Genomic DNA, 57,671 nt, shown 5'->3' with positions numbered 1-57,671 from the left:
CAAGGCGACAGTGCTAACGTTGAAATCGCATTCTCAGGGCGAGGTGAAATTCCTCACCGGTGGTGATGCTGCGGCTGACGCAGACAAGTCCACGAGCGCCCTGCCTGTGGCCAGAAGGGTCATCAGGTAGGGGACAAGCAGATTTCGGTTGGAATCCGAAACCGACGGTCATAGTCCGGATGAAAGAGAAGGAGTTGAATAATTCGTGGAATACGTGTCGGATTTTTTGGTGGGTTTCCTCACTGCACAATTCAGTGTGGCGGGAGCACCAATCTTGATTCGTGAAATTGTCGGTAACCTCTTTGGCCTCGCATGTGCCTTCCTAGGCATGAAGCGCAAGGTATGGGCTTGGCCGGTCGGCATTATCGGAAATGCCTTGCTGTTTACCGTCTTCCTCGGCGGAGTTTTCCACACGCCGCAAAATCTTGATCTCTATGGCCAGGCGGGGCGTCAGGTCATGTTTATCGTCGTCAGCCTCTACGGGTGGTTCAGCTGGGTCAAGAGCCGCAATCAGAGCGGTGACGAGGTCGCAATTGAGCCGCGGTGGGCGACGGCGTCGGAACGCATTGGGATGCTTGCAGTCGCCATTTTCGCGACAGTCATCTGCGCTAACGTGTTTGAGTTGCTGGGGTCGTGGGGGCCATGGGCCGATGCCTGGATTTTCGTCGGTTCGATGTTGGCGACCTGGGGTATGGCCCGCGGTTGGAACGAATTCTGGCTGATTTGGATTGCCGTTGACGCCGTGGGAGTGCCGTTGCTGCTCAGGGGCGGCTACTACCCGTCGGCGGCGCTGTACCTCTTCTACGGTTGCTTCGTTATTTGGGGCTTTGTCTCCTGGGTTCGCCTCGAGCACCAGAGCGACAATGACCAGCAGAAGAGCTCCGAGACCGACCAAGTACCGGCTTTGGCGGCAGCCGAGCGGTAGGATAGTCCAGGTGAGCTTCCGACCAGATAACTCCCGTACCAACCGCGCCCATCAAGCCGAAGAGCGTGCCCGCAGTCTCGTGCAGGACGTCCTCGACCGCGAGGAGCGGGTACGCAACAATCTGGCCAGCGCTGATGTCGACCCGTGGACGATGCGTTTCGTCGTCGATGAGTCGATTTCTGAGGGCGCAATCATCACCTGGCGCAATGAGGCCACTCGTGCCCGCCGCCTCATGCGCCGCTACGACATTCAACGGGGCTACCGCGAGAAGTTGCGTGAGGTTGAAAAGCGCATCGATGCCATGTTGCACCTCGCGGAATCGCTGGAGGAGTCGTGGGACGCCGCGGCACACGCCTCGAAGAGGCTTTCCGACGCGGAGGCCCGCGATGTTGCCGCCTTTGAGCGTGAGCGCGAGCGGCAAAATGACGCGGCAGAGACTAAGCGTCAGCGCGAGGAGAAGGTCCGCAAATTCCGTCGGAAAGCGGAAAATATTGCCGCCGATGCCTGGGATGCCGGCCGTGACGCGCTGGAGAAGCTGCCCCCGCTGTCGTCTTCGTTGAAGGACATCGCGGCCAAGTTCCGTTCGCGGGGCTCGGAGGAGGAACCGCGCGAGGTACGGTGGGCGACTGCTCGCGATCTGCGCAAGGAGCCGCCGCTACCGGAGGACTAGTATTCCTCGGACTTAGCTGCCTGAACCACTTCGGTGAGCTTGGAAATCTCCTCGTGAGAAGGCCTAATATCTGGGTGCGTACGGCAGTAGTCCAACAGCAAGTAGCCGGCCGTGCGAATGCGACTATGCCCATCCCAGTGTGGAGCGGCAGTTTCAGGATTGTTCGTGGCCAGAGAAGAGATGGCCTGGCGCTCGCTGAGCAGCTCATACTGAAGATCGCGACGAATATCGAGTGCCTGATTCGGAGTGCCGGTTAGTAGCGCGCCGAGAAGTGCGCCCATCTGTCGATAGCAGCGCGGAATGTGACGCAGGTAGTGCTTCTCAATGCTCTCGGTTGGCCAGAAATGCAGGGCAGCGAGAGCCAGCGCGCAGGCGATACCGACTTCCAAGACACGATCGGTCACAATCGGTGCGAGCTCGCCAGCGACGTTTCCGCCCAGCAGCAGCGCCAGCGGAGTGGTGACGATTGTCGTCAGCGCATAGTTCTTCACCACGAGAACCTCCGCGCCGAATTGGCAGGCTGCAAGCGCGATAAGCAGCGTCCAACTGTCCAGGCCGAAGGAAAACAGCAGCGTATAGAGGAAAATGCCGATAATCGAGCCCACCATGCGGTGAATCCCTCGGATCGAACCAGCGGTGCGGTCGGGACCCCACTGCAGAATCATCAATGCGCTGACCACCGCCCAGTCAGGCCGGTCAAGACCGACTAGCACGCTGATGAGGCCGGCTAAGCCGCCAGTAATAGCCACCTTTGTCGCAGTCATTGACGCATGGGAATAGCGATCGAAAGAGCGAAAGATTCGGTAACTCACGCTTGGTCGCGCGAGTGGAATGGTTGTCTGTGTCTCGTCGAAGAGGTTAGGCGTGTCCACGATGTCCACAGCGCTGCCGTGCACGCCCAAGCGTCCGCGGATAGCAATCAGCCGCTGATGAGCGGCAATGACACGGTTGACCAGTTCCGTATGGGAGGGCTTGACGATCTTGCTGCCACGGATGATGCCTGCGTCGGCAAGCGATTCCCATGCGTCGGTGAGTGCAGTTTGTGCCTGGTGATGAACGGCGAACGACGTCGAGTCGGATTTTTCCATCGCCTCGATGGCTGATTCAAGGGATTGGACAGCTGCCATCTCGGGACCATGCGGATTCCACAACCGCGGTGCCATTCCGATGACTATCGCGGAAAGCACACCAACGGTAGCCCACATGGCGGTTTCAACCGGGTTGAAGCCAAGGCGGGCGACCATTGTTGTGCCGCCGGAGACCATCACAATGAAGAATGAACCTGGCGGTGGCAGGCGCAGTGCGTTTTGGATGAAAGCGCCGATGGTGGCCAGTATCGTCGTAAAAAGCGCAATGAGCAGCAGCCATAGATTGCTGCCGCCGGAAGCGATCTCACTGTGGACCACTGAGCCGACAAAACTGCCGGACATAACTCCGGCGATCAGGCATAGCCCGGCGATGGACATCACGCGCAGACGACTGCGGTAGGGGTGACCTTCGCCATAGATGACCACACAACCACCAGCGGCGATAAGGAGCATCTCCGAGCCATGTCCGGTGAGAAGTGCCACGGCACCCGGCAGGAATAGCGCGAGTGCTGCGCGGAGGGCACCTGGCCATCTCTGCGCACGGGAGTGGAAGGCAGTAAAAAGCTGCCATGCACTTGGCTGCGGAGGAAGCTCAACCGGTTGGCTCAATGTTGGTGAAATCTCCTTAAAACTCTAGTCCGCGACCAGAGTCTCTAGCGTGAACTCCGGGTGCTCCTTCTCAATGAAGGACAGCTTCCACTTGTCGCCGAAGAGGGCGATGAGGGCGCCGTCGGAACGGGTGAAAATCTCCACGCCGCGCTGCTTCGCCAGCTCAGGCGCGGTCTCTTCGTCCGTGCGGCGGGCGACGGAGTAGGGGATGGGCTCGGCGATGGCCTCGACGTTGTACTCGTTTTCCATGCGTGCCATCATGACCTCGAACTGCATCGGACCGACCGCGGCCATCACCGGGGCGGCATCGCCGCGGGCATCGTTGCGCAGAATTTGCACCACGCCCTCGGCATCGAGCTGATCGACAGCCTTGCGGAACTGCTTGTACTTGCCCAAGCTCTTGGCGCGCAGGGTGCGGAAGTGCTCTGGCGCGAACTGCGGCATCGGCTTGAATTGAACCTTGCGACCCTCGTAAATCGTGTCGCCCGGCGCCAGTGAACCCGCATTGACCAGGCCGACAATGTCGCCCGGGTAGGCCGTCTCCACAGTTGAACGTGTCCGGCCGAAAACGGTCAAAGCATACTTTGTGGAGAAACTACGTCCCGACTGCGCATGCGTGACCTGCATGCCGCGGTCAAACTCGCCAGAGACAACGCGCATGAACGCCAGCTTGTCGCGGTGGTGCGTATCCATACCCGCCTGCACCTTGAACACGACGCCCGAAAAATCATCCGTCGGTTCGCGCTTTTCGACGATAGCCCCCTGGCCGCCAGCCGCTGCAGCAGCAACGGCAGCTGGGTCGGACTCGCGGGCACCAGGTGCCGGAGCCAGCTCGCAGAGAGTGTCCAGGATCTGGTGGACACCCCAGTTCAGCATGGCAGAGGCGAAAATCACCGGAGAGGTGTCGCCAGCGAGGTACATCTCCTGGTCGTGGTCAGCGCTATCGGCGGAGAGCAGTTCGGACTCCTCGGCCGCTGTCTCCCAGGCGTCGCCCTGCTCTGCGGCGGCCTCATCTGGGGTGAGGTGACGCTCAGCGGCAATAGTGGCGCCACCTGCAGTGCGCTCGAAGCCAATGAACTGCTTGGCTTCACCGTCCTCACCGCGCTCCAGCAGACCGCGGAAGTCGCCGGCCTCACCGACTGGCCAGTACAGCGGAGTCGGCTGCAGACCAATCTCCGCGACAATCTCATCCATCAACTCCAGGGGAGCCTTACCCGGGCGGTCCCACTTGTTGATGACGGTGACAATCGGAATTCCGTTGGACTTACAAACCCGGAACAGCTTCAACGTCTGAGGCTCGAGACCCTTGGCGCCGTCGACAAGCATGACAGCGGCGTCGACAGCGGTGAGCACACGGTAGGTGTCCTCGGAGAAGTCGGCGTGACCAGGCGTATCGACGAGATTGATCATGTACGGCTCGCCGTCGTGCCCCTCTGGCTGGTACTCGAACTGCAGCGCGGAAGAGGCAATCGAGATGCCGCGATCCTTCTCCATGTCCATCCAGTCGGACACAGTCGACTTGCGGCCGGCCTTGCCGTGGACAGCACCGGCCTCGTTAATGACATGAGCGTGCAGCGCCAGCGCCTCGGTGAGCGTGGACTTACCGGCATCCGGGTGTGCGATGACGGCAAATGTGCGGCGGCGTGCGGCTTCTTCGGCGAGAGTGGTCACAGGGAAACTACGCTTTCCTTAAAAAGAAAATCGGAATAAGGGAATCGGGTTCAACCTTTCTAACTTACCGCTCCAGTGGGGTAAGGGGTCAATTGCAGTTAGAGGTTGAACAGTTCACGCAGCGTCGTGATGACGCCTTCCTCCGCGTTCGACGGTGCGATGTCGGTGGCGCGGCGTTTGATTTCCGGGTGACCGTTGGACATGGCAAACGAACGGCCTGCGTAGTCGATGAGCTCGAGATCATTCAGGTAATCAACGAAGCAGACAGTTTCGGCAGGAGAGACGCCGAGGGCCTCCTGCAGGGCGGCGAGTGCCGTGCCCTTGTTAGTGTTGGCGTCGATGAGGTCGACCCAATGTGCACCGGAGACTACCGCGCGTAGGTGCGAGCTCTGGGAACGCAGATAATCGGCCGATTCCTCTTCGACGGAGTAAGGATCAAAGGCGGCAATTTTGACGATGCCGTCCTCGGCGGCAGCGGCGATGACGTCATCGACCTTCTGCAGCTTCAAGTAGTACTTGGCGGCTTCGTTGAACTGCAGCTGCTGCACTTCCTCCGGAATATTGAAATGCGGCGGGAAAAACTCCACGTATGCGCTGGCAGCGCCGCAGATAATAACCGATAGAGGAGTGCGACCCGCTGCCACGCGGTTGTCGTTGAACTGGCGGATTGCGTGTACCAACTGGGTGACGATGTCGTGGTCGATACTGGTAACCGAGACCACCTCGCCCGCATCCGCGACATAGTTGCCATTTTCCGCAATGATTGGGATTCGGTGTGCAATGGGGGCGAACTGGTCGGCCAGAGTGGCGTACTGGCGGCCCGACGCGGGAGCGAAGTGGACACCGCGGTCGAGCAGTTCGGTCACTACCGGCCAGAAGGAATCCGGGATTTCCTTGTCTTCATTTAATAAAGTCCCGTCCATATCCGTGACTACAAGGCGGTATGGCGGCTGGCTGGGAGATTGCTGCTGGATATCCAGGGGTTCCGTCATGGCTTTTATTCTAACGGGTAAGTAGGGTCACTTTTCTTCCTTGGGCCGCCTCCCGGGGCCTCCCCCGATTGGGTGAAAGCTGGGCCACAATACGGGGTACCCAGTTGAGGGCGATAGCCGGTGAATAGTGTGTGCGGGGTATTTTGAGGGGGAACTCATATTCATTTTAGCCAGGAGGATTTATGTCGGATTCGGCCCCCATCAAGCGCAATGACTGGAATGAGCGCATCAGCCTTGCAGAGCAGATGATTCCCCTCCTGGGGCAACTGCGTCGCAACAATGATGTCGTGACTTCAATCTTCGGCCGCCGACTGGAAAACGTTACCGAGACCGGCATCATTAAGTCGCACCGCTACGCCCGTCGCATCACCTCGCAGGAGCTGCCCCTGAGCCAGACCCTGCCGATTCTGCAGGAACTGGTGAAGATGGATCTCGGCACCGCCTCCATCGACCTGGGTGCCCTGGCTACCAGCTTCGAAGAGGAAGGCGGCGACCTGCGCGCGTTCCTCGAGCGTGAGCTTGCCGACGTCATCGGTGCCGGAACACAGACTCCGAAGACCGACATTGTCCTCTACGGTTTCGGCCGCATCGGCCGCCTGCTGGCTCGCATTCTGCTGGCTCGTGAGGCACTGTTCAACGGCCCGCGCCTGCGCGCAATTGTGGTTCGCCAGAATGGTGAGGACGACATTGTCAAGCGTGCTTCGCTGCTGCGCCGTGACTCCGTCCACGGTGCATTCGACGGCACCATCTCGGTTGACCGCGAAAACAACATTATTTGGGCAAATGGCACCCCGATTCAGGTCATTTACTCCAATGACCCGGCAACTGTTGACTACACCGCCTACGACATTAACGATGCGATTGTCATTGACAACACCGGTCGTTGGCGTGACCGCGAGGGACTGTCGCAGCACCTTCAGTCCAAGGGTGTGGCCAAGGTTCTGCTTACCGCGCCGGGCAAGGGCGATGTGAAGAACATCGTCTACGGAATCAACCACAACATCATCGAGGACTCTGACAACATTTTGTCGGCAGCCTCTTGTACTACCAACGGCATCACCCCGGTGCTGAAGGTCGTCAATGACAAGTGGGGCGTCGAGTTCGGTCACGTCGAAACTGTTCACTCCTTCACCAACGACCAGAACTTGATCGACAACTTCCACAAGGGTTCTCGCCGTGGCCGCGCAGCCACCCTGAACATGGTTCTCACCGAGACCGGTGCCGCAAAGGCCGTCGCCAAGGCTCTGCCGGAGTTCGAGGGCAAGCTGACCGGTAACGCCATCCGCGTTCCCACCCCGGACGTTTCCATGGCGGTGCTGAACCTGACTCTGGACACTGAGGTCGACCGCGACGAGGTTAACAACTACCTGCGTGAAGTTTCTCTGAAGTCCGTCCTGCGTCAGCAGATTGACTACATTCACTCCCCAGAAGTGGTCTCCACCGACTTCGTCGGCTCCACTCACGCCGGCATCGTCGATGGTCTGGCCACCATCGCCAACGGCAAGCACCTGGTGCTCTACGTCTGGTACGACAACGAGTTCGGTTACTCCAACCAGGTCATCCGTATCGCCGAGGAGATTGCCGGTGCCCGCCCGCGCGTCTACCCGAAGCGCAAGCACATCGACGAGCTGTAAGCCTGAAGCTCCCGGGAACGTGAAATTAGCCCTCTTCCCGCTACTGCTACCGCCCGTGAATCTGGTTCTGCGCGGCTTCGGCGCGGATGCATGGGCCGGGGGTCCGGCCGCCACTCGGTCCCGATCCGTGTGGGGGTCCCTATGTGGATTGTCAATAGTCAGGCGGGACTTTCACGTACATCGTATGGGGTGTAGCCATGACTGATCGCCGGGCCGCATCGTGCGGGCCGGCGATAATCAGCGCAGCGGCCTACGCAGCCGTGGCGATGGTTCTAGCAGGGATTTCTCGGAAGAACTCACGCCGAGTCAACAGGGCATAGAAGACGTTGCAGCGGCTCCGGGCAAGCCATATCACCGCGGCATTGTGCTTCTGCCCTTCAGCCCGTTTACGCAGGTAGTAGTCGCGCGATGCGAGATGGCAGTGCGACGCGATCCACGCCGATCGAAACATCGCGTTTTTCAACTGTTTATTGCCGGCCCTGGTGGGAAACTCGCCGCGGACCGACGTACCCGACTGCCGGGTGGTCGGCGTGATGCCGGCTGGCAATCGCCGACGGACAACAAGATGTTAGAGGCGGTCTTGATGCCTACGCCGGGCACCGACATCAAGACCTGGGCAAGAGGGAACGATTCGAGCATCTCCTCGACTTGTCCGGCGATCGTGTCGCGCTGTGCTTGAAGCGCTTTGATGTTCGCCGCCAGCTGGGGAATGACCAATTCTGCTGCCGCAGTGCCGGGTACCGTGACAGTTTGCTCGGCAAGGGCGGCGAAAGTTGCGTCAACCAGGGCAGCAAGGTCCTTCTTGGCGCGGTTGCGCATCCACTTCAGGACCCGGCCTCGACCTGCGGCGGCCAGTTTTGTCGACCTTCGTAGTGGATGAGCGAGTCCAGCACCAGCGTGCGCGAGAGAATCTCGCCTGCAAAGACGCGCTCGAGTTCGGGGTGAATCTGTGTGAGCACGCTGCGAAGGCGGTTTTTCGTTCGGGTGGCGTCTTTGGCGATGTTGTCATGGAATCCGGCGAGCATCTTCAGCGCTGCTAGTGTCTCGTCGTCGCGGTCGACTGCCCGCAGTGTGTGCGGCATGGTGCGGGCGGTGTCGGCGATGATGAATGCATCTCGGCGGTCGGTTTTTGATCGTCGAGGGTAGAGATCGGCTGCTTTTCGCATGGCTAGGTCGGGGAGGTCTCCGACCGTGCAACCGCAGTCGCGGGCCACGGCGATGGGCAGGGCGCCGATCGTGTTGTGTTGATCGACGACCATGAGAACGCTGCTGTGGGCCTGCATGGACGCGAAGATTTCGTGCCGTGCAGCTTCATCTTGGGGCAGTGGTTTGTCGTAAATTCTCTCGCCGGTGTTGGTCAGCGCGCAGGCATGGTGGCCGGATTTGCCGACGTCGAGGCCGATGATGATTTCGGGTGTTGTGGACGGTTCCATGGCGGTGTCCTTCTGTTGCGTCTGGTCACCGGTGTCTTGGACATCCGTTGCAGGCACCCACGTTACGACGAGACCTCTGTTTGGTCCGTGTCCCTATTAGCTGTCAGTGGTTGTCCCCGGTGCCCGGTGGCAACACCCCGGATTATGGAAATGTTCACGCAGATAAGCCATGCCGGGCCCGGTGACCGCGCCCCGTGAGGGAGCACCATCACGGTAACGGGGGTGGACGGGGGTAAGGTAGATAAACGGAGCCTAGCGTAAGTCGATAAGCAATGCCTAACCTAATGTTGTTTCAGGTGGTGTTTCCAATCGGGAACCGGCAACGGAAGCGAGGCGGCGACGATGAACGGAAAACGTGGATCGACCGGAGAACCCCTCTCCGGAGGGGGAGCCGGGGACGCGGTGGCGTCGCAGACGGATGACGGGCGGTTGGTGCACGTCGCACCGGTCGCAGCGGGTGGCCGACCATCCACCCGCGACATGCTCGTCGCCGCCGCGATCGGCGTCGCGGGGTCTCTCATCATCGTGCCCCTGACCTACCTGCAGGTGTTCGCCGGCATTGCCCACGTTTATCTCGTCGCGGCGACGCTCGGGTTGTGGTTCCTGCAGTGCGTTGTTCCCCTCATCGTCGTCCGCAAGCCTGGCGCGAGCCTTATCGCGTGCCTTGCGATGGGCGTCGTGTCCGCGGCGACCACCCCGTTCGGCGTCGCCGCAATCGGGGCGCTGATTATGGAAGGATTGCTCATCGAGCTTCCGTTCATGGTCACCCTGTACCGGCGGTGGACGCGTCCCCAGTTCGTGGCGTCGGCGATGGTGTTCTCCGCGCTGATGGGAACGATGGCCCCGCGCGCAGTCGGCGTCGACTCGCCGACCACGCCCATGACCCTGATCAGCTTCGCCGTAGCCTTGGCATCGAGCCTGGTGTTTTTGGTCCTGGGCTTTGCCGTCGCAAAGGGGCTTCGCAGCCGCGGGGTCACCCGGTGACCGGCGGAGCACCCGCGTGCGCCGGTGCGACACGCGGGACGGCCCCGGCCCGGTTACGGGTTAGTGGCGCGGGCGTGCGGCACGCCGATGGGCGATGGGTACCCGACATGGTGGATCTCTCCTTCGATTTCGGCACGATCAACGCCATCACGGGACCCGTGGGATGCGGAAAGACGAGCCTGGCCCACCTCATCGCTGGACTGATCCCCTCGCACATCCCCATCGACCATGCCGGATTCGTGCACATCGTCGATGCCGACGGCACCGAACGCCCCGTGGACGGGGACCGGGTCACCTTCGTCGGGCAAGACCCGGCGACGCAGGTGCTCACGCTCCGAGTCGTCGATGACGTGTCCATGGCCCTCGAGTTTTCCCTCGTGGAAGCCGGCATCGTCGCCAAGCGATCAGCCGAGGCCCTGTCGGAGCTCGGGCTGTCAGAGCTCGCGGAGAAGGATCCGTGGGCTTTGTCGGGTGGGCAACGCCAGCGGATGGCCATCGCCGGTGCGGTGGCCAGGGCGCCGGAGGTCATGATCTTCGACGAGCCCGCGGCCCACGTCGACGAGGACGGTCGCCGGTCGCTGTTCGCCGCCATCCGTGATTTGCGAGCCCCGGGGCGCGTCATCCTGCTCATCGAGCACGACCTCCGCCCGTTCGACGGGTGGGTCGACACGGTGACTATCCTCGATGCGGACGGGAGCGTCGCCGCGCACGGAGCGCCGGAGGGCATTGCGACGTCGGTCGCGACCGCCGGAGCCTCGGACGCCAGTACGCCGGGCACGGGGGCACCGGACCGTCCCGATTCGGAATCGGCGGCGGATGCCGTTCCACTGCTGGCCTTGACCGGAACCCACGTGGTCCGAGGCGGGGAGAGGATCCTGAACGGGGCCGATCTGACACTGAAACGGGGCGAGATTCATGCCCTAGTCGGCGCCAACGGAGCCGGTAAGTCCACCTTGCTGGCGGTGCTGTCGGGCCAGATGAAGGCGGGAGTGGACCTCCGGATCGACGGCGCGTCCGCCCGGCGCGTCCCCGACGCCTTCGCGTCGTGGGCGTTCCAGAACCCCGAGCACCAGTTCACCCGCGCGACCGTCGCCGCGGAAATCGACTCCGCGCTGGCCGGCACGGACCCGCACGGACCACTCGGCGCCGATGAGCTGCGGAAACTGCGGGAAGCCCTGTGCCCCAGGGCACTGGACCCCGTCTCGCCGTTCATCCTGTCGGGCGGACAGAAAAGACGGTTGGGCATCTTCCTGGCGGTGGCGGCCAATCGCCGTTTGCTGCTTCTCGACGAGCCGTTGGCGCACCTGGATTCGCCGAGCTCGCGCATCGTACTGGATGCGCTAGCGGAATACGCCGGGGCCGGCGGAACCGTTGTGTTCACGTGCCACGACCGCCGTGCCGCGCGAACGTGGGCGGATCGGGCGAGCATCGTCGCCGAAGGGAAGGTCGCCTGGTCCGGTCCCGCAGCCGACCTGCCGGCTTCCCCGGAGTCGTCCCGGCGGGATCGCCCACTGCCCGCGACCGGCGCACGGACGTCCTTGGAAGAAAGCCCCTGGACCAGTGAATCCGCCGCTCGAAGGCGCGCGGGGTTGAACGCCATCACGATTGTCGCGGCGGTGATGCTCGTCCTCGTCGCCGGGCTGCTCTCCGGTGGAGACACCGTTCTCGCCCTGACGGTGGTCGCGTTCCTCTCACTCGCTGCGATCGCGGAACGCGACGTTCGGGCGACGGCGGGGAAGGTCCTTCTCGTCCTGTTAATCGGGGTGTTCTTCGGCCTGCTCGGGTGGCGCTCCGAGTTCTACGGAGGTGGGAATGCGGCGGAGGCCGTCCTCCACGGCATCCATCACGGACTGCTGCTGACGGCCATGTTCGCGGGGACGGTCCTGGTCTCCGCGTGCATGCGCGTCGAGGAGCTTTTCGACGCCATGGTGCAACGCCTCCGGGTGCCCTACACATGGTGCACCATAGCGATTTCCGGGGTGAGCATCGCGGCGTTCCTGCGCAGCGAAATCCCGCAGCTGACATGGGCGATTAGATTGCGCTCGATGCGACCGGAGCAGTCTTTCCGCTCCGGTTTCATTCGCGCGACGACGCCCGCGCGCATCGCCTTCCCCTTGTTCGTCAGCGCCGTGCGCTGCGCCGAAAAGCTGTCCCTGACCCTGGCGATGCGCAACTTCGGCCGCTATCCGCGGCGTACCTTCCGCACCAATCACCCCTGGCGAGTGCGTGACGGGTTCGCGGCCGCAGCGTCCGCCGCGGCTTTCGTCGCCGCCCTGGTGTCCGCAGTGACTTGACGGGCACCCGGAACCGGCGGGTCCCGGGCCCGCAAGCGTTTCTGAGCTTGTGCGGAGACGCGCCCCACCCAGTTGCTTCACCCTTTCAACCCTTCAGACACATCCTCCGGGTCACGCCATGCGGGCCCGGTCCGCCCGGCACCGGCATGGCGCCGACAACCGAAAGAGGTACCAATGAACACGATCCGGACCATCAGCGACGTGCTTCGGGACAAGGCCGATGAGACGAAAAAGGGGATCACCTTCGTCGAGAATCGGCGGGACGTCTTCGTCCCGTATGGCCGGGTCCATGCGGAGGCGGTGGCGGCTGCGACTCGGTTGGCCGAAGCCGGCATCGGCCCTGGCGATCGCGTGATCTTCCAGGTTTCGGAGAACCGCGGGCTCATCCGGGCGTTCTGGGGCTGCGTCTACGCCGGCGCGGTTCCGGCGCTTGCGCCGCCGGTGTCGGGCCCGGTTGACGTCGACAGGGTGCGGACGCTCTCGGACATGATGCCCGGGGCCCCGATCCTGGTCGACGAACGCAGTCACACGCTGCTCACCGGCGCAAACGGTGCCGAAGTCGTGGGCGAAGACCGGCTGCTCGACGTGTCCATTGTCAATGACGCTGCCGCGGAACCGGGTGCGGCGATGCCGGGTGATGTTGAATCGGACTTCTCTCAGGCGGGGGACGTGGATTCCGGGGATGGGGCCGGGGCGGTCCCCGCGTTCCCGGTGCGAGGTGGGACGGCCGGCGAAGCCCTCATCCAGTTTTCGTCCGGCTCCACGGGATCGCCAAAGGGCGTCATCGTAACCAACGAGTCCGTGCTGAACGGTCTGCGCGCGACGATCCCACGCCACGCGCACCGGTACGAGAACAAGATGCTCACGTGGTTGCCTTTGACCCACAACCTTTCGCTGATCGGCTTCCACGTCTACGCCCTTTTTCGTGGGTACGACCAGGTGTTGCTGCCGGTTTCCGAGGTGGTCGCCGATCCCCCGAGGTGGTTCGAGGCCGTGACCAGGCACCGGCCGACGGTGACAGTGTGCCCGAACTTCGCGTTCAAGCATTTCCTGCGCCATCTCGAGCGCCGGCCCCTCGGGGATGACCACGGTTACGACTTCTCCAACGTCCAGAAGCTGATGAGCGGTTCTGAACCCATCGACGCTCCATTGGCCCGGCGGTTCCTCGCGGCGATGTCCGCCATGGGCCTCCGGGAGGATGCCCTGACCTCCGCCTACGGAATGTCCGAAGCTTGCCTGCTGGTCACAACCCGGGACATCTACTCGGGTCTGTCCACGGTGCGACTTGACCGGACGGGCATCGCCACGGGGCAGCGTTTCGAGGACATCGAGAGCGAGTCCGGAGCTGAGTTCGTCGCCTTGGGCAAGGCCGTCCCTGGGATTTCCTTGACCATCCGCGATGACGGGGGCGGGATCCTCGGCGACGGCACCGTCGGCGAAATCCACATCGCCGGCGCTCCGATGACCCGCGCCGCGATCACAGCAGAGGGGATCGTGGAGCACGAACTCACCGATGATGGGGCGTTCGCAACGGGGGACATGGGCATTCTCCGCGACGGCGAGTTGTTCGTCCTCGGCCGGAAGAAGGACATCATCTTCGTCAACGGCCGGAATTACTATTCGGCTGATTTGGAAGCCGTGCTGGAGAACGCGCTTGACCGCGATGTTGCCGTTCTCGGCCGGAGCAACCCAGCCACGGGCGAAGAGGAGATCGCCGTGTTCTTGGCCAGGCGGACCCCGACCGATCGTAAGGCCGACGATGCGACCGGTGCCGGGCAATCGGACGGGGATGAATCTCCGATCGATGAACAGGCGGTGGCCCGGTCCGCGACGACCGAGCTGATGCGCGTCGCCGGGGTGCCCGTCTCCCGGGTTCTGTGGGTCGACGAGCTGCCCGTCGCGTCGAACGGAAAGAAGCTCCGCCGCAAGCTCGAGGCTCTGCTCTGAGGCGATGACGATGACCAATGAAACTACCGCCGTGGGAGGAGCCCGCACCGGGGCCCGAGTCGCCCCCGAACGGCTGTCGGAGTCCATCGCCGACGCCATCGGTGTGCACCTGGATTCGGCGGACGTGAAACTCCGCGACCACATCCCGAACTCCCTGACTTTCCTCCAGATGCTGCTGGCGCTGGAGGACGAGTACGGGGTCACCATCGATTATGCGGCGATGGACCCCGGGGTCACGGTCGCTGATTTGGCGGCCGTCATCGACGCCGCCCGGGGTGGCGCTGATGCCGGATCTGCCGCAGGCGCCGCTGCCGGGGCCGATCCCGCTGCAGCGACGGGTGAGTCGGATGACGGCTGTGCCGGCAAAAATGGGGCCGGTCCAGCGGACGCGGTTCCGCTCAATCCGATCCAGACCGCCTACCTGCTCGGCGCGGACGAGGACATCGAGCTTGGCGGCCAAGCGACGTACATCTACGCGGAATCCCGGCACGACTATTCGTTGACGCAGGTGGAGGAGGCCGTGCGGGCGGTCTTCGGGCGTCACGACGTGCTGTTCCATCGGCTCGACGTCGATGCCGGGGTCTTGAGCCCGACCGGCGCGTGCCTCGCCACCGTCGAGGTAGTCGGGTCCGGCGACGATGTCGACGCGGCGGTGGGGGAGATCCGTCGGGACATGCGAACCGCGGCGCGGTCGTCGAACGAGGACGGTCCCATGGTCGCCGCGAGGCTGCTCGCAGATGCGGGCGGGTGCAGGATGTTCATCTACTTCAACATGATCGTCATGGATGCGGGTTCGGTGTACCTGTTCTTCGACGAGCTCGAATCCCTGCTAGCTGGGGAGCCGCCGGCTCCGGCTTCCAGATATGGGGATGCCCTGGCGGCAATCTCTGCGCGCCGGCGCGACGGGAAACAGGCCGAGGACCTCGCCTACTGGGAGAAGAAGGCCGCAGATCTGCCGCGGCGTCCGGAGTTCCCGGCGGCCGTGGGAGGTGGCGACGATTGGTCGACCCGGCGCTTGGGCACGGTGCTCGACGCGGAGGTCACCGCCAAGCTCAGCGAACGTGCCCGCCGCATTGGAGTTACCCTGTCGTCGCTGGTGATGGCGGTCAACGCCGCCGTCGTCTGCAGGTGGCTGCCCGAATCCGCGTTGACGGTCAACGTGACTGTCAGCGAACGCAGCGGCCTCGCCGCGGGCACGAGGGTGATGGGAGATTTCACTTCATCGATGCTTGTCGGCGTCGACGCCGGGAGAGCCGCGACCATCGACGGGTTGGCGGAGGCGATCGACCTGGACATCCGCGAAGGGCTGTCCCACCGCTGCGTTTCCGGTGTGGAGGTGCTACAGCGATTCCTCCGGGACGCGACCAATCAGTCCCAGGCCACCGCACCGGTGGTGTTCACCAGCTACCTCGGCGGCGAGCGGGGAAGCGGGCGCAGCCCGGTCATCGAACGCGTCTACACGCAAACCGCGCAGGTGTGCCTCGACATCCAGGTGATGCCGGCATCGGGCGGGATGGCGTTGTCGTGGGACGTGGTCGACGATTACTTCCCTGCGGTAGATGCGATGTTCGGAGCCGTTGCGGAGGCCCTGGACGTGGTGGCGGAGGGGGGAGAGGCTCTGCCCATCCGTCATGCGGAGACGGAGGGGGCTGTCGCCCGCTACAACGACGCTGCGGGCCCGATCCACGATGACACCCTGGTTTCGCTTGTCGAAGCCGCATGCGCGGCGACTCCGGATGCGCCGGCCGTGCGCCTCGCCGCCCGGGGCATCTCGTACACCTACGCCGAGGTCTGGGCCAGGGCCGGACGCATCGCCCGCCAACTCTCGGAATCCGGCGTCGGGGCGGGGGATGCGGTGATCGTGCGCTACACCAAGCATCCCGACGACATCGTCAACATGGTCGGCGCATTGCGTGCGGGAGCCGCATTCGTGCCTGTCGACGCGGGCATGCCGGCCCAGCGACAAGAATACGTAGTGGAAGCCTCAGGTGCGGCGGGCCTGATTCTGGACACCGGCATAATCGATGAACTGGACCAAAGCGGAGTAGCGGGCGTCGGCAAGCCCGCAGCCGCGGAAGCCTGCGACCGCGCGGGCAGCGCGGGTGCGCACTCTTCGCCCGGCACTGCCCCTGACGACCTTGCGTACGTCATCTTCACCTCGGGGACCACGGGCCGGCCAAAGGGTGTGCGGATCAGTCATCGCAACTGTGTCAACACCATCCTCGACGTGAACCGGCGGTATGGGGTCACCTCCGCTGATTGCATCATCGGATTGTCGTCGCTGGGATTCGACCTGTCGATCTACGACGTGTTCGGTGCGTTCGCGGCAGGCGCGACGGTGACAATGGTCGGAGACGAACGCAACGCCGATGAAATCCTCGACGTCTTGCGGGAAGAGCGGGTCACGCTGTGGAACTCCGCGCCCGCCCTGTTGGAGCTCGCCCTGGTCCGGGCGACGGACGACGACGTGTTCCCGGATGTCCGCACCGTATTGCTCAGCGGCGATCGCATCGCAGCGGGGCTTCCGGCGCGCGCCATGGACATGTTCCCGAATGCGTCGATCAATAGCCTGGGCGGTGCGACCGAAGGAAGCATTTGGTCCATCCACTACCCGCTGCAACGCGACAGCCTGGAAAACCGCATTCCCTACGGGTACCCGCTGGCGAACCAGGGCATCCACGTGCTCGCGCCCGACGGGGTGCATTGCCCCGTCGGGGTGCCGGGAGAAATCCACATCAGCGGTCTCGGCGTCGCGCAGGGGTATGCGGCCGATCCGGAGCGGACCGCTGCCGCCTTCGGGTATGTCCCAGGCATCGGTCGCTGCTACCGGACCGGAGACGTGGGCATGTTCAACGCGGAGGGTTTTGTGGAATTTCTCGGCCGCCGCGATCGTCAGGTGAAAATCGCGGGCTTCCGCGTCGAACTCGGAGAAATCGAATCGGTCCTCGAGCGGTCCGGCCTGGTGACCGCGTCGATGGCGGCGGTTGTCGAATCGGGCGATCGGGGACTACTGGCGTGCCTCTACGTTCCGGTGGACGATATGACCGGCTCGCGGGATGCCGTCCGGGCCGAGCTTGCCCGCTGCTTGCCAGCGTACATGGTACCGACGGTCCTGCTGCCGGTGGCGCATCTGCCCGTTACCGTCAACGGGAAACTGGATCAGGAGGAAATTCGTAGGCACGTCGGCGCCGCGGGCGGCGGGGCAACGGCCGATGGCGAGGTCGCCGGGGCGGGGGCCGGAGCCGTAGGCTCGGCTGGTTCCGTCGCCGACCCCGGGGCGATCGAGTTGGTGTCCGGAGTCTTCGACGAGATTCTCGGGGAAGCCCCGTCGACGGGTGCCGCGGATCCGGCGTGCGGCGCGGGAGAGTCCTTCTTCCGCCGCGGCGGCGATTCCCTGCAATTCCAGGTTATGATGCGCGCGATCCGGCAGAAGACCGGAGTCCGGCTCCGTTTCCGCGACGTCATCGTCGACCCGACCATCGCGCACATCGCCGGCCTTGTATCGGAGGCCATGCGGGAGTCCGGGGCCGAGTCTGAAGCCGTCGCCGAGGCAGTGCCTTCCCCCAATTGTGCCGTCGGTGCCGGTTCAGCCGCAGGAGGCGCCCGAGAATGCTCCGCGAGTGCCCACGGAAAGGATCCGGTGGAACAATTCGGGGATGACCCCCACGCGCCGTTCCCCTTGACTGACATGCAGAAGGCCTACTACGTTGGCCGGAACTCTGGGTTCGAGCTGGGCGGCGTCACCGAGCACTACTACATCGAATCCGTCACCGAACCCGGTACCGACATCGACCGCCTGGAAGACGCCCTCGACAAGCTAATCCGCAGGCATCCGATGCTGCGCGTCGTGTTCACCGCACAAGCCACGCAGCGGATCCTGCCGGAGGTTCCGCGCTACCGTATTGATGTCGCCGACTACCGGACCGCCGATGAGGCGACCGTGGTCGAGGCGGTGCGGCGCAAGCGCGATGAGCTGAGCCACCAGGTATTCGATCTGGGCAGCTGGCCCTTGTTCCATCTGTCGGCGTTCGCGCTCCCGGACGGGCGGCACCGCCTGTTCTTCAGCGTGGACATGATCATCGGAGACGGGGCGAGCCAGCGGATTTTCATCGACGACCTGGACAAGCTGTACCGAGGAACGGAGCTTCCGCCCGTCACTGGCGACTACCGCACGTACGTCTTGGAGATGAAGCGCCGGGAAGCTTCGGCGGTCGGGCGGGGCGAAGAGGCGTTGACTCGGACGGTGGTCGAGGAATTCCCGCCCGGCAACACCCTTCCATCAAGCGGTGCGGCCGCGGACGTGGATGTGCCGCGGATGCGTCGCCTGTCGTACACGTTCACCGCTGAGGAAACCGCACTGTTGCGGGAAAGGGCCAGCGCCGCCGACGGCAGCGTGTCCGCACTGCTTCTCGCCTGCTATGCGACGAGCCTGTCGCTGTGGTCGAAGGGGGATTCGGTCGGCATCAACATCACCACGTACAACCGTGATTCCGAAATCGCCGACGTCGCCGGCGTATTCGGTGATTTCACCGGCGTCATTCTGATGCCTGTAAAAGCGGCCGCCGACCATGATCTCCGTTGGTGGACGGCGGAACTGCGCAACCGGCTGCTCGGGCACATGGCGGCCGGGTACTCCGGGGTGTCGTTGCTCGGCACCATCGCGCGCCACCGGGGTCTGCCCGTCGGACAGGCCATAGCGCCGTTCGTGTACACCTCGTTGCTGTTCGGCGAGGGGGCCGCGGCAGGCGATGGCTCGGGCAGGGATGCCCACGTCCTGGGAGACGTCGATTACGCCATCTCCCAGACCCCGCAGGTGCTGTTGGACAACCAGGTGATGGAGGTCGACGGGCGTATCAACGTCGCCTGGGATTTCGTCGAGCAGATCCTGAAACCGGAACTGGTGGAGGACATCTTCGACCATTACATCAGGTCGGTGTCGGGCTTCGCCGGGGGCTGCTCCGAAGCGGCGCCGCTGAGCGTCGGCCAGGTTCGGCACCTGCGCCTGGCGGTCGGGGGCACTTCTTCCGGCGGTGGGGTGATCGACGACGGCGTCGCGGGCGTGTTATCGGCAGAGCGCGACAGAGCGGGCGCGATCTCGAGGATCGCATCCGGGGACCTGATGGGCCGAGTTCGCGGATACCTGACGGTCATCACTGGGATAGTCCGGGCCGACCTCGGCGGCGCCGAAGCCGGCGCGGACGACGACCTGTTCCTCCTCGGCTACGACTCCCTGGGATTCGTGAAACTGATGCAGCGGATCCAGGACATCACCGGGGCGTCGGTGCCGCTCGCGGAAGCGCTGGCCAAGCCGACGCCACGTGGCGTGGCAGAGCTCGTCGGCCAGTCGACGGCCACGCGGACCGACCGGCGGGACGCGGATGACCCCGGCGCGTCGGCCGCGGACCGTTCGCTGGTCCTATTGCGCAGCGGTGATGAGGCGCGCCCGATCTTCCTCGTCCACGGCGGATTCGGCACCGTCGACATCTACCGAGACCTGGCACTCGCGATCCCCGGTGGCGGGCAGGTGTGGGGCGTCGGCTTCGCGGAGTTCGAGAGACCATTCCCCCACGCTATCGGCATCGGCGATATCGCGGCCCACTATTCGGGCCGGGTCCGCGAGGTGCTCGTCGACGGTGCCGCCCCTGCGATCGTTGGATGGAGCCTCGGCGGCACCATCGCGGCCGAGATGGCTCTCCGTTTGGCCGATCTCGATCCTGCGCTGGTGTTTCTCGACAGCCTGGCTCCGGGGATTGCGGTCGACGTCGGGGATTTCGACGCGGAATCCGAAAAGGGGCTGCTGTCCCGGGTGATGCCCTCGATCGCCGATCTCCCGCACGGAACGCCGATTGCCCGCCTCTGGGCGGAGTTCGGCGGGGTCGACGAGACCGATGGGGAACGGGGGACCCGCCTGCGTGCCCTGGCCGCAGCGGTCGCACCGACGCTCCTGGAGGACCTTGGGCTTTCCGGCGACCGGGTGACAGCGACGGAGTTCAACTCGCTGCGCTCGCTCATCGATGCCCGCACCCGGTACCGGCCCGAGGGGCGGGTGAGGGAGGCGCTGTTCGTTCTCCCCGATGACGGCGAGGCTCACAACCACGACCAGTGGCGGGACCACCTCGTCGATGACCTCTGCGTCGCCGGCGTCGCGGGAAACCACTATTCGTTCGTCCTCGGAGAGGATGCCGCGCTGACTGGGGCTCTCATCGGGGAGTACATCGAACGCCGGCGCCGGGCGCCGGAAACGGACGACAGGGCAGTGGACCCGTCGTCCGATGGAATCGACCGGTCGCGGGACCGGGGAAACGAGATGGAAAGTGACTGATCGACGAAACGGCGGGGAAGCACGGGACCGCGACGCGGGCGAACCCGTGAAAGTGCTGGTGGCCGGAGGTACCGGCGTCACCGGACGGCTCGTCCGGGGGATGCTCGGCGTCGTCGACGGGATCGAGCTGGCCTACACTTCCCGAAAGAAACCGGACGATGGCCCGGGGCGGCACTTCCCGCTGAGGATTGCCGCCGGCCACAACGAGATCTGCAGGGTATTCCGCAAACACGATTGGGTGGTCAACTGCACCGGCCCGTTCGAGGTGCACGCAGACTCACTCGCCCGTGCTTGCATTGACTCAGGCACCGGATACATCGACGTCAACGATTCGATCGACGCCCGCCGCGCAATCATGGCCCTCGACGGGGATGCCCGGCGGGAGGGGGTTCCCGTGCTCACCGGGTTCGGCCTGTGCCCGGGCTTGTCGACGGCACTGTTGATTCTCGGGGCCCGCGCTGCGGGGGTCGAAGAGGTCCGCGATGTGCGGGTTGATTTGCGAATCGGCGCCGACCAGGAATCCGGGGCCGCGTCGGTCGAGTCGATGTTCCGGACCATTCGCGGCGGATACCGCGCGATGCTCGGCGGCGCCATTGTCGAAGTGCGGCGCAACCCGGTGTCGTCGCAAAGCGGAATCGGCTACGAATGCCCGGACGTCGACGTCGTACGCGAGGTGTGCCCCTCGATCCGTGGATATTCCTACCACGTCGCCTTCGATGCCCTCCCCGATGAGTCGGTGGAGAAGATCTGCACGTCGAGACTGTACGCGATGCCCGTTGTCTCCGGTTTGCTCGCCCGTCTCGGGGCGGCCGTGACATCGCGGAAGGCGCGGGCGAAGGACACTCCGCAACCCGCCGAGCTGGTCGTCGCACTGTCGTCCGCCAGCGCGGGCGATGCGGGGCCGTCGGCCGAGACGACCGTCGTCCGGGCGACCGGCCCGGGTTCCTACAAAATGACCGCGGCGATTGCTGCCGCCACCGTTGTGGCGGTCGCGGGGAAGCCGGTCGCGCCGGGGTGCCGGGATCTCGTCGGCCACCCCCGGCTCCTCGAACCGGTCCTCGCCTTCGCCCGCGATGCGGGCATCCATATCGAGGTGCCGCATGACAACCCGACCACGGGGCCGCTGCCGACAGCGGCCCACTGCGATACCAAAGAAAAGGGGAAACGATGACGGATCAAGCTGAACGAGGTGCGGCGATCGTCGTCCGCGACCTCACGAAGAGCTACCCGATTGCGGGCAAAGCGGGCACCGCGCCCGAAGGCGGGGCAGGTGCCCCGCCGGACGGCGGGCGCAAGGGAAAGCGCGGTGCCCGGATGCGCAAGCATGTGCTCGACGGCGTGAGTTTCACCGTGCCCGCCGGGGCGATCGTGTCGTTCCTCGGACACAACGGCGCAGGCAAGACTACCCTCATCCGAATCCTATCGACGCTCATCACCGCAGACTCCGGCGAGGTGAGCATCTTCTCGCGCGATGTGAAAGAGGATCCGGCGGGCGTGCGCGCCGACATTGCCACCACCGGCCAATTCGCGGCGATCGACGAGAACCTCACCGGCCGGGAGAACCTGGAGTTCTTCGGGCGGCTGCGCGGACTCGACCGCGCCGACGCGGCCGCCCGCGCGACGGAACTGCTCGCGCAATTCTCGCTCGCAGACAGTGCCTCGACGTTGGTGTCGGCCTATTCGGGTGGCATGCGGCGCCGCCTCGACATCGCCGCGTCGCTGTGCGTCGTGCCCAGGCTGCTGTTCCTCGACGAACCCACGACGGGGCTGGACCCGGTCAGCCGCGAAGAGCTGTGGGGCCTCATCCGGCAGCTGCGGGATGACGGAATGACCCTGGTGCTGACCACCCAGTACCTGGAAGAGGCGGAGGCGCTGGCAGACCACGTCCATCTACTCAAGGACCGCCGCATCGTCGCCAGCGGAACGCCGGAGGAATTGCGCCGCGATTTCGGGTCGCACGTGCTCCGCGTGTCCTTCGCCACCGCCGCCGGGGCGGAGGCGTTCGCCCGCTGCCTCGGGGGAACGTGCCTGGACCGCGCCCGCGTCGCGGGGAAGTCGGTGTCCCTCGACGTCGACCCCGGACCGCGGATCCTCGAGGCGGTGGCGCGGGCGATGGAGGCCTCGGAAGCGTTGCCGGATTCGCTGAGTGTGTCGCCGCCCACCCTCAACGAGGTGTTCATATCGATGAACGCAGGGGGTGCGGCGCGATGAGTGCGACGTCGGTCGCGGCGTTTCTCCGTCGGGATCTGCTGCTGTTGCGACGCAACACCGCGTCGCTGATCTCCATGTTCGTAGTTCCGCCCCTCTTCCTGCTGTGTCTGTACGCGGTGTTTGGGTACTCGGCGGGGCAATCCGGCTTCGGGTACCTGCGTTTCGTGCTCGGCGGCTGCCTGTTCCAGGCGGCGATGTTCACCGCCGCGGCGTCGGCGATGGCGGTGGGACAGGACGTCGAATCCGGGCTTGTTGACCGCGTGCGCGTGTTGCCCGGGGCCACAGGCGGATATGTCGCCGGCAGGCTCGCCACTGATGTGCTGCGGATGTCCGCGTCGATCGCGGCGCTGCTGGTCGTCGCGTGGGCCTGCGGCCTCGACATGGCTGTCGGTGACGTCGCGTGGACTGTCCTGTGGTCGCTGCTCGCCGCAGCGGTCCTGTCCCTGGTCACGGACGGGGTGATCCTGATGGTGCCCGCCCCGGTGTCGACGGCCTCATCGATCCAGGCGCTGGAAATGCTGCTGCTTATGTTCTCCACCGCGTTCATTCCGGCGACCGCTTTGGACGGCTCCCTGCGCGACGTCGTACGTCACATGCCGTTTTCGCCGATGATCGAGGTGATCAGGGCGGCGTCCCCGGACGCCTTCCCGGATAGCGCCGGGGAAGAGGCAGCCCTGTGGCTCGGTGTCGCGGTGGTCGCCGGAATCGTCCTGTTCATCCGCCGGTTCACCTCGAGGAGCGAATCATGATCGACGCCATCTTCGTGCATCTGCGGCGCATCGCCCACATTTGGCTGCGGCGCCCCGACTTCTGGTTCATGACGTTCATTGCTCCGCTCGTGTACCTGTTCATCGTCAACCGCATGTTCGGTGGCCTGGTCAGGCAGCTCACCGGAGAGTTCGAACTCCGGAACGCGGTCATCCTGGTCGTGACGGCGTGGGCGTTCATCCTGGCCATCACGGGATCGTCCACCGTGTTCGTTGAACGCAGCAATGGCTTCCACGAGCGGTTAATCACCATGCCGTCACCGTACGCGGCCGTGCCGGCCGCACGGATCATTGCCGAGTTCATCCGGATCATGGCGATGACGGTCGTCGTCGCGGTGGTGGCCGCCTTGCTTTCCGACGGCCCCCCGGAGGTGTCCTGGTGGTGGAGGATTGCGGTGACCGGCGCGATGGTTGCCGCGGCGGCCGCATGCACCGGCACGTACATCGCGTTCTCCATCACCAGCCCCCAGGGTTCCGTGGCCCTCATCCCGTTAATCATCGTTGCGATGTTCGTCAACACGGTGCTCATGCCCGCCGACCACTTCCGGCCTCTCCTGCGCGGAATCGCCGAGCACACCCCCGTATCCGCGGCCGGCGAGGCCGTCACCGGCACCGGGGCTGCGGGTCTGGTGGTCTGCGCGGCCTGGTTCTTAGGCATCGCCGTGCTCGCGGCGTGGGGCATCGCCGTGAAAACGAGGCCGGGGGAGTCTGCATGACGGGCACGTCCACAGGGGTAGCGCCGCCGACGACGGCCCGCGAACCCGAGCACCTAACCCGAAACCGCCGCGTGGACGCGGCCCACACACCCGGAGACAGAACCAGATGAAGTCGATTGCCCAGATCGTTCAGAACAACCGCAGACTCCTCGCGGCCTACGAGGACAAGGTCCAGCCGAGGTTCCTCAGCCGCTATGCGCGTGAACCGATGGACGCCGCCGCCGTGTATCGGAAGCTCCGTGCGCTGGATCCCGGGCCGGATGCGCCGGCCCGGGTTCTCGACCTCGGTTGCGGAACCGGGTGGCTCGCCCGCATGCTCGCCGCCGAGCCTCGCTATCGCAGGGCGAACATCGTCGGCTACGACCTGTCGCCCAATGCGATCCGCATCGCCCGCGAACGCGCCGCCGTCGAAGGGCTCGGGGCCCGGACGGAATTCCACGTCGCCGACGTCCTCGCGCCGCTCGCGGAAGAGACCGGCGGGACCGATGAAATCTGGGTGTGCGGCTCGCTCCACCAAATGAAAGATGCGGGTGCCGCGCTCGGCAGGGTCGCCGGGCTGCTCGCCGACGGCGGCATCGCTTACGTGCAGACGTTCGCCGAGGATCCCGACGTGAACGAGCGGGTCGACATGGCCGTCATGGCGAAGATGGGCCACCGGGTGTTCCGGGGCAGCGAGCTCGAGGACCTCGCCGAAGCCAACGGGCTGAAGCTGGGCGGAGCCTCACACGCCGGCATGGTGTACTTCTGCACTCTCACGAAGAAAAGCGCAATCGAGGAGGCGGGCAAGTGAGCGCCGTGGACGGGACCGTAGGCCCGTGGTCGCTGCTCGCCCCGATCCGGACACGGATGCGTGCGGTGGTCGCGTTATCCGTCCTGTCGTCGGTGGCTACCGTCGCTTCGCTGGTCGGCATCATCGACATCGCGATGACGTACCCGGAGGCCCCGGAGCATCGGACGTGGTTGGCCGTGGCTGTCATCGTCGTCGCCGCAACGGTGCGCATGGCCGCGGACGGCGCCGCCGGCATGCTCTCGCACCGGGCGGATAACGACCTGCAGCTCCACCTCCGGCGCCGGCTGGTCGCCCAAATCCGGAAGCTGCCGCTGGGCTGGCTGGACTCCCGGCGCTCGTCGGGAATCATCGGGTCGGTTGAGAAGGACGTCGCGGCTGTTCACCAGCTCATGGGCCACACCGTCGGTGAGACCGTGGTGGCGGTGCTGGTTCCCCTGCTTTCCCTCATCGCGCTCGTCGCGGTGGATTGGCGGATTGCGGCGGTGGCGGTCGTCCCGGTGCTGGTCACCTTCGCCCTGATGGGCGTGATGATGTCGCGCGGAGCCGGTCTTCAGCGCGACTACGAGCGAGCCTCCGAAGGAGTGACGGCCGCGGTTATCGAGTTGGTGCGCGGTATCCCGGTGATGAAGTCCTTCGGACGCGCCAACCAAGGCGCGGGTCGCTACGATGCCGCGGCGTTGTCGTTCGTCCGCGCGTGGTCTGACTGGTCCCGGCAGTCGAACATCTATCTCGGGCTCATCGACGTGGTGACGTCTCCGATCACAGTCCTCGCAGTGGTGTGCGGGGCCGGCCTCGCTCTGAGGGACGCCGCGGGCGGCCTACCGGAGGGGCTCGTCGCCGGGCTGGTTCTCAGCCTTGGACTCTCCGCGGCGATCGTGCGGGTGGCCATGAACTCCGAACCCATCATCGCGGGGATCGCTGCCCTGAAGTCCATCGCGGAGGTGCTGGGCACGCCGCCGATCGTCGAGCCCGCCGATCCGGTGCCCGCGCGCGGAGGCGCGCTCGAGGCCCGGAACCTGGTCTTCTCCTACGGCGATGGGCCGCGGGTCCTCGACGGGATGTCCGCGACGTTCGAACCGGGGACCCTCACTGCGCTGGTGGGGTCCTCCGGTTCCGGAAAGTCCACCGTCGCCCGGCTGTTGGCGCGTTTCCACGACCCCGTTGAAGGCTCGGTGCTGCTGGGCGGCGCCGATCTTCGCGACATCGCCGTGCGCGACGTGCACCGCTCAGTGTCGGTGGTGTTCCAAGATCCGCAGTTGCTCACGCTGCCGTTGCGGGAGAACATCCGGCTGGCCAGGAGAGACGCCACCGACGGCGAAATCATGGCGGCCGCGAAGCTCGCGAACCTCGATGCGGTCATCGCGGCGCTGCCGAAGGGCTTGGATTCGGTGGTCAACGTCGACGTGACCTTTTCCGGTGGTGAGGCGCAGCGCGTGGCCATCGCGAGGTCAATCGTCACGGACGCGCCGGTGCACATCTTCGACGAGGCAACCGCTTACGCGGATCCGGCTTCCGAGGCCCTCATCCAGTCCGCAATCGAGCGTTTGGCCCGTTCGCGGACGGTGATTGTGATCGCGCACAGGTTGAGCACGATCCGCAACGCCGACCGCATCCTCGTTCTCGATGGGGGAGCGGTCGCGGAGGCGGGTACCCACGACGAGTTGCTTGCGCGCGGTGGCCGCTACCGGGATTTGTGGCGCGCGTTCGCGCTCGACGACGAACCATCCGCCCCGCGGGGCACTGAATCAGACGATGAAAAGGCGGGGAACCGATGATTCGGGACTTGTGGTCGATGACGGATCGGCGCTCGAGAATGACGCTGGCATGGCTCATTGCGTTGGCCGCGCTTGCCGCGCTGGCCCAGGGAGCGGCGTTCGTCGCGCTGCTGCCGCTGCTGTCGGCTCTGGCCGAGGGAGATGATGCGACGGCGTGGCGTTTCACCGGTGTCATCGCCGGCCTCGCGGCCGCCCATGCGGTGCTGTCTTTCGCCGCGGGGACGGTCGGCAGGGCGAATTCCGCAGCGGTGCTGTCGTCCCTGCTGCGTTCCCTGGGCGAACGCGTGCTGACGTTGCCACTCGGGTACGTCACCAAGTCCACGGTCGGCCGCTTTTCGGAGATGGCGTCGTCGGGTATCGCGTTCGCGGCGTCCGTGCCGCACGTGATCCTGCGGCCTGTCATCGCCGCGGTGGTTGCGCCGACCGTCATCGCCTTCGGAATTCTGGCGGTGGATTGGCGCGTCGGTTTGGTTCTCGTCGCGTCGGCGCCGGTGCTCTTCTTCGCCTACCGGGCCATTGGCCGGGTCGGCGGGGAGTCGGACGAAGCGCATGCTGACGCCGTCGCTGCCGTCTCCGGCAGGCTGATCGAGTTCACCCGCTGCCAGCAGGCGATTCGCGCCGCGGGCGACGGTTCGGCGGCGGACGCGATGGTGGATGAGGCGATCCGGGCCCAACACGATGCGTTCGCGAAGGCGACGTCGACGCAGGGGGCGGCCATCGGACGGCTGGGTTCGGTCGTCCATGCGGTGTTCACGGCGGCGGTGATCGTCGCCGTGGCAGTCGCCGCGACGGGCGGGATGGCGCCGGCGCATTTGGCGCCGATGCTCATCGTAGTCGTCCAGTTCACCGGACCAATCACCACGGCGGGAGCGTTGTCCGGCGGTTTCGGTGCGGGCCGCAACACGTTGGCTGCGTTGCGTGACCTGCGGGCAATCCCCGCCCTTCCCGAACCTGCCGCACCGGAGCTGCCCGACGGGCATGACGTGGAGTTCCGCGACGTGAGCTTCGGGTACGGGGATAAGAAGGTTCTCGACGGCGTCAGCTTCCGTGCACCTCAGGGAGCGCTGGTTGCCGTAGTGGGACCGTCGGGGGCGGGCAAGACGACGGTCATGCGGCTGCTGTCGCGTTTTCATGATCCGGACTCGGGGGAGGTCCTCATCGGCGGGGTGCCCTTGCCTCGAATCGGCACCGACGGCGTGAACTCGCTGGTGACCCCGGTGTTCCAGGAGGCGTTCCTTTTCGACGCGTCCGTGCGGGACAACGTGGTCTTCGCCGATCCCGGATTCGGTTCCGAACCCGGTGGCGGGGACCGCTTGCGTGAGGCCGCCCGGCGTTCCGGGGTGGACCGCATCGTGGAGCTGCTGCCTTCCGGGTGGGATACCCCGGTGGGGGAGGAGGGGACGCTACTGTCGGGAGGCGAGCGGCAGCGCCTCGCCATCGCCCGGGCGCTTCTGAAGGATTCCCCGGTGGTGCTTCTCGACGAGCCGACGTCCTCGCTGGATGCGGCCACTGAGCGGGCGATCGTCGGCACGATGGAGGCGTTGCGCGGCGATCGCACCGTGATCGTCGTCGCCCATCGCTTGCACACCGTCCGCGATGCCGACCTCATCGTCGTGCTTTCGGAGGACGGGACGGTCGCAGAACGGGGCACGCACGATGAATTGCTGGCGAAGGGCGGCCGCTACGCCGAGTCGTGGGCGTGCCGGACGGGGAGCTCCCCGGGCGCCTGATCCGCATCACCTGGTCGATGCCCTCACGGGTGCCCTGCCGCAGCTTCCCGAATCCCACCGCCAGGCGCTCGGTGGACAGGGCGAAACCGCCGACGAAAACGCCGAGCAGCATGAACACCGACGAGCTGTAAAGACTGAAGCTCCCGGGAACGTGAAATTAGCCCTCTTCCCGCTACTGCTACCGCCCGTGAATCTGGTTCTGCGCAATCTCCAGCCCGTGGCTCGCGATTAGCTCCACTGCCTCTGCAGCAGTGGGCAGAGTGAAAGCGAGCTCCTCGCGTTCCTTGGCATTGAAGTTACGCAGCACGTAATCCGCGGGATCTTGGCGGCCCGGAGGACGGCCAATGCCAATGCGCACCCGCATGTAGTCCTTTGCCCAACGACTTCGAGGTCGAGCGCAGGCCATTGTGGCCATTCTCGCCCCCGCCGCGCTTGAGGCGCACCACGCCCGGATCCAGATCCAGCTCATCGTGGACTACGACGACGTCGGTAGGCGCGACGTTGAAGAACTTCGCCAGCGCCGCAATCGGCCCACCCGACAGATTCATGTACGTCCTGGGCTTAGCCAGAATCACCTGTCGCTCGCCGCCATCGGAGGTCTTAAACCGAGTTTGCACAATCTCAGCGTTGGACTTCTTATGCACGCTAAACGACGAAGGCATCGGAGAAGTGCGGCTGGCTAGTTCATCTAGCACCAGATGTCCGACGTTATGGCGGGTGAGTTCATACTTGGGCCCAGGGTTGCCGAGCCCCACGACAAGCAGAGGTGTGGTGGAGGCGTTCATGAGTTCAATCTTGGCACACGGTGCGCGGTCTGTTGGCTTCGGGGAGTTTCAGAAAAAGAAAGGGACGGACAAAAGTCCGTCCCTTTCTTACGCAGCTGTGTTAGCTAGGCATGCGAGAGGTGAATTACTCAGCCTCTTCCTCAGCCGGCTCATCCGGAGTCTCGGCCTCGCCCATGCCCTCGATGTCGGCATCGACGTCACCAGCCGGCTCCTCCTCCGGCTCGACGATGTTGAAGATGAGCAGGTCAGCGTCGTCGGTGAGGACCAGGCCCTCTGGCAGGGTAACGTCGCCGGCGTGAACCATGGTGCCGACCTCTGCGCCCTCGACGGAGACCTCGATCTCTTCCGGAATAGCCAGAACCGGTGCGTTGACCAGAATGGTCTCGGCATCCTGCATGAGCAGGGCACCCGGAGCGAGCTCGCCAGTCGGAACGACCGGAACCTCAACCTCGACCTTCTCGTCACGGTGAATGGCGAGCAGGTCAGCGTGGTCGATGTCGAGGGTCAGCGGGTTCTGGTCAACAGCCTTGACCATGGACAGCTGGGACTCGCCCTCGATGTTGACGTCCAGAACAGCGTTGACACCGTGGTTACGGATGACAGCGTGGAAATCCAGAGTGTCAACGAGGATGTGCTTCGGGGCATCCAGGTCAGCGCCGTAGATGACAACCGGGATGTCGCCAGCAACGCGGGCACGGCGAGCGGCACCCTTGCCGAACTCGGTGCGGTTACGAGCTTCAATCTTGATGATGTTGGGCTTTGCCATGAAAATGGACTCCTAAACGATTCGAAACTGAGTCGTCGAGTCGAGCACGTGCCGCATCCATGCCACCGTGGGCGCAAAAGTTGGGCTGCGAGCGTCGCGTCGATAACGGCAACCACCTGCTGTGGCCGCCCTCGCCGAGACTTACCGGAGAAATTGTAGTGGACTAACAGGTCAAACAGCAAACCCCGCCACCACCAGCAAAACTAGGTTGCTGGTCGCGGCGGGGTGCCCGTCGGCAAGCGAAAAGAGCTTATGCCTGGCCCTCGAAGAGGGTGGTGACGGAACCGTTTTCGAAGATCTCGTGGATCGTCTTAGCCAGCAGCGGTGCGATTGGCAGGACGGTCAGGTTGTCCCAGCCCTCGGTGGACTGCGGCAGGGTATCGGTGGTGATGACCTCGCGGGCACCGCACTTCGACAGGCGCTCGCGAGCTGGGTCGGAGAAGACGCCGTGCGTGGTAGCGATGATGACATCCTCAGCGCCAGCCTCACGCAGCACCTTGACAGCGCCGGCGATGGTGCCGCCGGTGTCAATCATGTCGTCGATGAGCAGACAGGTCTTACCGGAGACCTCGCCGACCACGCGGTTGGCGACAACCTGGTTCGCGACATCGACGGAACGGGTCTTGTGAATGAAGGCCAGCGGGGCGTCGCCCAGGGTGTTGGCCCACTTCTCGGAAACCTTCACACGGCCGGCGTCAGGGGAGACCACGACCAGGTTGTCCAGGGAGTAGTTCTTCTTGATGTACTCCGACAGAATCGGCATGGCGTGCATGTGATCGACCGGGCCGTCGAAGAAGCCCTGAATCTGGTCGGTGTGGAGGTCCACGGAGACGATGCGGTCAGCGCCTGCAGCCTTGAGCAGGTCAGCGACCAGACGAGCGGAAATCGGCTCACGGCCACGGTGCTTCTTGTCCTGGCGGGCGTATGGGAAGAACGGCAGGATAGCGGTGATGCGCTTGGCCGAACCGCGCTTGAGCGCGTCAATCATAATCAGCTGCTCGACGAGCCACTTGTTCAGCGGTGCCGGGTGCGCCTGCAGTACGAAGGCATCGGAACCGCGGACGGATTCCTCGTAGCGCACGAAGATTTCACCGTTGGCAAAATCACGAGCGGTCATCGGAGTCAGCTCTGTGCCGAGCTCCTTGGCAACTGCCTCGCCCAATTCCGGGTGTGCCCTTCCGGAGAAGAGCATGAGGTTCTTTTGGTTATCGATCCACTGGCCGGTCATCTGCCGTCTAGCCTTCCTGGTCTTCCTTGTTGTTGTCAGCTGCCTGCGCCGCCTGCGCTGCCTCAGCAGCAGCGGTCCCTGGGCGCTTTCGCTCGACCCATCCCTCGATGTTGCGCTGGCGGCCACCACTGACCGCCAGTGCTCCCGGAGGAACGTCGTCCTTAATAACAGTACCTGCACCTGAGTACGCACCATCACCCACGGTCACCGGAGCGATGAACATGGTGTCGGAGCCGGTGCGAACATGCGAGCCGATAACGGTGCGGTGCTTGTTGACGCCGTCGTAGTTCACGAACACGCTGGAGGCACCAATGTTGGAGTGCTCGCCAATCTCCGCATCGCCGACGTAAGTCAGGTGCGGAACCTTCGAACCGTTTCCAATCTGCGCGTTTTTCGCCTCGACGAAGCCACCGAGCTTCGCGCCGACACCGAGTTTGGTGTTCGGGCGAATGTAGGTGAACGGTCCCACCGTCGCATCCTCGCCGATCTCCGAATCGGAACCGTGCGTACGTACGACGCTGGCGCGCTTGCCGACGACCATGTTGGTCAGTGTCGTGTCCGGTCCCACGGTGGCCCCGTCGCCAATCACGGTCTTGCCGTGCAGCTGCGTGCCCGGAAGAATCGTGACGTCGCGGCCGATTTCCACCTCAACGTCAATCCACGTGGTGTCCGGATCGACGATAGTGGCGCCCCCGCGCATAGCTGCCTCGCAGGTGCGACGGTTGAGCTCGCGGCCAAGGGCAGCCAGCTGGACGCGGTCATTGACGCCGGCGACAACGGTGGCATCGGCGAGACGGTGGCCTCGCACTGACCGGTCGGCCTCACGGGCGATGCCAATGACATCGGTGAGGTAGAGCTCGCCCTGGGCATTGTTGGTGTCTAGCCGCTTGAGGGCATCGGCCAAGGTCTCAGCATCGAAAGCGTAGACACCGGAGTTGACCTCGGTGATCTCGCGCTCCTCGTCGGAGGCGTCCTTTTCCTCCACGATGCGCAGAACTTCACCGTCGGCGTTGCGAACGATACGGCCGTAGCCGTGCGGGTTGTCAGCAGTGGAGGTCAGCACAGTCACGGCAGCGCGTGGCTTGCGGTTGTGCTCTTCGAGCAGTGCCCGGAGCGCTTCGGAATCCAGCAGCGGCACATCGGAAGTGGTCACCAGGATGGTGCCATCGAAGTTCTGCAGCTCAGGGTGCTCCAGCGCGCACTGAACAGCGTGGCCGGTACCGTTTTGCTCCTCCTGGTGGGCAATGACGACACCACCGGAGTGCTCGGTGTCCGAAGCCCAAGTCCCGATGGCGTCGATTACCTTTTCGCGCTGGTGGCCAACGACAACAGCAATCTCATCCGGATTAATGCCCTTGGCGGCATAGAGCGCGTGCTCCAGCATGGTGCGACCGCCGATAGCGTGCAGCATTTTCGGCGTATCGGATTTCATTCGGGTGCCTTGACCCGCGGCGAGAATGACCACAGCGGTGGCCGAACCGTTTGACATGAAACTTGCTACTCCTCGGTCAGGGTGCATCACGGTCACGGCGGGGCGAAAAGTCACTTCTTAATTAAGGGGCCGGCCCCCCGCTTGCTCTCCCACCAGGACTCGAACCTAGAATGCCGGTACCAAAAACCGGAGTGTTGCCATTACACCATGGGAGAATGGGGCAAACGCGAAAAATTGCATGGCTGATTCGACGCTGATTCGACTCAGCCAACTCGCTTGCGCCTGCGATATACGATAGCAAGACTTTAGCCACTAATCTAAAAGCATGGCCTCCAATTCTCCGAGACGACGTATGACCGGTCCACAGCGCAAAGCTCAGCTGACAGAAGTTAGCCGTGGAATCTTTGCCGCTAAGGGGCTTGATGCCGCCTCAATGGAGGAGATTGCTGCTGCAGCCGGGGTATCAAAGCCGGTTGTCTATGAGCATTTCGGCACCAAAGAGCGGCTCTACCAGGCAGTCGTCGACCAGGAGATGAAGACCCTGGAGGCCGCGATTAGGGAGGCGTTGTCCCTGGGGCGCTCGCGCTACCGCATCGAACAGGCGGTGTTGGCTCTGCTGACTTATGTGGAGGAAAACCCGGAGGGATTCTCCATTATTTCTCGCGACCCCGGCGTGGCGGGTGGCTATGAGACACTGCTGAATAATGCCACTGAGTCGGTTACGCCTATCCTCGCCGAGGCTTTCAAACGCGCTGGCTTCGACCCTGCCATGTCGGTGCTCTACGGAAACTGCATGGTCGGTATGGTTTCGCAGACCGCTCGCTGGTGGATGGAGAAGCGCAGTCCGGATAAGGAGACGGTGGCGGCGCACATCGTGAACTTGTGTTGGAACGGGCTGGCCGGCATGGAGGGTTCTCCGACTCTGCATGGTTCCGCTGATGTGCCAGCGGCTGCTGAGGGCGCGAAGTTCGGAGCAGGTGCTGCAGCAGACCCGATGCAGGTGGCGGAGAACGGCTAATTAACAACGAGTAACCAGCACGCAGGGTGAATCCGGGGTGCATGGTTATATTGGGGCTATGCCAACTTCTGCGACTTCCTCGGCGAAAGCCACACCCAGCATTCTGCCGAACCCGCTGTCGGGGCTGGAAAGCCTCGTTGTCACGGATCCTCAATTTGTCGGCGTGCTCGGGCGCATCGGCGAAGACGAGCTGGCGCTCACGGGTGCGGACGCGGTGCGTTCGCACCTTATTTACGCCATGTCCACGAAGGTGCCGGTGCTGGTCGTCACGGCTACTGGCCGTGAGGCAGAGGACCTGACTGCCGAGGTCAAGTCTATGATCGGCGACCGTGTAGCCATGTTTCCCTCGTGGGAGACGCTCCCGCATGAGAAGCTTTCGCCGGCCGTGGACACTGTGGCGCAGCGTCGTAAGGCGCTTTACGACGTTCGCCGGGGCAAAGTCGACGTTCTGATTGCGGCGGTGCGCTCGTTGGTGCAGCCGATTGTGGACGACCTCGAGGCTGAGACCAGTGCCCCCATTCACGTCCAGCTGGACCAGGACTGCGAGAACCTGGTTGAGCGGCTGGTGCATCACGGCTATTCGCATGTGGACATGGTCGGCAGGCGTGGCCAGTTTGCCGTGCGCGGCGGCATCGTCGATGTCTTCCCTGCGACCGAAGAGCTGCCGGTACGTATCGAGCTCTGGGGTGACGAGGTCACCGACCTGCGCGCCTTTTCCGTCGCAGACCAGCGCACGATCTCTGAGGTAGAGGTCGACCAGCTGGATATCTTCCCGTGTCGTGCACTGCTTATCGACGACGACGTGAAGGCCGCCGCGGAGAAACTCGCCACCACGCGCTCTGGCCAGGTCCAAGAAATGCTCACCCGCATCGGCGATGGCCAGTGGGTGGAAGGCATGGAATCGCTGATTCCACTGATTAGTCAGCATCCGATGAAGATGCTCACTGAGGTCATGCCGGAGAAAACTCATGTGCTCATGTGCGGGCCGGAGCGCATTCGCTCTCGCGCGCAGGACTTGATCAGTGCGGGCGAGGAGTTTATGGCCGCAGCGTGGGAAACTGCTGCGATGGGTGGCTCGGTGCCAATCGCCACCGATGGGCTGGAGCCCAGCGCGTACCGCAGCTTGGCCTCTATCCCGATGCCCACTTCGTGGCATATTTCCCCGCCCGGCATGTTGGAGGCGGGAGTCACCGAAGATGATGTGCTGCCGCTGACCTTTGAGCCCGGGCCCGCGCCCCGCGGCGACTTAAAGGAAATTGGTCACCTGATGAAGCAGCTGCGCGATGCCACGGTCGCGGGGGAGCGAGTGGCGTACGTGGCGGCGACGCCCGCGGGGGCGCGTCGGCAAGCGGAAAAGTTTAGGGAAGCCGGAATTGCGACGCGCATGGCGGCGGGCCCGGAGTATCCTGAGTCCGGGAGAATTACCGTCTACCAGGGTGTTTTGCACGGCGGCCTGGTGTTCCCGCGAATCCCCGGTGGCGCGCTGACTCTGATTACCGAGCAGGACATCACAGGTAACCGCATCGCGGAAGGCGCGCTTGGTGGTCGCCGCAAGCCGGCGAAGCGCCGTGGTCGCGTGGATCCGCTGGCACTGAAGGCCGGCGACTATGTCGTGCACGACACGCATGGCATCGGTCGGTTTGTGAAGCTCACTGAGCGCACCATCGGCACGGGCGAGGACCAGGCGCGCCGCGAGTACGTGGTGCTCGAGTACGCACCGAGCAAGCGCGGAGGTCCCTCGGACCAGCTCTACGTGCCGATGGAGAGCCTGGATTTGCTGTCGCGCTATGTCGGCGGTGAAAAGCCCACGCTGTCGAAGATGGGCGGCTCGGACTGGAAGTCCACCAAGCGCAAGGCCCGTGGCGCTGTCCGCGAGATTGCGGAAGAGCTGGTCAAACTCTACGCCGAGCGCCAAGCCGCGCCGGGCCACGCATTCGCGCCGGATACGCCATGGCAGCAGGAGATGGAGGACAACTTCCCCTTCACCGAGACCGAAGATCAGCTACAGGCCATCGACGAGATTAAGTCCGACATGGAAAAGCCGGTGCCGATGGATCGTGTGCTCATCGGCGATGTCGGCTACGGCAAGACCGAGGTGGCACTGCGTGCTGCCTTCAAGGCTGTTCAAGATGGCCGTCAGGTGGCGGTGTTGGTGCCGACCACGCTTCTGGCGCAGCAGCACTTGACCACTTTCACCCAGCGTATGGAGGGCTTCCCAGTCACCATCCGCGGACTGTCCCGCTTCACCTCGCCAAAGGACTCCAGGGAGGTCCTCGAAGGGCTGAAGAACGGGACGGTCGACATTGTTATCGGCACGCATCGTCTCCTGCAGACCGGCGTGCAGTGGAAAGAACTCGGCCTGGTCATCGTTGACGAGGAGCAGCGTTTCGGTGTCGAGCACAAAGAACACATCAAGGCGCTACGGCACCACGTCGACGTGCTCACCATGTCCGCAACGCCAATTCCGCGCACGCTCGAAATGTCGATTGCCGGCATCCGCGAGATGAGCCAGATTCTCACCCCGCCGCAGGACCGCCACCCGGTGCTGACATACGTCGGCGCGCAGTCCGACAAGCAGGTCGCCGCTGCTATCAGGCGAGAGCTGCTTCGCGACGGCCAGGTGTTCTACCTGCATAATAAGGTAGAAACCATTGACAAGGTCGCCCAGAATATTCGCAATTTGGTGCCCGAGGCCCGCGTGGTAGTGGCCCATGGTCAGATGGGGGAGGAGCAGCTGGAGCGCACGGTCGATGGCTTCTGGCAGCGCGAGTACGACGTGCTGGTGTGTACCACCATCGTGGAAACCGGCCTGGATATTGCCAACGCCAATACGTTGATTGTGGAAAACGCTCACCATATGGGTCTTTCCCAGCTGCACCAGCTGCGTGGTCGCGTGGGGCGTTCCCGTGAACGCGCCTATGCTTACTTCCTTTACCCGGAAAATCAGACGCTGACGGAGACTTCCTACGACCGTCTGTCCACGATTGCGCAGAACAATGACTTAGGCGCAGGTATGGCTGTGGCCATGAAGGACCTGGAAATGCGCGGCGCCGGAAATATCCTCGGTGCGGAGCAGTCCGGTCACATTGCCGGCGTCGGCTTCGACATGTACGTCCGACTGGTCGGCGAGGCCGTGGCCGCACTGAAGGCAGTGGCCGATGGTGAAACTCCGGATGCTTCCGATAACGAACCGAAGGAAGTTCGGATTGACTTGCCGGTCGATGCGAATATTCCGGCCGAGTACGTGTCGTCGGAACGCCTGCGTCTGGAGGCATACCGCAAATTTGCTGCCGCCAGTGCGCTGGACGATATTGAGGTGGTGCTCGAAGAGCTCGTCGACCGCTACGGAACCCCACCCATTGAGGTGGAGAGGCTGGCGGTTATTTCACGACTTCGAATTATTTGCCGTGAATTCGGCGTGCATGAAGTTCAAGCTATGGGTGCGCACATTAGAATAGCCCCTATGGAGCTTGCTGACTCCAAGCAGGTGCGCCTCAAGCGCCTGTATCCACAGGCGACCTATCGTGCGGCAACACGCACGGTTTCCGTCGGAATGCCGAAGGAAGGGCGAGGGTTGCGGGCAAAACCTGTCCGCGATATTGCATTGGTGCAGTGGGTAGCAGACTTCTTGACATCGATGGCGGGTATTCCTCGTATGGATATCTCGCACATGGGAAAGGACTAAAAACCGTATGACTATCATCAAGCTCGATAGCCGCTTTCCAACTGCAATTCCGCTGGAAGCCGCTAGCCTGCTGACCGGTGAAGTCAGCTATACCGAAGAAGTCCCCATCCGTGTGCGCTGGGCTATCGCCGACGCCGGTGGGCACTCGGTGTCCCAGGCGGAAATTCTGGTCACCACCGATATGGAAAACGACGAGGTACTCGATCGCCTCGACGCGGGCGAGAAGGTCTACTCGGTCGAGTTGGACGAAGCGCCGGACCCAGCAGCTCAGGTTGCGGCGGCTCCCCAGCAGGACTCAGTGCAAGAACCGGTTGCAGAGCCGGTGGCAGAACCAGTGGCAGAACCGGTTGCAGAACCGCTGACTCCGCAGGAACAGCTCGCTGCAGCTCGACTGCCCCACGTCGTTGAGGCCGTGGACATCATGGCGGCCGCACGGCGCACGGGGCAGTGGGAAGCTCGTCAGACGCACAAGAGCCTGCTGCCGTATCTCATTGAAGAGACCTACGAGTTTGTCGACGCAGTCAACGAGGGCGGTGACATCCGTAGCGAGCTGTCAGATCTGCTGCTGCAGGTCCTCTTCCACGCTGAAATCGCTGAGGACTTCGACTTCGACGATGTGGCGACCGACTTTATTTTGAAGATGCGCGCTCGTCAGCCGTACCTCTTCGACGGCACTGTGGCCGAGGGAGAGATGGTGTCGGAGGAAGAACAGGAGCGACTGTGGACTTACGGCCGCGGACGTCCGCGCTCGAACCCAGCTACGCAGTTGCCAGCTCTGACTTTGGCTGAGGAAGCCATCCGTCGCGCACGTGCGCTGGGACTGTCCGATGCAGACATTCCAGTGGAGATTCTGGTCCCGACCCCGGGGCTGGAGACTGAGTCCGGTGCTGAAGAGCGGACCCGACAGGCTTCACGCGCATTCCTGGCTGATCTGGCTCAGATGGAGAATCAGCAGGCCGGCAGTGCTGAGCAGCGGGAAGCGGGCAGCGAAGATAACGAAGAGGCTGAGGACTTCGGCCCGTCGGAAAGCGACAGCTAGTTTCCAGCAAAAGTGATTTCTGTCCTCGAGTTTGAGTGATTTTTGCGGTTGAACCCGTAGAGTAATTCCCCATGCCTTCTAATTCTCCCTTTGATGAATACGCGCACCCCGCACCCCGCGGGGCGAAGCCGCGTGGCCGCAGTAAGGGGAAAAAGAAGTCTTCGCGAGGCTGTGGCTGCCTCGGTCTAACCTCCCTGGCGGTGCTAATTATCATTGGCACGGTTGGGGCGTTGGCGATGTTCACTGGACCCGTTATCCCGTCGTTGACCAAGAAACCGATTCCGGACAATGTGCCGCCTGCCGCGGCTGAGCCACCGCCGATGATTGATGTCAACGCGCCCGGACGCACCTCGGAGCAGCTCCGACAGTGGGCGCAGCAGATTGCCCCGAAGACGGGTATTTCTGAGGACGCTCTCCGCGCCTACGGCAACGCATATGTGATTGCAGCCGAACAGTTCCCGAACTGCCACCTGGAGTGGAACACGCTTGCAGGACTGGGCAAGGTGGAGACTAATCACGGCACGTACTCGGGCAATTGGCTCAAGCCGGCGCATATCGGTGCCGATGGGGTAGTGCGACCGACGATTATCGGTCCGCCGCTGGACGGCACGAGTGGGTTTGCTGAGGTTCTCGATACTGACAACGGCGAACTCGACGGTGACACAGAGTATGACCGCGCTGTGGGGCCGATGCAGTTTATTCCTGAGACCTGGCATCGCTTTGCGATGGATACTTCTGGTGATGGTGTCGCCGACCCTAACAACATCGATGACGCAACTGCGACCACGGCACGGATGCTCTGCAGTGGGGAACGCGACCTCGCCACCCCGGAAGGGTGGGCATCTGCAATTCGCTCATATAACCAGTCTGAGCAGTATCTTCGCGATGTTCGGGACGCTGCGGCGAACTATGCGCTGAATCAGCCCGCATAGGGTGACAAGGATTTAAGGCGAAGGTTGGAAAACCGTGCCACAATTGGAGTCATGTGCCGGAACGGTTCCGGCGGAAAGGTGACCTATGGCTGCAATCATCGAGTTGAACGCACGCGAAATTCTGGACTCCCGTGGTAACCCGACCGTTGAGGTTGAGGTGCTGTTGGAAGATGGCGCTGTGGGCCGCGCTGCGGTTCCGTCCGGTGCCTCCACCGGCGTTCATGAGGCACACGAGCTCCGCGATGGCGGAGACCGTTACCTGGGCAAGGGCGTCGAGAAGGCCGTTCGCGCTGTGCTCGAGGAGATTGAGGACGCAATTATTGGCCTCGAGGCTGAGGACCAGCGTCTGGTTGACAAGACCATGATTGAGCTGGACGGCACTGAAAACAAGTCCCGTCTGGGTGCCAACGCCATTCTCGGTGTGTCCATGGCCGTGGCCAAGGCCGCTGCTGAGTCCGCTGGCCTCGACCTGTTCCGCTACGTCGGCGGCCCGAACGGTCACGTTCTGCCGGTTCCGATGATGAACATCCTCAACGGTGGCGCACACGCTGACTCCGGCGTTGACGTCCAGGAGTTCATGATTGCTCCGATTGGCGCTCCGACCTTTAAGGAAGCCCTGCGCGTCGGTGCTGAGGTCTACCACGCACTGAAGAAGGTCATTAAGGACAAGGGGCTGTCCACCGGTCTTGGCGACGAGGGCGGTTTTGCTCCGTCGGTCGACTCCACCAAGGCTGCGCTGGACCTGATTGTCGAGGCCATTGAGGCTGCTGGTTACAAGCTGGGCGACGACGTGGCTCTGGCTCTGGACGTTGCTTCTTCTGAGTTCTACAAGGACGGCAAGTACCACTTCGAGGGTGGCGAGCACACCGCTGAGGAGATGGCCGCTGTTTACGCTGACCTGGTTGAGAACTACGCCATTGTCTCCATTGAGGATCCGCTACAGGAGGACGACTGGGAGGGCTACACCAAGCTGACCGCTCAGATTGGTGACAAGGTTCAGATTGTCGGCGACGACTTCTTCGTCACCAACCCGAAGCGTCTGGCTGAGGGCATCGAGAAGAAGGCCGCTAACGCTCTGCTGGTCAAGGTCAACCAGATTGGTTCCCTGTCTGAGACCTTCGAGGCCGTCGCAATGGCTCACAACGCCGGTTACAAGACCATGATGTCGCACCGCTCCGGTGAGACTGAGGACACCACCATCGCTGACCTGGCTGTCGGCCTGAACTGTGGCCAGATCAAGACCGGTGCTCCGGCTCGCTCCGAGCGCGTTGCTAAGTACAACCAGCTGCTGCGCATCGAAGAGTACCTCGGCGACGCCGCAGTTTACGCTGGCCGTAGCGCTTTCCCGCGTTTTAAGTAAAGAGCTGAGCTGCTGCGAAAGCTGCGGCTAGCACTGCCCGCCCGCACCACGCACGTGGTTGTGAGCGGGTTTTTGTTATTTCATCGGCTGGCGGTCGGGTAGAGTGTGGGGCATGAGTGCATCGGACCGATCTCGCCGCGGAACACAGTCGCGCCCTGCAGGGGCGGGGCAGCGTTCGGCAGCGGCACTCGCCTCGGGAATGCGCTCGCTGAGCACGGCACAGAAGATCGGTATTGGTCTGTTGGTGCTTTTCTTAGTATCTGTTCTCGCAATTCCGCTGCGGACTTTTGCACAACAGCAGGCGGACGTAGCCGCAACGCAGGACAATATTGCTCGCATGGAACGGCGAATTAAGCAGTTAGAGGATGAAAAGGAGCTTTACTCCAACCCCGCCTACGTTAAGGAGCAGGCACGTCTGCGCCTGGGGCTGGTAGAGCCGGGGGAGACCCCATTCCGTATCCTCGATCCGGCCGTGGGCGAGCAGCCTGTGACGCAGCCGGAGGAACTTCCGCAGCACCAGGCCAAGAAGTGGTACGAGACGCTGTGGGATTCCATTTCCATCCCGCCCGAACCCGAAGAGACTCGCCCTAATCCGGGGCGCGATCAGGCAACGAGGCCAGAGAGCTTGCCGACGGTACCGGAGTCCTAAACCTCTGTAGGGGCTACCTGGGGCCTCTCGGTGAGGTTGCATGCGCGGCGGAGTGTGCCGTCGTAAAGCGAAACACCGCGCTTGTAAGGCGACTGTGAGATTATGTGTCAGTAAAACGGAAGCAAAAGGAGTGTGACCGATGTCTGTGGATACCGCAGATTTGGAAGTGATAGCGGAGCAGCTCGGACGTGAACCGCGGGGTGTAGTGGACATCTCTTACCGCAGCCCCGACGGCACTCCTGGTGTGGTCAAGACGAAGCCGCGTTTGGACGATGGCACTCCGTTTCCCACGCTCTTTTACCTAACTGATCCGCGACTCACCGCCGAAGCCTCCCGGTTGGAGACGACCGGCGTGATGAAGGAAATGACCGCGCGACTCGAAAACGACGCGGAGCTCGCCGCCGATTACCAGCGTGCACACGAGGCGTTTCTGGCGGAGCGCAACGAGATGGAAGACCTGGGCACGGACTTCTCCGGTGGCGGCATGCCGACACGCGTGAAGTGCCTGCACGTTCTTATTGCCTACGCGCTGGCCAAGGGGCCGGATCACTTCCGACTGGGTACTGAGTCAGTGGCTTTGGCGGCGGAGAACGAGAAGCTGCGCGGCACCGCGATTCCCGCAAATTGGCCCACGATTGCCGAGCTCGGTATTGCGTATCCGGGGGTGGAGGGATAATGACGACCCTCGCTGCCGTCGACTGCGGCACTAACTCGCTTCGCCTGCTTATCAGCCGAGTTGAGGTCGTGGATGGAGTTCTGGAGATCACGGAGCTGCATCGACTGATGGAAATCGTCCGCCTCGGTCAAGGGGTGGACGCGACAGGCATGCTGGCTCCCGAGGCGCTGGAGCGCGTGCGGGAAGCTCTGACGAAGTATGCGGAGCTCATGCAGGTCGAAAAGGTTCAAGCAGTTCGGATGGTGGCGACGTCGGCGACACGCGATGCAAGTAACCGCGACGATTTCTTCGCCATGACCCGCGAGATCTTGGCCTCTTGGGGTGCGGAGGCAGAGGTAATCACCGGAGAGGAGGAGGCTGCGCTGTCCTTCCGCGGCGCAGTCGATGACTTGGAGCCCGAGCTCGGTCCGTATTGCGTCATCGACGTCGGCGGCGGCTCCACCGAGGTTATTGTTGGCGATCACGACGGCACGGTGGCCGGTTCCGATTCCGTGGCCATGGGCAGTGTGCGCTTGACCGAGCGTTTCCTGCAGTCCTCGCCACCGACGGCGGAGCAGGTCCAGAAGGCGCGTTCGTATGTTGCGGAGCTGACCGACGAGATTGTCCGGCAGGTGCCTGTCAACAAGGCTCGCACCATCGTCGGCTGCGCCGGGACCTTCACCACGCTGTCGGCGCTGGCACAGGGCCTAGAAACCTACGACCCGGAGGCAATCCACCTGTCGCAGCTGCGCTTTACGGCGTTGCGTGCGCTGACAGCATCCGTCGTTGAGACCGATGCGGAATCCCTTGCCGCGAATCCGGTCATGCACCCGAAGCGCGCGGATGTCTTCGCCGGTGGTTCCATCATTGTGGACGGTCTGATGGACATGTTTGAGGCGCTGCCGCTTTCCGAGGCAGCGAAGGAAGAGCAGCGCTTTTTCTACATCAGCGAGAAGGATATCCTCGACGGAATTGTGGCGAGTTTGGTAGACACCCATATCGCCCATTAATCTTTCTTAGGGGCCCCTATAGCCCAATTGGCAGAGGCAGAGGACTTAAAATCCTTTCAGTGTGGGTTCGAGTCCCACTGGGGGCACCAAAAGGCCAGGTCAGAGAGTTTTCTGACCTGGCCTTTTGCTATTTGCGCGCGCTACACGCGTATTACGGCAGGACGTTGAACTTCTTGCCGAGGACAAGTGCCGTGTTGAACACCTTCGAGTACAGCTCACGCGGCATCTGTGGCATCGACACCGGGGAAAGGCGCTGCACGGTCACCGTCTGCTCATCGGTGTACTTCAGCAGGCCGCCTGCTGCTTGACGACGGCCCACACCCGAATCCTTGAAACCACCCATCGGGGCATCGACAGACGCGAAGGCCGCAGCAAAACCATCGTTGACATTGACGGTACCGGCCTCAAGCTGTGGAGCCAGCTCCTTTGCACGACGCGGAGAGGTCCACAGCGAAGCGTTGAGGCCATAACGGGAATCGTTGGACTTGGCGATAGCGTCGTGGACATCCGAGACGCGCTGGAGGACTACCACCGGGCCGAATACCTCTTCGGTCAGCAGGGCGACGCCCTCCGGGACGTCGGTAAGCACGGTCGGCTCGTAGAACAGCGGTCCCAGATCCGGGCGAGGGCGACCGCCGGCCAGCACGGTGGCGCCGGCCTCGATAGCTTCGTCGACCATGGACTTGACCGTGTCGAACTGGCCCTGCGACTGCAGGCAGCCCATTTCGGTTTCCCACTCGTAGCCAGCGCCGATGGACATTGCCTTCACTCGGTCGGTGAATGCCGGGACGAATTCGTCCCAGACGGAGTCCACGACATAGATTCGCTCAATGGACACGCACAGGTGACCGGAGTTGGTGAAGCAGCCGATGCGCGCGCCCTCGACCGCGCGGTTGATGTTGGCATCTTCAGCGACAATCAGCGGGTTCTTGCCGCCGAGCTCCGCGGAGAAGCTGATCAGGCGCTCGCCGCACTGCTGCGCCAGTGAGCGGCCGGTCTCGGAAGAGCCGGTGAACATCAGGAAGTCACACTGGCCGACAATGCCCTGGCCGACAACGCGACCGGGACCTGGAATGACCTGGAAGAGATCCTCCGGAAGACCAGCGCGGTAGAGCAAATCGACAGCGAAGAGAGCGGTAAACGGAGTGGTGCTGTCCGGCTTGAGCACGATGGCGTTACCGGCCATCAGTGCAGCCAGCGCATCGGAAACAGCGAGAGTCAGCGGGTAGTTCCACGGAGCAATAACACCGACGACGCCCTTTGGGTGGTGGTAGACGGTGGTCTTGGAAAGTACCGGGACAGCGCCGTGTGCTCGCTTCGGCTCAAGCAGTTTCGGGCCCTGATTGCCGTAGTAGCGGGCGGTGATAGCGGTGTGTACGAGCTCCTCGTGGGCGCTGGCGCGGTTCTTGCCGGTCTCGGCCTGCAGCAGATCCAGCACCTGGTCGCAGTGGGTAAAGAGCAGGTCGTGGAAGTGGTGCAGCACTTCGCCGCGCTTTTCCGGCGCCATGCGGGCCCACTTCTTCTGCGCCGCACGGGCACGCTTGAAGGCCTCGTCGACATCGGCCTGCGTGCCGACGGGGATCTGCGCCAGCTCCTGGCCGGTAAATGGTGCCGAGATAGTGGCGGTCTTCGACTTATCAGCTACCGTGACGCGCTGAAGAAGGCGGGCAACGAGCTCGTCGTTAAGCGGATTGCGGATGGTAGTTCGGTTTGTAGTGGCAGTAGATGCTGTCATGGCACAGATACTACTGTTGCGAGGCACCCCGAGATAGTAAATTTGGCAAAACTACTAAAACTTAGAAAACTCTAGTAGGTAGTCCAGCCCATCCGACGGTTGCGATCCGGGTCGCGCGGGCCATCGTTGCCGAACTCGAACGGTTCGTGACCATCGACATCGCCGTAGCGCATCTCCGGGTCATCATCCAAATCATCGTCGACATCGATGTCCGGCTTTTCCTCGGCCAACCGCTTGCCGAGAGTGTCATGCGGAGAAACGCCCCGCCAGCGGTCCGGCGTATCCATTACATAATTCTCGCCGTCACCGGTGAGGAAGTCGCCATCGAGTCCCTCTGAGCCATCGAGCGTGGTCTCGTCGAAATCACCAGTGGTATCCGGATCGTAGTCAAGGCCATCAGACATCTTGACCAACCTCCTGTTTCGTAATCACTCAAGTGGTGCCCACGCCTGGCGACTGTGAGTGTTTCCGCGATTACAAAATCACCGCCAGCAGGCGAGGAATTACCTTGATACTAACTGTTTTTCAGGGTTGGGAACAATACCTCGAATTCGACCGTTGTAGTCAGTGTGGGCAAACGTACACACGTGAGCCTGATTCCCTAATGTGTAAGAAAACTGAGAGAGAAGAAAGAAGGACGACGTGCGCGAAAGCAGCAATCCTGCATTCAGTTCACTTACTAAGACCGTCGCCCGCGGACAGGCGGGCGCACAACACTACGGCCAAGGTCAGATGGGCGCTGATTTCGGGGATAACCCGTACCAGTCGCAGGTTGCCGCCGACTACCGTCCGATGACGGTTGATGATGTCGTTTCCAAGACCGGCATCACGCTGGCAACCATCATCGTTTTGGCTGCAGTCAACTTCTTCATTGCCGTCAGTGTCTCCACTCAACTGGCTATGATTCTGACCATTGTCGGTGCCATCGGCGGCCTGATTACTATTTTGGTTTCTACCTTCGGTAAGAAGTACGGCTCCGCTCCAGTCACCCTGACCTACGCGGCCTTTGAGGGGCTTTTTGTCGGTGGTATCAGCTTCATGTTCACCGCTCCTATTCAGGGTGTTGCTGCTGGTGCGCTGATTATGCAGGCAGTGCTGGCGACCTTGGGTGTCTTCATCGGTATGCTCTTCGTCTACAAGTCGGGCGCTATCCGCGTGACCCCGAAGTTCACCCGTTTCATGAGTGCGGCTCTGATCGGTGTCCTGGTCCTTATGTTGGGCAATCTGGTGCTGTCCCTATTCGGCCTGGGCTTCCCGCTGCGTGACGGCGGCATGCTGTCGATTATCTTCTCGCTAGTCTGCATCGGTCTGGCAGCCTTCAGCTTCCTGATTGACTTTGATCAGGCTGACCGCCTGGTCCGCGCTGGGGCTCCGGCTCAGTACGCCTGGGGTGTGGCCCTCGGCCTGGCCGTGACCCTGGTCTGGCTCTACACCGAGATTCTGCGTCTGCTGTCCTACTTCAGGGACTAAGCGCTAGAAAACTAACTAACGCACGAGCGCCGGTTAGCCCGTTATTGCGGGTTGGCTGGCGCTTTCTCTTATCTGAAGAGCTGATTTCTCGATTCGCATTAAACCCGGGTGTGCGGTGACATACCTTTGAACCATGCCTGAGACGAAGCATCGCACCGAACCGGCAAGCATCACCTGTTCCGACGGGGTCGCCCTGGCGGGGCAGTGGGTACTGCCGCTTACCGACGAATCCTCGGTCACCAAAGCCATAGCTCTCCATCCAGCGACTGGTGTGGATATGAATCTCTACCGAAAGTTCGCCATCTATCTCGCCGAACACGGTTGGCCAGCCCTCATCTACGACTTCCGCGGCACCGGTGAGTCAGCGACCGGCGATGCCAAGCGCGACCGCACCATCCGAATGAGCGACTGGATTCTCTACGATGTTCCGGCGGCGACTGCTGCGCTGAAGGAGAGGTTTCCGAACGCCAAACGTGTCGCTATTGGGCACTCTGTTGGTGCTCATGGCATGCTGGCCACGCAAGCGGAGGAGCCCGTCGATGCCATGGCCATGATTGCCAGTCACGCGGGCATTACCCGGACAGTCAAGACGGCAGCTGAGCGCGCGAAGGTCTGGACAATCTTCAATATCGTCAGCCCAGTGTGCTCACGACTTTTGGGATATGTGCCAATCGATTCGTTGGGGATAGGCAAGATAATTCCGGTTGGTGTGATGACTCAGTGGAGCACATGGACGAGGAAACCGGGATACTTCTTCGCTGATCCGGAGTTCAATCTCGCCGAGCGTTTTAAACAGGCCACCGGTCCGCTGCTGTCGGTCGTATTCACCGACGATCTGTGGGCCAATCGACCGGCAGTCGACGTTTTGACCGATCAGGCTGTGCAGTGTGACGTCGTAAAGCGCGATATTGAAGCGGGAGAGGGCACAAAAAATGGACCGATAGGCCATATGGGCTTCTATCGGTCCAAGAATCGGGCACTGTGGCCCGAAGTTGCCGCCTGGGTTGAGGCAGCGTAGCCCCTTTAGGCGTCCATCTCCGGGTTGTAAGGCTCAGCCTTGATCACAGTGACCGACACTTCGTCGCCGCTCGGGGAAGTGTAAGTGCGGGTCTCGCCCTCCTTAGCGCCGACCAGAGCCTTACCCAGCGGGGAATCGGTGGAGTAGGTCTCCAGGTTCGGATTGGAGGAGTCAGCGCCGCGGGTACCGATGAGGAAGGTCTCGGTGTCGTCCTCGTCGCCGTCGTAGTAGACGTGGACCACGGTGCCGACCAGAGCCACACCGGACTCCTGCGGAATCTCGCCGACAGTGGCGCGCTGCAGCAGATCTTCGAGGTAACGGATGCGTGCCTCTTCCTGTCCCTGCTGCTCGCGGGCGGCATCGTAGCCGGCGTTTTCCTTCAAATCGCCCTCTTCGCGGCGCTCATTAATCTCAGCGGCGATGACCGGGCGGTTTTCGTATAGCGCCTCAAGCTCGGACTTGAGCTTGTCGTAGGACTCCTGGGTGAGCCATGGGCTATTGTTCTTTGCCTCAGTCATGGTTCCTCCTGTGTTTTTGGCTATTTAATACAAAAGCGGCCCGCGTGGGGCCGTCGGCTGCGTCACAGGATAGCACTGTCTCGCCACATGGCAATAACAGGCACGTCGGAGTGTTGTCGCACACGCTTTACGACGTGCCGTCGATGCGCTCAATCCCAGGTAGCGAAAGGAGGTTACTTCGCAGGTGCGAGTAACTCCGGAATGTCGGTGGAGCAGCCATAAACATCGCCTGCGACGGCCAATTCACGGGTGGCAATGGGAACATCCATGCGCACCGTCTCAGGTCCGCCACCAGGGACAAAGACATCGCGTCGACCGACCTCCGCCAGGTCATAGTTCAGCGCGTAGATGATGCAGTAACTGTCCAGTTCCGGCTTTTCACGAGTGACATCGAGCGTGAAGATAAACTGCTCATCCTCCTTGCCGGGAGTGCGGCTCCAGCCCGCCTGTGTTGCAGAGACATCTGGGGCAGAGACGCGGTTCATCTGAACGAAGATGTACGCGCCGGCGATGACGAGCATGCCAACAATCGCGATAACGACCAGCTTTGCGGGAAGAGTGCGACTGTTGTCCCCATAGCGCTCGCGCTGCCCGTTAGGCGCTGCGGTATTTCGGGTATTTCGCTCCGAACTTTCAGCCATGCTTTTTAGCCTATCGGAGTTCCCGGTCGACATGGTAAAATGTTGACAGTTAAACAATCTTTCTGGTGTGGCGCGGTGTCCTGCTGCTATGTCGTTCCACCGAGTAGCGATGCTGTGTGGTCATATGATGCCGCGGCGCTATAGTGGGACGGTATTGAAACGGTGCTGTAGTAGCGGCGTTGCGGTCGAAGGGGTCCGACCTCGGCCAGAAAGCACGGACTGAGATAGTAGCGGGAGTGACTTCAATTGGCACTTCGTCTGATGGCAATTCACGCTCATCCTGATGACGAATCGAGCAAGGGCGCCGCAACAATGGCCCGATATGCGGCGGAAGGGCATCGCGTCAAAGTGGTGACCTGCACCGGCGGTGAGGCCGGTAGCATTCTCAACCCGGCGATGGATCGGCCGGAGGTGCGGGAGAATATCGCCGCAGTGCGCGTCCACGAAATGGCTGCAGCCGCTGAGGTTCTCGGTGTTGAACATGAGTGGCTCGGCTTCACCGACTCCGGTCTGCCTGCGGGCAACCCGGTGCCGGTGCTGTCGCATGGCGTGTTTGCTCGCCAATCGGTCGAGGATGCGACCAAGCCTCTCATCCGGGCAATCCGCGAGTTCCGTCCGCATGTCGTCATTACTTACGACGAAAACGGTGGCTACCCACACCCGGATCACATCATGACCCATATCGTGTCCATGCGCGCGTGGCTGGAGTCCGGGACGGATAAGTACCCCGAGCTCGGTGAGCCATGGGAGATTTCCAAGCTCTACTACACCCACGGTTTCATCAAGGCGCGCCTCATCGCGCTGGACAACTACTACCGCGACAACGGCTTGGAAAGTCCTCTGGCCGAGTCCTTCCGCCGCTGGACTAAGACTCCCGGCGACATCATGACCCGCGTGACCACGCAGGTTGAGTGCGGCGATTACTTCCAGCAGCGGGATCAGGCGCTGCTGGCGCACGCCACGCAGATCGATCCGAACGGGCCATTCTTCGCAGTGCCAGTGGACATTCAGCAGCGCGTTTGGCCGACCGAAGAGTTTGAGCTTGCCCGCACTCGCGTGCAGACCGAGCTGCCAGAGACCGATCTCTTCGCCGGTATTGACCCCGACGCGGAATAGTCCGGAATTAACGCTAAGCTGGAACTCATGATTGAAAGCTTCGATGCCTTGGCGGCTCGCACGACAATTTTCCTGGCGCAGAACCCCACTGGTCCGCGGGGTGCTGACTTCGGTAAGGCCTCTCCTGTTGGCCTGCTCATCATTGTCGTTTTGCTCATCGTCATCCTGGCTCTCGGTTGGGACCTCTCGCGCCGCGCGAAGCGCTTGGCCGCTCGCCGGAAGTTCGCCGAGGCGCACGGCATGGATCCCTTCGATTCCGAGGCCGTGGATAAGGCGATGGCTGCAGCAGAGCAGCGTCGTGAAGCGGAGTAGTTAACGTCAAGGCATGTGCGCGCCGCTTTACGACGGGTAGTTGTGCGCCCCTGATTGTATCCCACGTGGCGGGATTTGGAGTTCGAATTGCGGGATTCTAGGCGATGCGCTACAGTCAAGCACATGCGTATGTGGCGATTTTATTTTTCGAAGGCTCCGGAGGCAGTGACGATTTAGTCACAGCCGGCGGCTAATCGTCACGTCGCCACCAACCGGAGCCAAAGGCAGTAGCCCCACCAATAGGGGCGCTGCCTTTTGTCGTATCTACAGCCAAAAACATGCGTAGCTTACAAAAACTGCTCAGAGAAAAGAGACCTCAGATGACCCCTCCAACTTCCCTCGAAGCCCCCGCCTCGACCGCGAACCGCCGCGTCGTAGCCTTCCACGACCTGCCCTCCCCAGAAGAGGTCATGGCCAAACAGCCACTGACGCCGAGCCTGGTTAACGAGGTAGAGCAGTCGCGACTCGACATCGCCCGCGTCATCGCCCGCGAGGACGATCGCCTGCTGGTCGTTGTCGGCCCGTGCTCCATTCACGACCCCGAGGCCGCCATCGACTACGCCCGCCGCCTCAAGGCCACCGCCGATGAGCTCGACGAGGACCTGCTGGTCGTCATGCGTGTCTACTTCGAAAAGCCGCGCACCACCGTCGGCTGGAAGGGACTCATCAACGACCCCGACCTGGATAGCTCCTTCAAAATCAACAAGGGCCTGCACATGGCCCGCGAGGTACTCATCGAGGTCCTGCGCACCGGCCTGCCCGCCGGAGCTGAATTCCTCGAACCCAACAGCCCTCAATACATCGCCGACGCCGTCTCCTGGGGTGCAATTGGTGCGCGCACCACGGAGTCGCAGGTCCACCGCCAGCTCGCTTCCGGACTTTCCATGCCCATCGGCTTCAAAAACGGCACCGACGGCAACGTCCAGGTCGCCGTGGACTCGCTGGTCTCCGCAGCTAATCCACACTTCTTCTTCGGCATGAACGATCAGGGCCGCGCAGCCGTCGTCGAAACCGCCGGCAACCACAACTGTCACCTCATCCTCCGCGGCGGCACCTCCGGCCCGAACTGGGACGAAGAATCGCTTAACGACGCCGAAGCTCGCCTGAACAAGTCCGAGCAAACCGTCAGCATCATGGTGGATGCCTCCCACGCCAATTCCGGAAAATCCGAGGTACGCCAGGCCGAGGTCGTTGAGGAGCTCGGCAAGCTCATCGGGGGCGGCGACGAGCGCATCACCGGCATCATGATGGAGTCCTTCCTCGAAGCCGGTGCGCAAAAAATTACCGATGGTCGTAAGGGCCTCGTATACGGCAAGTCCGTCACCGATGCGTGCATGGATTGGGAAACCACCGACCGGCTGCTGCGTACGCTTGCGGCAGAAGTCCGGAAGCGTCGGCAGGCACGTGACTAAGCACAAAGTGGCCGTGCCCATTGGGTAGAGTTACATATGTGAAAGAAAACCAGCCGTCCTCACTCCGGCGGATTGCGTATCCGCTCTACGAGCGCAAACTAGCCCAAGAGCTAGAAGGAAAACCTCGCCCCAAGCACGTTGCCATCATGGCCGATGGCAACCGCCGCTGGGCGAGGGAGGCTGGATTCACCGACGTCAGCCACGGGCACCGCGTTGGCTCCCGAAAAATCGCAGAATTCGTCGGCTGGTGCGCCGAGCAGGAAATCGAGCTGGTCACCATCTACCTGCTCTCCACCGAAAACCTCGGGCGCGACCCCGAAGAGCTGGAATTACTGTTCGACATCATCGCCGACGTCGTCGACGAATTGGCACAATCGCCTAACGACGTGCGCCTGCGCATGGTCGGCCACCTTGAGCTCCTTCCGGAAAGAATGACCACCCGACTGCGCCACGACGAAGAAGTCACCGCGAACAACACCGGCATCCAGGTCAACATCGCCGTTGGCTACGGCGGCCGGCAGGAAATCGTCGACGCAGTACGCAAAATCATCCGGGAATCAGTCGCCGAGGGAATCGATGCTTCCGAGCTTGAGGAGCGCATCACCACCGACGCCATTTCTCGCCGCCTCTACACATCCGGGCAACCGGACCCCGATCTAGTCATCCGCACTTCCGGAGAACAGCGGCTCAGTGGCTTCCTCCTCTGGCAAACCGCTTACTCCGAGATTTGGTTCACCGATACTTACTGGCCCGAATTCCGCCGCATCGATTTCCTCCGTGCACTTCGAGACTTTTCGCAGCGCTCACGCCGCTTCGGCAAATAACCTCCCTACATCCGGAAATATTTCCGGATGTTAGAGTTTGCGCATCCGGACCCTCGAAACCTTGTGGTCCCGAGACTTCGTAAGAACTAATGACGCCCGCACGCGAGTGGGCAAAATATTTTCCGTCAGGTTCGGCAGGTTCACCTGCTGCCAAATGCGTCGGGCCACCTCGGCCGCAGCTTCGTCGTCAAGCGTGGCGTAATCTGCGAAGTGCGCGCCCGGAGCGCGAAACGCCGTCTGGCGGAGACGGAGGAAACGGCTGATGTACCAACGCTCGATGTCCGCGCGCGGGGCATCGACGTAGACACTGAAATCGAAAAGATCGGAAATCATCAGCGTCGGACCCGTCTGCAAAACATTGAGCCCCTCGAGAATGAGAATGTCCGGACGGTCAACATCGACGAACTCACCTGGCACCCGGTCATAGAGCGTGTGCGAATACACCGGCGCCTTCACATGCCGTGCCCCGGACTTCACCGCCGTGACAAACCGCATTAGCGCACGCTGATCATACGACTCCGGATACCCCTTGCGCTGCATAATGCCACGGCGATTCAATTCCTCAGAAGGGTAGAGGAAGCCATCAGTAGTAACCAAGTCCACCCGCGGATTAGTCTCCCAGCGCTCGAGCAGCACCTGCAGCAAACGCGCCGTCGTTGACTTGCCGACCGCCACCGAACCCGCGACGCCGATAATAAACGGCACCGACGCCCCCTTCGAAGGATTCTCCCCAAGGAAGTTCGACGTTACAGCGTTCAGTTCCCGATGCGCCGCCACACGCATGTGAATCAGGCGAGAAAGCGGAAGATAGACCTCGGCGACTTCGTCCAGGTCGATGTTTTCACCGATACCGGAAAGTCGTTCAGCTTCCTCTTCCGTCAGCACCAGAGGCATATTCTTGCGCATTTCGCGCCACTGCTCACGTTTGAACTCGACGTACGGGCTGGGGGATGTTGCGCGCGTCATACTTCCAATTGTGCCAAGGGGGTGCCGAAAACCGGAAAACGAGTCAATAAAGGGGGCATGCTTGATTGGTGCTGCTTTCGTGGTTTGCCCCATAAAGGGCTAGCATGGCCTGTGGCATTGAAGTTTTATTGAAAGGTCGACAACCTACTCATGACCGGGTCTAACAATAACGATGTCCGCTACCAATCGCTGCGTGAACTCGATCCCGACCTCGCAGAGGCAATGGCAGGGGAACTCTCTCGTCAGCGTGACATGCTCGAAATGATCGCTAGTGAGAACTTTGTTCCACGTGCAGTGCTGCAGGCTCAGGGCTCGGTTCTGACCAACAAGTACGCCGAAGGCTACCCGGGTCGTCGTTACTACGGCGGCTGCGAATACGTCGACGTCGTCGAGGACATGGCACGCAACCGCGCCAAGGAGCTCTTCGGCGCTGAGTTCGCCAACGTTCAGCCGCACGCAGGCGCGCAGGCCAACGCTGCCGTTCTGCATGCGCTAATCAACGCCGGCGACAAGATTATGGGCCTCGACCTGGCACACGGCGGTCACCTGACCCACGGCATGAAGCTCAACTTCTCCGGCAAGCTCTACCACGTCGCCGCATACGGTGTGGACAAGGACACCATGCGGATCGATATGGACAAGGTGCGTGAGCAGGCGCTCGCAGAAAAGCCGGATGTTCTCATCGCAGGTTGGTCGGCGTACCCGCGTCACCTCGACTTCGAAGCTTTCCGTTCCATCGCCGATGAGGTCGGCGCGAAGCTGTGGACGGACATGGCGCACTTCGCAGGTCTGGTTGCCGCTGGTCTGCATCCGTCGCCGGTTCCGCATTCTGATGTTGTGTCGACCACCGTTCACAAGACCCTCGGTGGTCCTCGTTCGGGCATGATTTTGGCCAAGCAGGAGTACGCCAAGAAGCTGAACTCCGCTGTTTTCCCGGGGCAGCAGGGTGGTCCGCTGATGCACGCCATCGCCGGCAAGGCCGTGGCGCTGAAGATTGCTGGTACCGAGGAGTTCAAGGAGCGCCAGGAGCGCACTCTCGCTGGTGCCCGCATCCTGGCTGAGCGTCTCACCGCTTCCGACTGCGCCGAGGCTGGCGTTGATGTTCTCACTGGCGGCACCGATGTCCACCTGGTTCTGGCGGATCTGCGCAATTCTGAGATGAACGGCCAGGAAGCCGAGGATCTGCTCCACGCTGTTGGCATCACCGTTAACCGTAATGCCGTTCCGTTTGACCCGCGTCCTCCGATGGTTACATCCGGACTTCGTATCGGTACTCCGGCGCTGGCCACCCGTGGTCTCGACGAGAAGGCCTTCACCGAGGTCGCCGATGTCATCGGTACTGCTCTCGCCGCCGGCAAGAATGCGGATGTTGACTCCCTGCGTGCTCGAGTTTCGAAGATCGCTCAGGAATTCCCGCTTTACGACGGCATCGAGGACTGGAACCTTATCTAATTCTGCGTTTTTGCAGCGCAAGTACCCGTTCTAGCAGTGCGCTAGGACGGGTTTTCCTGTACATCCGGGTTTAGTCCGGAGGTGGTGGCTCCGGGCCGAGCTGTCTCGTCGTGCCCGCGCGGTATCCGGCGTAGGACCTCCCGGACATTGATGTCACAAATGAGTTGCTAAACAGCGGCGGCCGAGTTTTGTCCGGCGGGCGCCATCGAATATGTCCGGATGTGGGGATGCGTTCGAGGTGCCCGTTGCGTCCTTCCCGGTCGTCGTCGTTAAGCCCGTTGTGTTCGCGACAGACCATGGTGAGGTTGTCCAGCGTGGTTGTGCCGCCGTGCTTGTGGGCGACTAGGTGGTGCGCTTGTCCGCTATAGGCGGGACGTTCGCAGCCGGGCCAGGCGCAGATGGGGTTGTCGATGAGCATCGCGATGCGCTGCTCTTCAGTCGCCAGGCGGGGGTTGCCGATGGGAAATAAGTCCGTAATGGCGCTGTGTTCGTCGTAAAGCACGGCCCACCCGGTGTCGGCGAGTAGAGCGTTGAGGAAGACGTCGGGGGCGAGCGCGGAGCCGTTGGTGGTGGCGGCGAAGCGCGGGCTGTAGTCGATGATGTCTTGCGCGGTGATGATGATGGCGGGTTGGTAGCGCATTTCATCGAGCTTGTCGACGGGCATTGCGGCATCGGCATGCTCGAGGCGCTCGGCAAGCGCTTGGCCGACGCAGCGGTCGTGGGAAAACTCCGGATGGGACTTCCGGATTTCTGCGGCGCGGATGGTGAGCGGAGACAGAAGATTGTCGAGCATATCCGAGGGGCCGGAGATGTGGAAATGCTTCATTCCCCGGATGTCTACCTTCCGGGAAAATCGGGCGCGTAGGTGCTGGGGTGGTTCGTCTTCGGTGTTGAGCTCGGTGAGAGTTTCCCGCATGTAGAGATCGAGTTCTTCGAAGCCGAGGCGCTCGGCGGCTGCGACGAAGGTGAGGCGCAGGTTGTCGTGGAGTTCTGCGTTGTTGGCTTGGCGGCTGCGCTTGTCAATAAGCACGCAGGTGTCCAGGCTGAGCCCGAGTCGGCGGGCCAGGGCTGTGGCATCTTCGCGGGCTTTGGTGTTTTCCTCGGTGTCAGCAGGTTGGAGGTAGTGGGCGGCGACGCGTAGCAAAAGCCGAAGGCGCGCCGGGTCAAGGCCGAGGGTTGCCGCCAGGTGGGAGGTGGCGTCGTGGCCGTCGGGACGCGCGGCGTGGAGTTCCGCCAGCGTGTCCATTCCGCGCGAGGCCAGTGTGGCGAGCGTCCCAAGAACTGTCATGCCTTTGAAGGTAAAAGTCCGGATGTAGGGGGACAACGCCTATGAGGGCAGGCTGTGGATAACTACGCCGGTTTAGCAGTTATCCACATCCGGACTTTTCACCGCGCAAACGCACCGCAGCTGAAGCGCAGCACCGTCGCACTGCCAAACCGCCGCTTTCTACGCCCCGAAGTCAGCGAGCGGCTGTCCTGTGAGGCGGAAGGTGTCCCAGTCGTCCATGGGGAAGGCACCGAGGGAGCGGTAGAAGTCGATGGAGGGTTGATTCCACTTAAGGACGCACCACTCGACACGTGAGTAGCCTCGCTCCACGGCAATTCGCGCGAGGTTCTGCAGCAGTGCTTTGCCCTTGCCGGTGCCGCGTGCCTCGGGGCGGACGTAGAGGTCTTCGAGGTAGATGCCGTGGGTGCCTTCCCAGGTGGAGTAGTTGAGGAACCACAGTGCAATGCCGTCGAGGCGCGGGCTGCTACCTCCAACCCCGCCGCTACCAACCCCGCCATCACCAACCCCGCCACCGGCGCAATCGCCCAAATTTCCGGATGTGGAGTCGACGACGTGGCAGAAAATCGCAGGATTGTCCCCGAAGAGCTGTTCGCGCAGCCGCTCCGGGGTCAGGCGGACGGCATCGGGTTCTTTTTCGTAGGCCGCCAGGTCTTTGATGAGGTCGACGATCTCGTGGACGTCGTCAGGCGTGGCGGGGCGTGGAAGTGTCATGTGTCCCTTGTTACTCGCGGCGGGTGATTTGGTGCAAAAGTGCGTCCGAGGCGGGGGAGATTGCGATAACCTGCGAGGTTATGAGCAACGTTACTCAAGACTTTTCCGACGGCATTCTAGCCATCACCATCGACCGCCCGGATGCCTATAACTCCCTGGATAAGAATCTCCGCTTGGAGCTAAAGGCCGCTTTTGAGCGTGCGCAGGAGCCGGATGTGCGCGCTGTTATCCTGCTCGGCGGGCCGAAGGCGTTTTGTACGGGCCAGGATTTGAAGGAGCACATTTCTGACCTGCAGTCCGGCGCCGGCATGGGCAAGGTTGTCGAGGAGTACAACCCGATGGTCGCGGAGCTGACCGCGATTAATGTTCCGGTTATTGCCGCTATCGAAGGTGCTGCGGCGGGTGCCGGTTGGTCGCTGGCGCTGCACTGTGATTTCCGTATCGCGGGCCCGAAGGCGTCGTTCAAGGCGGCGTTCCCGTCGATTGGCCTGGCCACGGACTGTGGCATGTCGGCGCTGCTGCCGCGTATGGTCAGCGACGCGAAGGCGCGTGAGCTGTTGTTCTTCGATAAGAAGGTGCTTGCCGACGAAGCCCTGAGCCTCGGCCTGGTGACTGAAGTGGTGGATGATCCAGCGACTCGGGCACGTGAGTTGGCTGTCCAGTTTGCGGCGGGGCCGACGGCCGCGCTGAAGGAGATTAAGGCTCTGCTGCGTCGGGATACCTTGGCTGCTGCTGCGGCGGAGGCGGACGCGCAGGCTCGTTTGGCGGTCTCGGCCGACCATAAGGAAGCGGTGGCCGCTTTCTTGGAGAAGCGACCACCGCGTTTCGTAGGTGAGTAAGTCAGATACCTGGAGTAGCAGGGGAGAGGTAGTAGTGAAGAACTACTGCTCTTCCTGCGCTCCTAGTATTTCGCTTGTGAGTTCTGGGTGATCTCCCAGTTCACCGGATACCTCGTCAGGGTGCTTGGATAGGCTGACCAGCGAGACCGCCAGACCGCCCCAGATGACGATGATGAACAGTGCCATCATGACAATTGCGATACCGGACATTTGGCTTAAACCTCCTCGGTTTCCGGAGTGTGCTTGCGTGGC

General features: G+C 62.7%; 45 protein-coding genes, 2 tRNA genes, 2 pseudogenes and 1 riboswitch (1 of these 50 only partly in view). Of the genes and pseudogenes, 31 read left to right on the top strand and 18 right to left on the bottom strand.

Translation table 11 applies throughout. The annotated features are described in order from the left end of the window. The first annotated feature begins 25 nt into the window (after positions 1-25). Positions 26-195: riboswitch (FMN riboswitch) on the top strand. Between the two features lie 10 nt (positions 196-205). After that, positions 206-925 (top strand): nicotinamide riboside transporter PnuC, encoded by a 720-nt coding sequence (pnuC, locus tag CORAM0001_RS05655; RefSeq protein ID WP_005510692.1) that lies wholly within the window; start codon positions 206-208, stop codon positions 923-925. Positions 926-935: 10 nt separating this feature from the next. Continuing rightward, positions 936-1,595, top strand: a complete 660-nt coding sequence (locus CORAM0001_RS05650) for a hypothetical protein (protein WP_005510626.1) — start codon at positions 936-938, stop codon at positions 1,593-1,595. Here the strand turns inward: CORAM0001_RS05650 and CORAM0001_RS05645 are convergent. The 3 genes from CORAM0001_RS05645 to CORAM0001_RS05635 form a co-directional block, all read right to left on the bottom strand. Then, entirely contained in the window at positions 1,592-3,292 is a 1,701-nt protein-coding gene (locus CORAM0001_RS05645) for an FUSC family protein (protein ID WP_005510674.1), read from the bottom strand. The genes CORAM0001_RS05650 and CORAM0001_RS05645 overlap by 4 nt on opposite strands. A 24-nt stretch (positions 3,293-3,316) precedes the next feature. Next, positions 3,317-4,963 carry a peptide chain release factor 3 gene (locus CORAM0001_RS05640; protein WP_005510659.1) on the bottom strand — a complete coding sequence of 549 codons (1,647 nt, stop codon included), beginning with the start codon at positions 4,961-4,963 and terminating at the stop codon, positions 3,317-3,319. Positions 4,964-5,061: 98 nt separating this feature from the next. Next, the gene (locus CORAM0001_RS05635) at positions 5,062-5,955 is read right to left on the bottom strand and encodes a Cof-type HAD-IIB family hydrolase (protein WP_005510640.1); all 894 of its coding nucleotides are present in this window, start codon (positions 5,953-5,955) and stop codon (positions 5,062-5,064) included. Between the two features lie 182 nt (positions 5,956-6,137). On the opposite strand from CORAM0001_RS05635, the gene CORAM0001_RS05630 reads away from it, so the two are divergent. Further along, positions 6,138-7,589, top strand: coding sequence for a glyceraldehyde-3-phosphate dehydrogenase (locus CORAM0001_RS05630; RefSeq protein WP_005510607.1), 1,452 nt, complete (start codon positions 6,138-6,140; stop codon positions 7,587-7,589). 250 nt (positions 7,590-7,839) lie between these two features. Here the strand turns inward: CORAM0001_RS05630 and CORAM0001_RS11050 are convergent. Further along, positions 7,840-9,022, bottom strand: a pseudogene (locus CORAM0001_RS11050) (IS110 family RNA-guided transposase). 402 nt (positions 9,023-9,424) lie between these two features. Here CORAM0001_RS11050 and CORAM0001_RS05615 point away from each other — a divergent pair. The 11 genes from CORAM0001_RS05615 (at position 9,425) to CORAM0001_RS05565 (ending at position 28,558) form a co-directional block, all read left to right on the top strand. Beyond that, on the top strand, positions 9,425-10,006 hold the full coding sequence (locus CORAM0001_RS05615) for an ECF transporter S component (protein WP_005510642.1): 582 nt from the start codon (positions 9,425-9,427) through the stop codon (positions 10,004-10,006). Positions 10,007-10,113: 107 nt separating this feature from the next. Then, entirely contained in the window at positions 10,114-12,300 is a 2,187-nt protein-coding gene (locus tag CORAM0001_RS05610) for an ATP-binding cassette domain-containing protein (RefSeq protein ID WP_244262004.1), read from the top strand. Positions 12,301-12,474: 174 nt separating this feature from the next. Next, positions 12,475-14,247: an AMP-binding protein gene (locus CORAM0001_RS05605; RefSeq protein ID WP_040361310.1), complete on the top strand. Its 1,773-nt coding sequence runs from the start codon at positions 12,475-12,477 to the stop codon at positions 14,245-14,247. A gap of 10 nt (positions 14,248-14,257) precedes the next feature. Beyond that, positions 14,258-20,569: a non-ribosomal peptide synthetase gene (locus tag CORAM0001_RS05600; protein WP_005510595.1), complete on the top strand. Its 6,312-nt coding sequence runs from the start codon at positions 14,258-14,260 to the stop codon at positions 20,567-20,569. After that, positions 20,562-21,740 (top strand): saccharopine dehydrogenase family protein, encoded by a 1,179-nt coding sequence (locus CORAM0001_RS05595; RefSeq protein WP_040361308.1) that lies wholly within the window; start codon positions 20,562-20,564, stop codon positions 21,738-21,740. The genes CORAM0001_RS05600 and CORAM0001_RS05595 overlap by 8 nt, the downstream gene beginning before the upstream one ends. Further along, entirely contained in the window at positions 21,737-22,780 is a 1,044-nt protein-coding gene (locus CORAM0001_RS05590) for an ABC transporter ATP-binding protein (RefSeq protein ID WP_005510646.1), read from the top strand. Before CORAM0001_RS05595 ends, CORAM0001_RS05590 begins: the two co-directional genes overlap by 4 nt. Further along, the gene (locus CORAM0001_RS05585) at positions 22,777-23,529 is read left to right on the top strand and encodes an ABC transporter permease (RefSeq protein WP_005510617.1); all 753 of its coding nucleotides are present in this window, start codon (positions 22,777-22,779) and stop codon (positions 23,527-23,529) included. Before CORAM0001_RS05590 ends, CORAM0001_RS05585 begins: the two co-directional genes overlap by 4 nt. Next, positions 23,526-24,263 carry an ABC transporter permease gene (locus CORAM0001_RS05580; RefSeq protein ID WP_005510594.1) on the top strand — a complete coding sequence of 246 codons (738 nt, stop codon included), beginning with the start codon at positions 23,526-23,528 and terminating at the stop codon, positions 24,261-24,263. The genes CORAM0001_RS05585 and CORAM0001_RS05580 overlap by 4 nt, the downstream gene beginning before the upstream one ends. 106 nt (positions 24,264-24,369) lie before the next feature. After that, complete coding sequence (locus tag CORAM0001_RS05575; RefSeq protein WP_005510625.1) at positions 24,370-25,053, top strand: class I SAM-dependent methyltransferase; 684 nt, start codon at positions 24,370-24,372, stop codon at positions 25,051-25,053. Further along, complete coding sequence (locus tag CORAM0001_RS05570) at positions 25,050-26,828, top strand: ABC transporter ATP-binding protein (protein WP_005510666.1); 1,779 nt, start codon at positions 25,050-25,052, stop codon at positions 26,826-26,828. Before CORAM0001_RS05575 ends, CORAM0001_RS05570 begins: the two co-directional genes overlap by 4 nt. Next, positions 26,825-28,558 carry an ABC transporter ATP-binding protein gene (locus tag CORAM0001_RS05565; RefSeq protein ID WP_040361306.1) on the top strand — a complete coding sequence of 578 codons (1,734 nt, stop codon included), beginning with the start codon at positions 26,825-26,827 and terminating at the stop codon, positions 28,556-28,558. Before CORAM0001_RS05570 ends, CORAM0001_RS05565 begins: the two co-directional genes overlap by 4 nt. A 178-nt stretch (positions 28,559-28,736) precedes the next feature. Here the strand turns inward: CORAM0001_RS05565 and pth are convergent. The 5 genes and pseudogenes from pth to CORAM0001_RS05540 all read right to left on the bottom strand — a co-directional run bounded on the left by pth (position 28,737) and on the right by CORAM0001_RS05540 (position 32,984). Continuing rightward, a pseudogene (gene pth / locus CORAM0001_RS05560) lies at positions 28,737-29,343 on the bottom strand (aminoacyl-tRNA hydrolase). A gap of 124 nt (positions 29,344-29,467) precedes the next feature. After that, positions 29,468-30,109 carry a 50S ribosomal protein L25/general stress protein Ctc gene (locus tag CORAM0001_RS05555; protein WP_005510599.1) on the bottom strand — a complete coding sequence of 214 codons (642 nt, stop codon included), beginning with the start codon at positions 30,107-30,109 and terminating at the stop codon, positions 29,468-29,470. Between the two features lie 250 nt (positions 30,110-30,359). Further along, positions 30,360-31,337: a ribose-phosphate diphosphokinase gene (locus tag CORAM0001_RS05550; RefSeq protein WP_005510655.1), complete on the bottom strand. Its 978-nt coding sequence runs from the start codon at positions 31,335-31,337 to the stop codon at positions 30,360-30,362. A gap of 7 nt (positions 31,338-31,344) precedes the next feature. Continuing rightward, positions 31,345-32,826 carry a bifunctional UDP-N-acetylglucosamine diphosphorylase/glucosamine-1-phosphate N-acetyltransferase GlmU gene (gene glmU, locus CORAM0001_RS05545; RefSeq protein WP_005510635.1) on the bottom strand — a complete coding sequence of 494 codons (1,482 nt, stop codon included), beginning with the start codon at positions 32,824-32,826 and terminating at the stop codon, positions 31,345-31,347. Between the two features lie 87 nt (positions 32,827-32,913). After that, positions 32,914-32,984 (bottom strand) — tRNA-Gln (locus CORAM0001_RS05540). Positions 32,985-33,094: 110 nt separating this feature from the next. On the opposite strand from CORAM0001_RS05540, the gene CORAM0001_RS05535 reads away from it, so the two are divergent. The 9 genes from CORAM0001_RS05535 (at position 33,095) to CORAM0001_RS05495 (ending at position 43,206) form a co-directional block, all read left to right on the top strand. Then, positions 33,095-33,787 (top strand): TetR/AcrR family transcriptional regulator, encoded by a 693-nt coding sequence (locus CORAM0001_RS05535; protein WP_005510679.1) that lies wholly within the window; start codon positions 33,095-33,097, stop codon positions 33,785-33,787. A 58-nt stretch (positions 33,788-33,845) separates the two neighbouring features. Continuing rightward, the gene (gene mfd / locus CORAM0001_RS05530; protein WP_040361303.1) at positions 33,846-37,472 is read left to right on the top strand and encodes a transcription-repair coupling factor; all 3,627 of its coding nucleotides are present in this window, start codon (positions 33,846-33,848) and stop codon (positions 37,470-37,472) included. 7 nt (positions 37,473-37,479) lie between these two features. After that, the gene (locus CORAM0001_RS05525) at positions 37,480-38,511 is read left to right on the top strand and encodes a MazG nucleotide pyrophosphohydrolase domain-containing protein (RefSeq protein ID WP_005510589.1); all 1,032 of its coding nucleotides are present in this window, start codon (positions 37,480-37,482) and stop codon (positions 38,509-38,511) included. Positions 38,512-38,582: 71 nt separating this feature from the next. Further along, positions 38,583-39,443, top strand: a complete 861-nt coding sequence (locus tag CORAM0001_RS05520; RefSeq protein ID WP_005510654.1) for a lytic transglycosylase domain-containing protein — start codon at positions 38,583-38,585, stop codon at positions 39,441-39,443. 85 nt (positions 39,444-39,528) lie between these two features. After that, positions 39,529-40,803, top strand: a complete 1,275-nt coding sequence (gene eno, locus CORAM0001_RS05515; protein WP_005510630.1) for a phosphopyruvate hydratase — start codon at positions 39,529-39,531, stop codon at positions 40,801-40,803. Between the two features lie 112 nt (positions 40,804-40,915). Continuing rightward, positions 40,916-41,452 (top strand): FtsB family cell division protein, encoded by a 537-nt coding sequence (locus tag CORAM0001_RS05510; RefSeq protein ID WP_040361300.1) that lies wholly within the window; start codon positions 40,916-40,918, stop codon positions 41,450-41,452. Between the two features lie 139 nt (positions 41,453-41,591). Next, on the top strand, positions 41,592-42,128 hold the full coding sequence (locus CORAM0001_RS05505) for a DUF501 domain-containing protein (RefSeq protein WP_005510719.1): 537 nt from the start codon (positions 41,592-41,594) through the stop codon (positions 42,126-42,128). Next, positions 42,128-43,117 carry a Ppx/GppA phosphatase family protein gene (locus CORAM0001_RS05500; protein ID WP_005510588.1) on the top strand — a complete coding sequence of 330 codons (990 nt, stop codon included), beginning with the start codon at positions 42,128-42,130 and terminating at the stop codon, positions 43,115-43,117. The genes CORAM0001_RS05505 and CORAM0001_RS05500 overlap by 1 nt, the downstream gene beginning before the upstream one ends. Positions 43,118-43,129: 12 nt before the next feature. Further along, positions 43,130-43,206, top strand: a tRNA-Leu gene (locus CORAM0001_RS05495). A 62-nt stretch (positions 43,207-43,268) separates the two neighbouring features. Here CORAM0001_RS05495 and CORAM0001_RS05490 read toward each other — a convergent pair. Together CORAM0001_RS05490 and CORAM0001_RS05485 are read right to left on the bottom strand one after the other, a co-directional pair. Next, positions 43,269-44,852, bottom strand: a complete 1,584-nt coding sequence (locus tag CORAM0001_RS05490; RefSeq protein ID WP_005510703.1) for a succinic semialdehyde dehydrogenase — start codon at positions 44,850-44,852, stop codon at positions 43,269-43,271. A gap of 71 nt (positions 44,853-44,923) precedes the next feature. Beyond that, positions 44,924-45,256, bottom strand: a complete 333-nt coding sequence (locus CORAM0001_RS05485) for a hypothetical protein (protein WP_005510667.1) — start codon at positions 45,254-45,256, stop codon at positions 44,924-44,926. Positions 45,257-45,494: 238 nt separating this feature from the next. Between CORAM0001_RS05485 and CORAM0001_RS05480 the strand changes: the two genes are divergently transcribed. After that, positions 45,495-46,322, top strand: coding sequence for a Bax inhibitor-1/YccA family protein (locus CORAM0001_RS05480; protein WP_005510645.1), 828 nt, complete (start codon positions 45,495-45,497; stop codon positions 46,320-46,322). 133 nt (positions 46,323-46,455) lie between these two features. Further along, positions 46,456-47,340: an alpha/beta hydrolase family protein gene (locus CORAM0001_RS05475; protein WP_005510694.1), complete on the top strand. Its 885-nt coding sequence runs from the start codon at positions 46,456-46,458 to the stop codon at positions 47,338-47,340. 5 nt (positions 47,341-47,345) lie between these two features. Here the strand turns inward: CORAM0001_RS05475 and greA are convergent, their stop codons facing one another. Beyond that, positions 47,346-47,858, bottom strand: a complete 513-nt coding sequence (greA, locus tag CORAM0001_RS05470) for a transcription elongation factor GreA (RefSeq protein ID WP_005510614.1) — start codon at positions 47,856-47,858, stop codon at positions 47,346-47,348. A 173-nt stretch (positions 47,859-48,031) separates the two neighbouring features. Further along, complete coding sequence (locus CORAM0001_RS05465) at positions 48,032-48,499, bottom strand: DUF4307 domain-containing protein (RefSeq protein WP_005510664.1); 468 nt, start codon at positions 48,497-48,499, stop codon at positions 48,032-48,034. A 261-nt stretch (positions 48,500-48,760) separates the two neighbouring features. Here CORAM0001_RS05465 and mca point away from each other — a divergent pair, with 261 nt between their 5' ends. The 4 genes from mca (at position 48,761) to CORAM0001_RS05445 (ending at position 52,163) form a co-directional block, all read left to right on the top strand. Beyond that, positions 48,761-49,615 (top strand): mycothiol conjugate amidase Mca, encoded by an 855-nt coding sequence (gene mca / locus CORAM0001_RS05460; RefSeq protein ID WP_050773606.1) that lies wholly within the window; start codon positions 48,761-48,763, stop codon positions 49,613-49,615. 27 nt (positions 49,616-49,642) lie between these two features. Continuing rightward, positions 49,643-49,927: a hypothetical protein gene (locus CORAM0001_RS05455; RefSeq protein WP_005510720.1), complete on the top strand. Its 285-nt coding sequence runs from the start codon at positions 49,643-49,645 to the stop codon at positions 49,925-49,927. 320 nt (positions 49,928-50,247) lie between these two features. Next, on the top strand, positions 50,248-51,339 hold the full coding sequence (locus CORAM0001_RS05450) for a 3-deoxy-7-phosphoheptulonate synthase (protein ID WP_005510668.1): 1,092 nt from the start codon (positions 50,248-50,250) through the stop codon (positions 51,337-51,339). Positions 51,340-51,377: 38 nt separating this feature from the next. Next, complete coding sequence (locus CORAM0001_RS05445) at positions 51,378-52,163, top strand: isoprenyl transferase (RefSeq protein WP_005510673.1); 786 nt, start codon at positions 51,378-51,380, stop codon at positions 52,161-52,163. 30 nt (positions 52,164-52,193) lie between these two features. Here CORAM0001_RS05445 and coaA read toward each other — a convergent pair whose 3' ends face one another. Further along, complete coding sequence (coaA, locus tag CORAM0001_RS05440) at positions 52,194-53,129, bottom strand: type I pantothenate kinase (RefSeq protein WP_005510678.1); 936 nt, start codon at positions 53,127-53,129, stop codon at positions 52,194-52,196. A 150-nt stretch (positions 53,130-53,279) separates the two neighbouring features. Between coaA and glyA the strand changes: the two genes are divergently transcribed. Next, entirely contained in the window at positions 53,280-54,581 is a 1,302-nt protein-coding gene (glyA, locus tag CORAM0001_RS05435; RefSeq protein WP_005510713.1) for a serine hydroxymethyltransferase, read from the top strand. Positions 54,582-54,651: 70 nt separating this feature from the next. On the opposite strand, the gene CORAM0001_RS05430 is transcribed toward glyA, so the two are convergent. Both CORAM0001_RS05430 and CORAM0001_RS05425 read right to left on the bottom strand, forming a co-directional pair. Continuing rightward, positions 54,652-55,869, bottom strand: coding sequence for an HNH endonuclease signature motif containing protein (locus tag CORAM0001_RS05430; protein WP_244262003.1), 1,218 nt, complete (start codon positions 55,867-55,869; stop codon positions 54,652-54,654). A 159-nt stretch (positions 55,870-56,028) separates the two neighbouring features. Further along, positions 56,029-56,580: a GNAT family N-acetyltransferase gene (locus CORAM0001_RS05425; RefSeq protein ID WP_005510633.1), complete on the bottom strand. Its 552-nt coding sequence runs from the start codon at positions 56,578-56,580 to the stop codon at positions 56,029-56,031. An 80-nt stretch (positions 56,581-56,660) separates the two neighbouring features. On the opposite strand from CORAM0001_RS05425, the gene CORAM0001_RS05420 reads away from it, so the two are divergent. Then, complete coding sequence (locus tag CORAM0001_RS05420) at positions 56,661-57,419, top strand: enoyl-CoA hydratase-related protein (protein ID WP_005510631.1); 759 nt, start codon at positions 56,661-56,663, stop codon at positions 57,417-57,419. A gap of 42 nt (positions 57,420-57,461) precedes the next feature. On the opposite strand, the gene metS is transcribed toward CORAM0001_RS05420, so the two are convergent. Together metS and CORAM0001_RS05410 are read right to left on the bottom strand one after the other, a co-directional pair. Beyond that, positions 57,462-57,629, bottom strand: a complete 168-nt coding sequence (gene metS, locus CORAM0001_RS05415) for a methionine/alanine import NSS transporter subunit MetS (RefSeq protein ID WP_005510629.1) — start codon at positions 57,627-57,629, stop codon at positions 57,462-57,464. A 5-nt stretch (positions 57,630-57,634) separates the two neighbouring features. Beyond that, positions 57,635-57,671, bottom strand: the final stretch of a protein-coding gene (locus CORAM0001_RS05410; protein ID WP_005510711.1) for a sodium-dependent transporter. 1,574 nt of this gene lie beyond the right edge of the window; only the last 37 of its 1,611 coding nucleotides appear in the window; its start codon lies beyond the right edge, outside the window; it ends in the stop codon at positions 57,635-57,637.

It is taken from the genome of Corynebacterium amycolatum SK46 (assembly GCF_000173655.1).
In the GTDB taxonomy this organism is placed as follows: domain Bacteria; phylum Actinomycetota; class Actinomycetes; order Mycobacteriales; family Mycobacteriaceae; genus Corynebacterium; species Corynebacterium amycolatum_A.
This window is presented reverse-complemented; position numbering and strand designations above follow the sequence as displayed.

Bases quoted from the DNA above. Each gene is read 5' to 3' on its own strand.
- CORAM0001_RS05475 (WP_005510694.1), top strand. From the start codon at position 46,456: ATGCCTGAGACGAAGCATCGCACCGAACCGGCAAGCATCACCTGTTCC.
- CORAM0001_RS05450 (WP_005510668.1), top strand. From the start codon at position 50,248: ATGACCCCTCCAACTTCCCTCGAAGCCCCCGCCTCGACCGCGAACCGC.
- CORAM0001_RS05490 (WP_005510703.1), bottom strand. From the start codon at position 44,852: ATGACAGCATCTACTGCCACTACAAACCGAACTACCATCCGCAATCCG.
- greA (WP_005510614.1), bottom strand. From the start codon at position 47,858: ATGACTGAGGCAAAGAACAATAGCCCATGGCTCACCCAGGAGTCCTAC.
- CORAM0001_RS05525 (WP_005510589.1), top strand. From the start codon at position 37,480: ATGACTATCATCAAGCTCGATAGCCGCTTTCCAACTGCAATTCCGCTG.
- CORAM0001_RS05505 (WP_005510719.1), top strand. From the start codon at position 41,592: ATGTCTGTGGATACCGCAGATTTGGAAGTGATAGCGGAGCAGCTCGGA.
- CORAM0001_RS05555 (WP_005510599.1), bottom strand. From the start codon at position 30,109: ATGGCAAAGCCCAACATCATCAAGATTGAAGCTCGTAACCGCACCGAG.
- CORAM0001_RS05565 (WP_040361306.1), top strand. From the start codon at position 26,825: ATGATTCGGGACTTGTGGTCGATGACGGATCGGCGCTCGAGAATGACG.
- CORAM0001_RS05630 (WP_005510607.1), top strand. From the start codon at position 6,138: ATGTCGGATTCGGCCCCCATCAAGCGCAATGACTGGAATGAGCGCATC.
- CORAM0001_RS05580 (WP_005510594.1), top strand. From the start codon at position 23,526: ATGATCGACGCCATCTTCGTGCATCTGCGGCGCATCGCCCACATTTGG.
- CORAM0001_RS05520 (WP_005510654.1), top strand. From the start codon at position 38,583: ATGCCTTCTAATTCTCCCTTTGATGAATACGCGCACCCCGCACCCCGC.
- CORAM0001_RS05430 (WP_244262003.1), bottom strand. From the start codon at position 55,869: ATGACAGTTCTTGGGACGCTCGCCACACTGGCCTCGCGCGGAATGGAC.
- CORAM0001_RS05610 (WP_244262004.1), top strand. From the start codon at position 10,114: ATGGTGGATCTCTCCTTCGATTTCGGCACGATCAACGCCATCACGGGA.
- CORAM0001_RS05485 (WP_005510667.1), bottom strand. From the start codon at position 45,256: ATGTCTGATGGCCTTGACTACGATCCGGATACCACTGGTGATTTCGAC.
- eno (WP_005510630.1), top strand. From the start codon at position 39,529: ATGGCTGCAATCATCGAGTTGAACGCACGCGAAATTCTGGACTCCCGT.
- CORAM0001_RS05510 (WP_040361300.1), top strand. From the start codon at position 40,916: ATGAGTGCATCGGACCGATCTCGCCGCGGAACACAGTCGCGCCCTGCA.
- CORAM0001_RS05535 (WP_005510679.1), top strand. From the start codon at position 33,095: ATGGCCTCCAATTCTCCGAGACGACGTATGACCGGTCCACAGCGCAAA.
- CORAM0001_RS05585 (WP_005510617.1), top strand. From the start codon at position 22,777: ATGAGTGCGACGTCGGTCGCGGCGTTTCTCCGTCGGGATCTGCTGCTG.
- CORAM0001_RS05575 (WP_005510625.1), top strand. From the start codon at position 24,370: ATGAAGTCGATTGCCCAGATCGTTCAGAACAACCGCAGACTCCTCGCG.
- CORAM0001_RS05605 (WP_040361310.1), top strand. From the start codon at position 12,475: ATGAACACGATCCGGACCATCAGCGACGTGCTTCGGGACAAGGCCGAT.
- CORAM0001_RS05500 (WP_005510588.1), top strand. From the start codon at position 42,128: ATGACGACCCTCGCTGCCGTCGACTGCGGCACTAACTCGCTTCGCCTG.
- glyA (WP_005510713.1), top strand. From the start codon at position 53,280: ATGACCGGGTCTAACAATAACGATGTCCGCTACCAATCGCTGCGTGAA.
- glmU (WP_005510635.1), bottom strand. From the start codon at position 32,826: ATGTCAAACGGTTCGGCCACCGCTGTGGTCATTCTCGCCGCGGGTCAA.
- CORAM0001_RS05600 (WP_005510595.1), top strand. From the start codon at position 14,258: ATGACCAATGAAACTACCGCCGTGGGAGGAGCCCGCACCGGGGCCCGA.
- coaA (WP_005510678.1), bottom strand. From the start codon at position 53,129: ATGACGCGCGCAACATCCCCCAGCCCGTACGTCGAGTTCAAACGTGAG.
- CORAM0001_RS05420 (WP_005510631.1), top strand. From the start codon at position 56,661: ATGAGCAACGTTACTCAAGACTTTTCCGACGGCATTCTAGCCATCACC.
- CORAM0001_RS05425 (WP_005510633.1), bottom strand. From the start codon at position 56,580: ATGACACTTCCACGCCCCGCCACGCCTGACGACGTCCACGAGATCGTC.
- metS (WP_005510629.1), bottom strand. From the start codon at position 57,629: ATGTCCGGTATCGCAATTGTCATGATGGCACTGTTCATCATCGTCATC.
- mfd (WP_040361303.1), top strand. From the start codon at position 33,846: ATGCCAACTTCTGCGACTTCCTCGGCGAAAGCCACACCCAGCATTCTG.
- CORAM0001_RS05550 (WP_005510655.1), bottom strand. From the start codon at position 31,337: ATGACCGGCCAGTGGATCGATAACCAAAAGAACCTCATGCTCTTCTCC.
- CORAM0001_RS05455 (WP_005510720.1), top strand. From the start codon at position 49,643: ATGATTGAAAGCTTCGATGCCTTGGCGGCTCGCACGACAATTTTCCTG.
- CORAM0001_RS05465 (WP_005510664.1), bottom strand. From the start codon at position 48,499: ATGGCTGAAAGTTCGGAGCGAAATACCCGAAATACCGCAGCGCCTAAC.
- mca (WP_050773606.1), top strand. From the start codon at position 48,761: ATGGCAATTCACGCTCATCCTGATGACGAATCGAGCAAGGGCGCCGCA.
- CORAM0001_RS05590 (WP_005510646.1), top strand. From the start codon at position 21,737: ATGACGGATCAAGCTGAACGAGGTGCGGCGATCGTCGTCCGCGACCTC.
- CORAM0001_RS05635 (WP_005510640.1), bottom strand. From the start codon at position 5,955: ATGACGGAACCCCTGGATATCCAGCAGCAATCTCCCAGCCAGCCGCCA.